Below are 57,671 nucleotides of genomic sequence, written 5' to 3'. Positions count from 1 at the left end.
TTGTGTGTCCGGTCGTGCCTTGCAGCAATTGATCGGCATCAATGATGATCACATCTAATCCTCGCTCTGTCATTTCAAACGCCGCAGCGATACCGGTAATACCGCCGCCGACAATGATCACATCTGCTGTGAGATCTTCATTGACAGAAGGAAAAGAATGTTTCCGGCTGTCCGACAGCCATAATGATTTAGTCTCTTCCATTCCTTTATGTTCTTGTTCCATGTTGTCGCCTCCACTTAACTTGTTGTGTATAATTTTTCCACAATGATGAAAATCATACATCTGTAATGAAACAAGGGCGTCATACATAAAAAAGGAGCCAGCACATAAAAATAAACAAGATAAAAGGAAGGAGTGGACTAACGTGTCAACAAAGCAGCCGAAGAAAACATTGCCGCCTCAGCACCAAAATGAACGGCCGGGTCTTGAATATAAAATGAACCCTAGACCTGTCTTTGATCGTGAGGTGCAGAACAAAAAGTTAGCAGGAAAAACAGCCATTGTGACAGGTGGAGACAGCGGGATTGGAAGAGCAGTCTCTGTCTTATTTGCGAAGGAAGGTGCCAATGTCGCTATTGTGTACCTAAGTGAACATCGCGATGCCGAGGAGACGAAGGACTATATTGAGAAAGCGGGAGGCCGTGTCATCTTAATTGCAGGTGATTTAGGGGATGAGGCTTTTTCAAATGAGGTTGTCAAAAAAACAAAAGATGCGTTTGGTTCCATTGATATTTTGGTGAATAACGCCGGGGAACAGCACCCGCAAAAAAGCATTGAGCAAATTACCTCGCATCAGCTTCTTCGGACATTTCAAACGAATATTTTTGCGATGTTTTATTTAACAAAGGCTGTTCTTCCTCATTTAAAAAAAGGAAGCAGTATTATTAATACAGCATCTGTCACCGCCTATAAAGGGCATGAAACATTGATCGATTATTCATCTACAAAAGGGGCGGTCGTGACATTTACGAGATCATTATCCTTATCGCTCATTAAACAAGGGATTAGAGTGAATGGGGTAGCACCGGGTCCCATTTGGACACCGCTGATTCCATCAACCTTTACGGAAAAAGAAGTCTCTGAATTTGGTGGAAATGTCCCAATGGAGCGTCCTGGTGAGCCAGTAGAGCTTGCACCGAGTTATTTATTTTTAGCAAGTGAAGATTCATCTTATATGAATGGACAAATGCTCCATGTGAATGGTGGAACCATTTTAAATGGATAAACAAAAAACTTGCGGTAAAGAGACAAGTTGCTGTCTCTCTGCCGCAAGTAAAATCATCATGATTGATGTAAGCAGTGTTCTGCATATTGAGCTGACAAGTCATTGAATCGCTTTTCATCACGCTGATCCAGTGCCTTATCAATCTCTTCTCTTAGGAAGGTTAAGCGCTGTTTATAAAGCGCCTCATCTAAAACCATTTGAATATAGATGTCTAAAATGGTGACGCCGTTTTCTTCGGTTTTTTGGGTGTTGCGGGACTTCATGAGCTCAGCATACGTTTTTTTCTCTTTCATAAAGAATCCCCCCGATGCCTTTTTTATAGTATATGGATTGGCGGAGAAAAAATCAACAAGAATTTATAATTTTTAGACAATTTATTTTTGAGCAGAATCGACATCACTTGTCCAATCGACAGTATGTGATATATCTTTAAAAAAAGCTTTTCGATAGATCGAATGGACTAAAAAATATGATAAAAAGATGATTTTTAATAAATTTTGAAAAAATCCTGTCGTTTCTTATATGTTGGTGATAGATTAATAGTATCTTAAATAACCAAATATTAACACAGGAGGAAATGAAGTGTCAGGAATTAGTGAAACACCTCTAGATTCATACGTCATTAATCAAACAACAATGGCGGTCCTTTCAGTTGAAGAAGGAAAAAGAGTATATTCAAAAGTCATAGAAAGAGAGACAAGCTTTTACGTTGAATTAAAGCCCCTGCAAATTATTGAACGCAGCTGCAGATTCTTCGGCTCAAGCTATGCAGGCAGAAAGGCGGGAACATATGAAGTAACAGGAATATCTCATAAGCCTCCAATTGTAATTGACTCATCCAACCATCTGTATTTCTTCCCAACCTATTCATCCAACCGTCCTCAGTGCGGCTGGATCTCTCACAAATACATTCATACCTTCCAGGAATCATCCCTCGGAGACACGGTGGTCACCTTTACAAATGAGCAAACCGTCAAACTTGATGTCTCTTATAAATCATTTGAGAGTCAGGTGCACCGGACAGCATATCTCCGAACGAAATTTCAAGATCGTCTTGATGGAGGTCTGCCTAAGAAACAAGAATTTATGCTGTATCCAAAGGAACAGCAGCTCAATCTCGTATACGATTTTATATTAAGGGAGCTTCGTAACAGATATTAATCAAAAACCAGCGGCAGAGCAGCCGCTGGAACTCTTAACTAATATGGACTTCATGCAATGCAAAAAGGGGGACATACATCATAAAGATGAATTCATTGAAACCAAATACGTATGTCTCGTCGTCTATTGGTTGTATTGGGAAATGACAGGGAAATGTGAATCCTTAGACGTATTTTCATCCATTTACTCATAAATCACAGAAGTGACACGAGCTTGTCTGTTACAATAAAAGAAATCAATTCTTGCGAAGTATTTTTATGTAGTAAAGGATGCTTATATTTGACCGATATGAACGAATGGGATGAAGAAATGGAGGCTCTGTATGAAAAAACAATCACATTTGGTGCTGCTATTTATCCTAACAGTGACATTACTAGCAGCCTGTCAGCAAGCAGGTCAATCGCCTTCAAAACAAGACGCAAAAGAAGCTGCTTATGAACAATGGGTTCAGTCTTATATGGATGAGTTAAATGAATCTTATGAAAAGATGACCGATCAGTTTATCTCAGATGGACATGGAAAAATTCAAACAAATAAAAAATTGACAGAAGCGACGAAAGCATTTGATCGTGTGATTCAAAAAGGGCTTGATCATCAAGAAGTTCCAGCCGCTTATCAAAAGGCAGATCAACAATTAAAGACAGGTCTGGCTTCATTTGAAAAAGGGGTTAGTAAGGTGGAGAAGCTCTTGAAGCATCCCGATCAAGAAAAGCTGTTTATATCCGCTACCCATCATTTTCAGGATGGCTTGCAGCAGACAGCCGCATTTATTGAAGAAGTAGGTCAGATTCAGCAATCATCCTAAAAAGGCTTGGAAGGTTTACTTCCAGGCTTTTTTAGATGTGAAGTATTTTCTTTAAACGGCGAACGCCCTCTTGAATCATGCTTTCGTCCGTACAGGCGAATCCTAGCAGTAATCCTTTTCGATTGCTTTCAAAACAATAAGGACTTAATGGATAAATGCCAACGCCAGCTGCCTTTGCTGCTTCAATGCTTCCTTTTTCATCAAAGTCTGGTGTTCCTTCTAAAAAGACATGAAGGCCCGTATCGGTTCCATAGATACGGAAGTGTTTGTCAAATTGATGTGCCAAAAGGGCTTCCATCATGGCCGCCTGTCTTTTTTTATATAGCTGTCTCATTCGCCTGACATACCGGGTGAATTCTCCTTCTTTGAAAAAAGAAGCAAGTGTGATTTGTTCCATAATGGGCAGCTGTCTTTGAATGAGTGATTGCAGTGCGGCAATTTCTTTCATAACTGCTTTGGTGCCGATAATGGCAGCAAGACGGATGCCAGGCGCCAGCACCTTTGAGAAGCTTAAGATGTAAATCACATGCTCGGGTGCTTCTGAAAATAGGGAAGGGAGCGGCCCGCCATGGTAACGATAATCTCCATCAAAATCATCCTCTAATATATAAGACTGATGGCTGACAGCAAACTTTAGCAGCTGCTGCCTTCTATTTACACTCATACATACACCAGTTGGACGCTGATGGGAGGGCGTCACAGCAATCAGTTTTGTTCGCTGGGGCAATGTATTCACCACCATTCCTTCTTCATCAACTGGTGCGGGGTGAATGTTCATTTCGCGATGCATAAACGACAGCCTTGCCCCAGGAAAACCTGGATCTTCAACAGCTACTGTATCCCCTTTTTTAAGCAATACCTGTGAAATCAAATCAATGGCTTGCTGCGTGCCACCTGTTAACACCATTTGATCTTCTTCTACTTCAATCCCGCGCTCAACAGATAAATATTGGCGTATTTCTGAACGCACTTCCCATAATCCATGCGGGGAGGAATAGCCCCAATTCTTCATATCTAACCGCTGTAATGCTTTCATGAGCGAGCGTTTCCATATGTTTTGAAAGTGGTCATCGATCGCCGGTTCCTGATGACGAAAATCAATATCGAGCTTCTCATGAAATTGATTGGCTGACAGCCAATGATCCATTTGTTTTTCGGCTTCTTCAAAGTGAGGTCTTGTCGGAGGTGGGAAAGGTGGTTCACTTTGATGGGGAGTGGAAGCTGTATATTGATCACTTGAAATGACCTTTGTACCGCCTCTTCTAGATGTGCTGACGTAGCCTCTTGCCAGCAGCTCATCGTAGGCAAGCTGGACGGTTGATCTTGATACATTAAGCTCCTGTGCGAGCACTCTTGTCGGTGTTAACTGAACGTCGGGATGCAGTTTTTGTGAATGAATTTTTTGAATGATCTCATTTACGATTTGCTGCCAGAGCGGGGTGGCGCTTGAACGGTCTAAATGAATATACATCGTGCACCTTCTCTCGTTTTCACATCATAAGATGATGATGACACGGAATTATGGACTGGTCAATAGTGCTGTTTTTGGATGTAGGAAGTAAGCCAAATGGTGTGTACACTGTTCTCATATGCAATGACATAGAGGAGAGAGTCAAATGATCCCAGCATCCAAAGAAGAAACGGCACACTTATCCATGATCCCGTTTATTTTCGTTTTACTTGGTCTTTTTATGATTACGATTGCTGTGAATCTGCAAGTGCCCCTTTATACGGAATATGCAGAACAAGCAGGGTACGGAAAGGCGGCAACAGCACTTGTATTTGCCGCGTATGTCTTCGGTCTCATTCCAGTTTTGCTTTTTCTTGGCGGTATTTCTGACCGGGCTGGACGCAAACCGATTTTATTGGTTGCGCTTAGCTTTTCGTTATGTGCCACTTTGTTGATGATTGTACATCCTTCCATACAGATGCTTTTTGCTGCCCGGCTGCTGCAAGGTGTCGGTCTTGGTCTTAGCGTTGGAACATGCACCGCATATTTGATTGCTTTATATCCTGAGAAATCAAGCTGGATTCCAACTTTTATTGCATTATGCAGTTCGGTTGGATTTGGGGGCGGTGCTCTTTTTACGGCACTTCTTTCTTTTCAGCGTGTGTCGCTCACGCCGCTTAGCTATTGGATTGTGCTGGCCTTTTTATTCTTAACTATTGTGGGTGTCTTCTTTTTCGTGCCGCCTGTCCAAGGAGATTCAGGTAAACCGATGATGAACATGCCAAGATTTCCAAAAGGAACAATGCCGGCGAATGCAGCCATTGCTATCGCGTGGTCGGTGTGCGGCCTTGTCATTTCAATTTTGCCAGCACAGCTTAAATTAAATGGTTATGAATTGTGGGTAGGACCGGCGCTCTTTTTGATTAATATGGCAGGTGTCCTGATGCAGACCTTTGTGCGCAAGATGAATAGCAGCACAGCGCTTCTTTTGGGGTTTATCTGTCTTCCATGCGGATATGGCGTCTTGCTATACGGTGCAAACAGCGGATCTATCTTCCTTGTGCTTGCCGGAACGATGCTGGCGGGTACTGCCTGCTATGGATTTACTTATTTAGGTGGACTTCAGCTCATTGTTGAGCGGGGGAAAAAAGAGGCGGCTAGAGCCGTTGCAGGCTATTACTTGTTTGCTTATTTAGGTCTTGGTATTCCAAGTGTGTTTGTTGGCCTCTTCGCTGATATTTACGGTACTCAGATCGTATTAACCCTCTTTTTCTTGCTCGTTTTGGCTGCCTGCCTCATTCTATTGATCTCAGCTGTCAGACAGAAACAAAAGTAAGGTGTCCGTCTTTCTCTTTCTCTTCCAATTCGTTTAAAATATAGAGAGGAGAGGGGAAGATGAACATGAAAAAAGTAAAGCTTGACGGCGTAGTGTGCAGGTCGCAAGAAGAGCTTCATGACCAGCTAAAAACCATTTTACACCTTCCTGATTATTACGGGAAAAACCTTGATGCTCTTTGGGACTGTTTGACAGGCGAGGTGACTCTTCCAGTAGAACTGACATGGGTGAATTTTCAAAAGAGCAAAGACGCTCTTGGTGATTATGCTGAGAGCTTGCGTCAGTTATTTCAAGAAGCAGAAGAAGAACTGAAGGGACAATTTCAATTTGATATTCAATCATGATGGAAAAAGCAGCCGCTTCCGCAGGCTGTTTTTTGATTTAAATTTGTATAGGTGAGCTGTCTGAAGTTTAAGATTGTGGATTCATAAAAATATGTTGTATGAAGGAAACTTTCATCAAAATATGTTATAGTGGGACCTACATTAATAGACTAAGATAGAGTGAGGGTTCGGAAAGGATGGAGGAAAAAACAAGATCAAAAAGAAGGCTGAGACCTTGGGTGAAAGCCGTGCTGTTTATGATGGCATTTGTCATGGTGATGGCAGTGTCCGTGACTGGATACGCATATTATAAAATTTCAAAAGCGTCGAATAAGGCGCAAGTATCATTAGAAAGAGGAGACACCTCGCAAAAGCGTGTGAAAGCTTTTGATCCAGGAAAGGACAGCTTTTCGGTGCTGCTGCTTGGAATTGACAGCCGGCCAGGTGAAACGGTAGATGAAGCAAGAAGTGATGCGGTCTTACTGGCGGCGGTGAACCGAACAGACAAAACCATTAAGCTTCTCAGTATTCCTCGTGATTCTTATGTGGATATACCGGGAAGAGGATATGATAAAATTGCTCACGCCCATGCGTTTGGGAGTGCAGATTTGTCAGTCAAAACAGTCGAAAACTTGTTGAACATCCCTGTAGACTATGTGATTTCAGGGAACTTTAAAGCATTTCAAGACATTGTGGATGAGCTAAATGGAATTGACGTAACGATTGAAGATGAAAGCATCGTAAAACAGATGGAAAAGGATTCAAAAGGAAAAGTTCAAGTGCAGACAGGCACTCATAGACTGAATGGCGAAGAAGCTTTAGCCTTTGTGAGAACGAGAAAAGCAGACAGTGATCTCATGCGCGGAAAGCGCCAAATGGAAGCACTTCAAGCCATCTTTGAAAAATCTAAATCGATTTCTTCGATTCCTTCATACGACAACATCATTGATACGCTTGGTGATAATGTCTCAACCAACCTTTCCATGAAACAGTTCATCGGTCTATTTCCATTACTGAGCTCATTGAAATCATTAGATACCATTCAGCTAAAGGGCCATGATTATCAGCCTGATAATGTGTATTACTTTGAGTTAGATGGACCAGGATTAGAAGAAGTCAGAACAGAGTTGAGAAAACAGCTTGAATTATCATAAATAAGAAGGAGCCTGCCGCCGCGGCAGGCTTTTTTTGCATGGGTATCGCGCCGTATTTCAGCCTATAGTTCATTTGTTTGTTGGAGAAAATATCGAGTTAGCAGTTCCTCTACCCGGTGACGTATACGCGGATTAAAGTATTTATGCTTTTCTTCATAGCCATTTATGATAAATAGATACGTTGTAAACCCTTCATCGTGTTCAATTTGCTGTACTTTCATATTTTCTTTACGTAAATGCTGCTTCAGTTCATAAAGTGCTTTCTGTGCTTCCTTTAACACAGAGGTCACAAGCTGAATGTATGGTTCATTTAATTTAAATGTTTGATGTTGTTTTAAGTGTGTCAGATCACGATTGAGGATGGAGATGACCATAGGAAGAAAGATGGCCTGTTCCATCATTTGAAGCTGTACTCTTGATAGTCTCGTCATGTCCAAGCCTGCTTTCTTTATAAATAGAACAAACGTTCTTGTTTATTATATCGAATGAGTCAAACAATCTCAAGGGGGGGCGAGTGGGATTTATTTGTATATTTTTATGTTTTCCATGTAAAATGAAATGTAGACAAACCTTGAAGGAGTCAAACAAGTTGACATCATTTCTTTCTCTATTTACTCATGAAAATATCACATCATTTTTTGAAAGCTACAAGGCCTTTGGACCAATTGTCGCTATCTTGCTTCCTCTGATTGAAGCATTTCTTCCGTTTTTACCACTCGTGGCGTTTGCGGTGGCAAATGCAAATGCATTCGGCCTTTGGGAAGGCTTTTTATTAACCTGGATCGGTGCAAGTGCAGGTTCTATTCTTGTCTTTTTACTGATCAGAAAATTTGGACAGATGAGAATGCTGAACTTTATTAGCAGACACCCTTCCATTAAGAAATTAATGCTTTGGGTAGAGAAACGGGGATTTGGTCCGTTATTTATTTTACTCTGCTTTCCTTTTACACCTTCTGCTGCCGTCAATGTGGTAGCAGGCTTATCAAGAATTAGCATGTGGCAATTTTCATTAGCTGCTTTAGCTGGTAAGTGTGTCATGCTCTTTATCATTAGTTTTATTGGTTATGACCTTTCTGCTTTAGTAAAGAATCCGTTAAGAAGTGTGTTTGCAGTTCTAGTTATCGTTTTATTGTGGTATGTTGGAAAGAGAGTAGAAAATAGGTTGAACATTCGAATGAGCAAGCGCGAGGACAAAGGAGGCTCTTAATGAAAAAGAAGCCATTGCTATGGTTGATGATCATTACATGCATCGTCTTATTGTTCCAGGTAAAGAATTTCCTGTTTGTGAAGTATAAAGTAGAAGGGGTTAGTATGGACCCCACATTTACAGATGGAACAGAATTATTAATCAACAAGTTCTCGCCAAAACTCACGAAAATTAGCCGGTTTGATTATGTGTTATTTCACGGGCCCAAAAATCAAATTTTGATCAAACGGGTCATTGGGCTCCCGGGAGAATCGATCAAGTATGTCGATGATCAGTTATTTGTCAATGGGGCAAAATGGAAAGAACCCTATTTAAAAGAGCAGAAAAAACATAAAATGGGGAATGTCCTGACAGGAGATTTTCAGCTGAAAGCCATCACAGGACATGATAAAATCAAAAAAAACCATTACTTCGTGATCGGAGATAACCGAATACATAGCTTCGACAGCCGGCATTTTGGAACGATTTCAAAGGATCAAGTAGTTGGTGTCAAAAGAAATAAGGATGAATAAAAAAGAGGCGCTCTGCACATGTGCAAAGCGCCTCTTTTTTTATTTTGCGGCTTTATATTCAGGATGTCTTTTTGCCCAGACATGATGTAAGAATCGAAAAAACGGTGGCAGCATAGCTATGACAAGAATGATTCTAACGACTTGTACAGCTACTACAAAGGTTGAGTCCTCATGGAGTGTGACTGCTGTTGTTGCCATTTCTGCAATACCGCCAGGCGAAAAGGCAAGAATGGCTGTAATGACAGAAATCCCTGTGACCTCAGCAATGGCAATTGAACTGAGAACCGTTGCAGCAATCAGTCCAGCTGAGCTGACGACAGCTACAATTAACGTATTTTTAAGCCCGACAAACATCTGTTTATTCATTTTTGAACCGATGGTTGCACCTAGAAATACCTGTGATGCGATATTCGCTTGTGCTGGCCAATAAGGAATCAAATCATGACCTATGAGCGCACCTGCACCTACTTGAAGAGCTGCAACTCCTAACATGCTGCCAATCAGCCAAGGGGCAGGGAAATGAAGACGAACCGCTAGGCGTGACATAAGCCAGGCACCTAAAATAAGTGCAGCAGTCCACGAGATGTTTGACAGGGTGAAAACACCGGATGAAAAGGCGCTCCCTTGAATACCTGCAGCTGCATCCGCTGGATTTTTTGTATTTAAATAGAACACCGTAAAAGGGATGGTGAGTACCACCATTAATACACGTGTTGTTTGTACGAGACTGACAACGGCTGTATTTGCTCCAACCTCTTGGGCAATCCCTGGCATAGCAGATAAACCGCCTGGTGCTGTGCCGACAAAGCTGGTCAGCATATCTGTTTTACTCAGCTTCCATAAGGCAAAGCCAGAGAGCATCGCCAGTAGAATAGAAAAAACGAGCATGAAACTCACAGGGAGCCAATGTTCAGCGAAAATATGAAGAACTTTCATGTTCATTTTTTGTCCGAGTTCGATTCCGAGAATAAATTGACCAAGGAGTAGCCATCTGCTGTGAATACGCAAGGTGTTGTTTCCTTTACGCTGAAACAGGGGGGGACGTCGCATGGCAATAAATGCAGCTGTGATTAATGTACCGATCATCCAGCCAATAGACATTCCTGTTAAAGACAAAAGAAATCCACCTAAACCGCTTATTGCGATCAAAATGAGATCGGTTCGAAGGCTCTTTCCTTGTTTCATCACATGTAAACCTTCTTCCTATAAATTTGTTCAGTAAGTGAAATGTTGTTATCTTCACTATAATACAAAAGTCTCTATAAATAAAATACGAATTTTTTTACCATTTTCATAAGATTATCTTATCGTGAATCTTACCACTTATTTAAATAAATAGGGATATAATTTTTACCTAAAAGAAAGGTAATATACAACGATTTTCCCCTATTTTTGTTATCAGTTGACTATCATTTTCAATTGCACTACAATGCTTAGTGTGAGGTGATAACATGAAAATTCCTTCTTTTAAATATAATGAAAAGGGATTGAATCGTTTTTTCGGTCCTTTAGAGGGAAGAATTATGGAGATCCTTTATCAAGGTGAGGATATGCCGATTAAGGAAGTGCAGCAGAAGCTGTCAGATGAAAAGCCGATTAATTTCAACACGGTGATGACTGTGCTGAACCGCTTAACCGAAAAGGGAATTGTGGAGAAGAAAACAAAAGGGCGTTCCTCTATTTATAATCCCATTTTAACAAAAGAAGAATTTCTAAATGAGCAGACAAAATGGATTACGCAAGGGCTGATGGACGATTTTGGGCCACTGGCAGTGAATCATATGGTGGATGCAATTGAAAGTGCTGACCCTGAATTACTCAAAGTGCTTGAAGCAAGGCTGGCATCCAAAAAAGAGGAGCAGCAAAATGAATAAAATGAAATCGTGCCTGCTATTTTTAGGCGGTATTTTGATTGGTTTAACGATTTTTTATCAGATGGGGTATTACGTGCTTTCAAGCTTTTTTGGCTGGAATCAAGCATATAATCTCATTCATGTATGCCAATCTGTTCTCGAATTCTATGGATTCACTCCTTTAAAATATTTTCTAGATGCTTTAGTCCTCTACACATTGGGATTTGCGATTTTCTATATGACGAAGCAAATCAAAACGTACATTCAATTCAAGCAAAATCTGATGCTTGCAGTCGATGACCAGTCGACCGAATATTTATCTGAGAAATATACAAACGACATTATTGTGTTTCATTGTCATGAACCGCTTGCTTTTGCCATGGGGATGCTTCATCCAAAGGTCTACTTATCAACGTCTCTCACGGACATGCTGGATGAAGAGGAAATTGACGCTGTTGTTCATCATGAATTGCACCACAAATACAGCTATGATCCTTTAAAGGCCTTCACATTCTCAATGCTCACAAAAGTTATTTGGTACATTCCAGTGTTAAAGCATATGAGACAAAGCTATTCCGTTTTTCGTGAAGTGATCGCAGATGACTATGCGATTCGGCAGACAGGCACTGAGCTTGGAGTAGGGCAAGCCCTTTTGAAACTCATTAAAAAGAGAACTCAGTTTCAAAAACAAACGAAGTTTGCAGTATCTTTTGGAGATCGGGCATTGAATTTAAGAATACAAAAGATCTTAAATCCAACATACAATATTCCTTTCAATGTACCCATTATTCCCATTGTCACATCAACCATTCTCATGGTGGTCTTAATGATTATGCTTAATCTAAATTACTAATTTTTTTACTTATTAACATTACATTATGTAGTGTAAAAACAGGAGGAAATCACTATATGAAAACGAATCAAGAAATAGGAACACTTTTCGTACGTGTTATTTTAGGTTTGATCTTCTTTCTACACGGACTTCAGGCATATCAAGGAGGTCTGGGAGGAACAGCGGCATTCTTTGGACAAATCGGTATACCGGAATTTATGGCCTATATTGTAAAGACAATTGAGCTGGTCGGTGGTATCGCCTTGATTTTAGGTCTAGGAACACGTATTTTCGCAGCGCTATTTGTACCAATTATGGCTGTGGCGATTATGACGGTTGGTTTTTCTAAAGGATTTGTTGGCGGTTATGAATTTGAACTATCGCTGCTTGTCATGGCGCTTTATTTAACACTTAGCGGCAGTAAGATGCTGTCCATTGATGGGCTGCTAAAACATCAGCAGCAAAGCAATGAAGCAAAATTTCATTAAACGATCATGAAAAAAACTCCTTCTGCTATGTGTGGCAGAGGAGTTTTTTTATTTATCAAATTGTCATTTTCACGTTTGAAAAAGGGAAAGAGGTGAGAGGTTTGCTGAAAATAGTTCTTTATTTTATAGATTGAATGAACAAAAAGACGATTTCATTTTTTTGACGGAACATACGATCTCCTATTAAAATAGGACTATCTAAGACACATGGTGCGTTAAAAGATATAAAAACCATACAGCATGCTGCTGTTCATCTTGAGCAATACGTTTCATCAGCTCTTTTGTTCCTTGATCCCGGACATAATCTGATATCGTTAAGTAAAAATCGACCGTTTTTTGTTCATCTTTAAATGCGAAATGAAGCCCTTCTCTAAATTGATCTGGACAAGGTTCTGTTACGCTTGGTTTGTGGTTTTTACCTGTTAAAGAATAATATAGCTTTGTAAATAGTTGATAGTGTCTGACTTCATCCTGGCGTATTTCTTGAATGATTTTTTTTGCCTCAGGAGTTTTTGCTCTTTGGGCAAGTTTTTCGTAGCATTGGATCGCAGAATATTCACCATTGATCGCTTTTTCAAGGTCTGAAATGATTCTTGTGTTTTGGCGCATGTCATATGGCGAGTAGTCATAATAACCGTAATACATGATATTGCCAGCCTCCTTTGAGTTCATGATGGTTTATGATATGAGAAGAATAAGGAAAGGTGCCTATATCTTTTTAGGAAGGAGAAGGGGAAAATAGCTATTTACTTTTATTTTCGCTAGAATATGAGTACATAAGAAAGGTGTTGTGGAGCGTGGAGATTCAGTTTTTAGCAGGCAGATCGGGGAGTGGAAAAACGACTGCAATCTTAGAGGAAATCAAAGAACAGCTTCGGCTTGATCCGTTGGGTCCGCCAATCATTTTTTTAGTCCCGGATCAAATGACATTCTTAATGGAATATGAGCTTGCAAAAACGTCTGAAGCTGGCGGGATGATCAGGGCCAAAGTATTTAGTTTCACGCGTCTTGCTTGGTCTATTTTACAGCAGACTGGCGGAGCGAACCGGCAATTTGTGACAAGCACAGGAATTCAAATGCTTTTAAGAAAAGTGATTGAAGAGGAGAAAGAAAAGTTTAAGGTATTCAAAAAAGCGAGTGATAAGCCGGGGTTTGTCGAGCAAATCGAAAAGACGATGGCTGAGTTCAAAAGATACTGCATGCTGCCGGAGGATATTGAAAAAATTTCATTATCGAGCATGCATTCAGAGTATACAGAAGAAAGGCGGGCAGGCGAAAAATTGCATGATCTGCATGTTCTTTATCAGCAGATGGAGCAGCATTTACAAGATGAATATGTGCACTCAGAAGACTATTTGACACTTCTCACGCAGCAAATTCCTTTATCTGAAGAAATAAAAGGAGCACACATTTATATAGATGGCTTTTATCAATTTACACCGCAGCAGCTTCTCGTTATTGAACAGCTTCTGCTTCATGCTGAGAAAATAACGGCTGCGTTCACAGTGGATCGTTCCTATCATGATAAGCAGCCAAATGAACTTGATTTATTTCGTATGACTGGTAAAACGTATTTCCAGCTCTATCAGCTTGCCAAAGAGTGCGGAGCGGCCATTTCCGAGCACATTTTGGAGAGAAATAACCGGCATCTTCATACGCCAGATCTTGCTTATTTAGAACGCCAATATGAGCAAAGACCGGTGCAGCCATATCAGGAAGTAACCCCTCATCTCACAGTGTCTAAAAGTGCGAGTAAACGAGCTGAAATTGAGGGAGTAGCGAGAGAAATTCTTCATTTAGTGAGAGAAGAAGGACTTAGACTGCGAGATATTTCAGTTGTCGCGCGGCATGTAGATGACTATAAAGATACGTTAAAAGAGGTTTTTCGAGATTACGATATTCCTTTTTTTATTGATGGAAATGAATCAATGCAGTATCATCCGCTCATTGAATTGATTCGTTCGAGCTTGGATGTCATTAAAGGAAACTGGCGGTATGAGGCCGTGTTTCGCTGCGTGAAAACAGAGTTCTTATTTCCGCTCGAGCTTGCCAAAAACAAAGCGAGAGAACAGGCAGATCAGCTTGAAAACTACTGTATTGCTTATGGTGTAAAAGGAGAACGCTGGACAAACGGCTCCCGTTTCCACTACAGACGATTCCAATCTTTAGATGAGGATTTTGGACAAACAGATCAAGAAATTGAAATGGAACAGATGCTGAATGATGTAAAGGAATGGATTGCACCTCCGCTTTTCCAATTGCAAAAAAGGCTGAAAAAAGCGCAAAAGGTAAAAGACATGGTGGCGGCAGTCTATGTCTTTTTAGAGGAAATACAAGTGCCGGATAAACTTGAAAAGGCTAGGCTGGAGGCAGAAGAAGCAGGTAGATTAGCTGAAGCCATGCAGCATGGACAAGTATGGGATGCTGTTATTCAATTAATGGATGAATTTGTTGAAATGCTCGGTGAGGAGGAGCTCTCATTTCCTTTATTCCAGCAAATGATGGATACAGGATTGGCCTCTTTAAAATTCGCTTTAATTCCGCCTTCACTCGACCAAGTATTTATCGGAAGTATGGATTTATCAAGAATGTATCAAGTGAAGTGTATGTTTATCATTGGGGTAAATGATGGCGTTATTCCCGAACGCCCTTCTGACGAAAGTGTTTTGTCTGAGGATGACAGGGAATGGTTAAAACGAGCAGGAGCAGAGCTGGCAGAGACAGGAAAGGAACGGCTGCTAGATGAGCAATTTTTAATTTACCAGGCGCTGTCGAGTCCATCTCGTCATTTGTATCTATCTTATCCAGTGTCAGATGAAGAGGGGCGCTCTTTATTGCCTTCGACTCTTATCAAGTATTGTCAGGAGCTTATGCCAAATCATCAGCATTCTTTGTATGTGTTAGACCCGGAACAGCTGGATGACGAGGAGCAATTAAAATTTGTAGCGAATGAGCATGTCTCGTTATCGTATACTGTCTCGCAGCTGCAGCAATGGCTCAATCAATATCCCATCAGTGGTGTATGGTGGAGTGTTTATAATTATTTGATAAAGTCAACTCATCGTGATGTATCAAAAAACATATTGTCGAGTTTGTTTTTTACAAATCGAGCAAAGCGCTTAAAACCAAACGTCACAAAAGAACTTTACGGTGATCACATTCAAGGCAGTGTTTCAAGAATGGAGAAATTCAATGCGTGTGCATTTTCTCACTTTGCTTCCCACGGCTTAAAACTAAAGGACCGGCAATTTTATAAATTGGAAGCACCCGATATCGGCCAGCTGTTTCACTCGGCTTTAAAGCATATTTCAGATACGCTTGTTGAACAAAAAAAGGATTGGAAAAACTTAACGAAGGATGACTGTGTCAATTATTCAAGACATGCAATCGAACAGCTTGCTCCGCGTCTTCAAAAGGAAATCCTATTAAGCTCTAATAGGCATGCTTATATTAAAGAAAAACTCCAGAAAATCTTGATTCGGGTCTCTTCTATATTAAGTGAGCATGCAAGAGTGAGTGGATTTTCTCCCGTTGGACTTGAGTTAGGCTTTGGCGGCCAAGGACCTCTTCCGCCGTTTACTTTTCAATTGAAAAATGGCTGTACGATGGAGCTTGTCGGAAGAATTGACCGGGTGGATAAAGCAGAAGGTTCAAAAGGGCTGCTGTTGAGAATCGTCGACTACAAATCGAGTGAGAAAGGTCTTGATCTAGCAGAGGTATACTATGGACTGGCCTTGCAAATGCTCACTTACTTAGATTTAACCATTACGTATTCGAAGGAATGGCTCGGTGTAGAAGCAACGCCAGCTGGCATTTTATATTTCCATATCCATGATCCGCTCATTCAAGCACCGATTCCGCTTGCAGAGGATGAAATTGAGCAAGAAATATTCAAGAAATTTAAAATGAAAGGTCTATTGCTTGAAGATGTAGAAGCAGTAAAGCTAATGGATCAAACGCTTGAATCAGGAAGATCACAAGTCATTCAAGCCGGCTTGAAAAAGGATGGATCTTTCCGTTCTGACTCTGCTGTTTTAAGTGAAGATCATTTCCATATACTCACACAGCATGTTCGGCGCACGTTTGAAGAGGCAGGCGAAAGAATTACAAATGGCGAGGTAGCTATTAATCCATATAAATTGAAGGATCAAACACCATGCCGCTTTTGTTCATTTAAGTCTATTTGCCAATTTGATGAATCGATAGAGGATAATGAATTTAGAGTGCTTTCATCTGAAAAGGATGATGTTGTGATAGACCGGATCAAAAAAGAAGGGGATCAGTATGCAAATACCAAAACCGAATAACAGTACTTGGACGGATGACCAGTGGGAAGCCATCGTTTCAGAAGGACAAGATATTCTTGTTGCGGCGGCAGCAGGGTCAGGTAAAACAGCTGTTTTGGTTGAACGGCTGATTCGAAAAATGACCCGTCCAGAAGATCCAGTTGATGTGGATCGTCTGCTCGTTGTGACTTTCACAAATGCATCTGCGGCAGAGATGAAGCATCGGATCACAGAAGCACTTGAAAAGGAATTAGCGAAAAACCCCGGGTCCCTTCATATGAGAAGACAGCTGTCGCTCATGAATCGTGCCAATATTTCTACCTTGCACTCCTTTTGTTTGCAGGTTCTGCGCACCTTTTATTATGAAATTGACCTTGATCCAGGCTTCCGTTTGGCTGATCAAACAGAAGGAGAATTATTAGGAGATGAAGTGTTAGATGAACTGTTTGAGGATGAATATAAGGCTGGAAAGCCATCGTTCTTTGAACTGGTTGATCGCTATACTTCTGACCGTCATGATTTAGACTTGCAATGGCTTGTGAAGAGAATTTATGAGTTTTCCAGATCTCACCCTTCACCTGAGCAATGGATGAGGGCATTTCTTTCTCTTTATGATGTAGATGCTCAAACAAAAGTAGAACAATTACCGTTTTATCCATATATCAAAGAGGACCTTTCTCTCGTTTTTCGAAGCTGTCTCGAACTACTCGAACGAGCTCTCGCCCTATCAAAAGAACCGGGCGGCCCGGCACCGAGAGCAGAAAATTTTATAGATGATTTAGAGCAAGTCAATGAATTAATCAGTCATCAAGATGATTTTGAGAAGCTTTACGAGCTTTTGCCAAACATCAATTTTAAAAGGCTCAAAACATGTAAAGGGGACGAATATGACCCTGTGCTGTTAGAAAAAGCCACAGATGCACGCAATCAAGCAAAAAAACAATTAGAAAAACTTAAAGATGAATACTTTATGCGCAGTCCAGCCCAGCATTTGAAGAGCTTAGCTGAAATGAAGCCGGTGGTCGAAACACTTGTGGAGCTTGTCATCCAATTTGGACAGCGTTTCGAAAAAGCGAAGCAAGAAAAATCAATCGTGGACTTTTCGGATTTAGAGCATTATTGCTTACGCATTTTAGCAGAGCAGGATGCGGAAGGAAATTTGATCGAAACAGAAGCGGCCAAGTACTATCAACAGCAGTTTGAAGAAGTGCTCGTTGATGAATACCAAGATACAAACCTTGTACAAGAAACGATTTTAAAACTTGTATCTAAAGGGGAACATGCCGCAGACGGCAACCTGTTTATGGTTGGTGATGTAAAGCAGTCCATTTATCGCTTTAGACTGGCTGAGCCCATGCTCTTTTTAAACAAATATAAACAATTTACACCAGACGGCAAAGAAACAGGGAAGAGAATCGATTTAAATAAAAACTTCCGCAGCCGTTCAGATGTGTTAGACAGTACGAACTTTTTGTTCAAACAGCTGATGGGGGAAACAGTTGGAGAAATTGAATATGATGAACAAGCTGAATTAAAGCTTGGAGCGAGTTATCCAGAAAGTAAAGATACAACGACAGAAATGCTTCTTGTCCATTTAGATCAACAGGAAGCAGAAACTGACGAAGAGCGAGAAGAGCTAGAGACCGTACAACTAGAAGCGAGAGTCATTGCTAAAAAAATAAGACAATTGGTGGAGCAACCATTTCAAGTGTACGATGCAAAACAGAAAATGACCCGTAACTTGCAGTATCGGGATATTGTGATTTTGCTTCGTTCTATGCCATGGGCCCCGCAAATGATGGAGGAATTGAAGAAACAGGGAATCCCTGTGTATGCGAATCTTTCCTCCGGTTATTTTGAAGCAACAGAGGTGTCTGTCATTCTTTCTCTGTTAAAAGTCATCGATAATCCATATCAGGATATCCCGCTTGCAGCTGTATTAAGATCACCACTTGTCCATTTAGACGAAAATGAAATGGCACTGATTCGCACGAGTGATAAAAAAGGCACTTATTATGATGCTGTGAAGGCATTTATGAGTGTGACTCATTCAGATCACCCTACATGCAAAAAACTAGAACGGTTTTTCAGGTTGCTGCGTAAATGGCGTGATTTCTCGATGAATCATTCAGTAGCGGAATTGATTTGGGAAGTATACCGCGATACGCAGTATCTAGATTACGTTGGCGGGATGCCTGGAGGCAAGCAGAGACAGGCGAATCTCCGCGCTCTTTATGATCGATCAAAGCAGTATGAAAAAGCTGCCTTTAGAGGACTGTTCCGTTTTCTTCGTTTTATCGAAAGAATGCAGGAGCGTGGAGATGATCTTGGTGCGGCAAAAACGTTCAGTGAAACAGAAGATGTTGTTCGCATGATGACGATTCACAGCAGTAAAGGGTTAGAATTTCCAATCGTCTTTACCGCAGGACTCGGCAGGAACTTTAATATGATGGACTTAAACCAGTCCTATTTACTTGATAAAGAGCTAGGCTTTGGAAGCAAGTATATCCATCCTGAGCTGAGAATTAGTTATGCAACATTACCGCTTGTAGCGATGAAAAAAAAGATGAGGAAAGAGCTATTATCTGAAGAGCTGAGAGTTCTATATGTGGCGCTCACAAGGGCTAAGGAAAAATTATTTCTGGTCGGCTCTGTGAAAAATCAGGTGAAAGCATTAAGCAAATGGCAAAATGCTGCAACCGGAGAAGATTGGCTGCTCCCTGATTTTGAACGTTATCAATCGAAAACATACTTAGATTTTATTGGTCCTGCTCTCATCCGTCACCAAGCAATGTCATCTATTTTAGAAGAAACAGGTGATGTTGTTCTTTCGCATCCATCAGCATTCACAATCTCATTTACTCAAGCTTCCGATCTTCTAAAAGAAGATATGTCACTTGAAAAGAAGCAGCAAGACGAGGTGGTACAAGCATTGATGGAAGGCCTGCCTGTTGAAGGATATGGTGATGCTGATGAGAAAGTAGCAGAGAGACTTTCATGGAGATACCCATATCTAGCAGCCTCACAAGTCGGCACAAAGCAGTCTGTTTCCGAGATAAAGAGAATGAAAGAAATACAGGATGAGTACAGTGTTCCTTCTTCTCTTCGAAAAGCCCGTGCCACGTTGTATGACCGGCCGGCTTTTATGAAGAAAAAAGCACTCACTGCCGCAGAGCAAGGCACCGCAATGCACACAGTCATGCAACATATTGCGCTTCCTTCTGACGAGCCCTATGATGATTCACGTATACAGCAGCTGCTTGATTCTTTACAGCAGCGAGACTTGCTAACAAATGAGCAAGTCCAGTCAATTGATCAAGAAGGAATTGCAGCTTTCTTCTCTACTTCTATTGGTCAAAAGCTGCTAAAAGCGGACTGGGTAAAACGAGAAGTGTCATTTAGTATGGTGTTACCTGTTAAAGAGGTATACAGCCACATTGATGCAGAGGGGGAGCCTGTCCTTATTCAAGGGATGATTGACTGTTTATTTGAAACGGACGGAAAACTATATTTACTAGATTATAAAACCGATAGAGTGCAAGGCCGATATACAGGCGGCCCTGAAGCTGCTGTGCCTATATTGAAAAAGCGCTATGAAACTCAAATAGCTTTATATGCAATAGCAGTAGAACGTTTAACAAACAGAACATTAGAGGAGAAAATTCTTTATTTCTTTGATGGGAATTTAGAAATTTCATTATAAATGTATCGGAATGAGAGGTGAATCACATGAGGATTCTGCATACGGCGGATTGGCATTTAGGAAAAACCCTTGAAGGCCGAAGCCGGCTTGATGAGCAAGCGCAGTTTTTAGATGAGCTGTATCAAATCGTAAAAGACGAACACATTGATGTCATTGTCATGGCTGGAGACGCCTTTGATACAGTGAATCCGCCTGCTAGAGCAGAGCAGCTTTTTTATGAAAGTCTATCCGCCTTATCTGATAAAGGAAAACGTCAGGTCGTGGTCATCTCAGGCAACCATGATAATCCGGATCGCTTATCCGCCGCATCCCCTTTAACAAATGATCAGGGGATTCATTTAATTGGATATCCGACAAATGATATCATCCGTGTCGATGTTCCTTCTTCGAGTGAACGTTTATCCATTGCAGCTCTTGCTTATCCGTCTGAGGCGAGATTAAACGAGGTGCTGGCTGAAACATTTGAAGAGAAATTGCTTCGTGATCATTACAATTTAAAAATACAACAAGCATTCCAACATTTAAGCACTCAATTTCAAGCCGATACGGTCAATATCGCAACGAGTCATATTTATGTGGCAGGAGGAAGTCAAAGCGATTCAGAAAGACCGATTGAAGTAGGCGGCGCATATACTGTTGCGGCTGAAAGTCTGCCAGAAGCAGCCTGCTATGTGGCCCTTGGACATTTGCACCGGCCGCAAACCATCAAGCGTGCCAAAACGATTGCACGCTATTCCGGGTCACCTCTTGCTTACAGCTTTTCTGAATCAGGATATGCCAAATCAGTCACGATTGTTGAGGCAAAACCTAATGAAAAAGCAAGCTGGAAAGAAGTGTTGTTATCAAGTGGAAAACCACTTGTGAAATGGAAGGCGACAGAGGGACTAAGTCAAGTACACGAGTGGCTGGATGAAAAACGGGATCTTCAGGCATGGATTGATTTAGAGATTCATTTAACAGATCAGCTCTCCATAGAAGAAATCCATCAGCTCCGAAAGCAGCATAGTGGGTTTGTCCATATTAGACCAAAATTTAAAGAACTGCAGCAATTGGAAGAACAAAAGCAAGTTGAAAAGCTCTCGATCGAAGAGAGGTTCGTGAAATTTTATGAGCGCCAGACAGGCGGCGGACTTCCTGATGAAAAAACAGTCAAGCTGTTTTTGGAGCTCGCCAATGAAATGCAAGAGGAGGAAGCGACTTGAAGCCGATTACGCTAACCATTAAAGGACTTCATAGCTTCAGAGAAGAACAGACAATTGACTTTAGCTCATTATGTGATGCAGGTGTGTTTGGCATTTTTGGACCGACAGGAAGCGGAAAATCGTCCATATTAGACGCAATGACACTGGCACTCTATGGCAAAGTGGAACGTGCGTTAAATAATACACATGGTATTTTGAACCAAGCGGAAGAGAAACTGTCAGTTTCCTTTACGTTCGCTTTGCAGAAGGAACACCATATTTCTTATAAAGTCGAACGTGCTTTTAAGCGGGCGGATGAAATGAAAGTAAGAACGACACTATGCCGTCTGATTGAAATTGGTGATACGCAGACAGTTCTTGCAGATAAAGCGAGTGAGGTCAATCGTAAAATAGAAGAATTACTCGGGTTAACCATTGATGATTTTACGCGAGCGGTTGTCTTGCCTCAAGGGAAGTTTGCAGAATTCCTTTCCCTAAAAGGAGCGGATAGACGACAAATGCTTCAGCGTTTGTTTAACCTCGAAAAGTATGGGGATCAGCTCGTCAAACGTTTGCGCGCGAAGGCGCAGAATCAGTATGGACAAAAAAATGAACTGCTTGCTGAGCTGAATGGTTTAGGTGAAGCTGGTCCAGAGGCGCTCGCAAAGGCAAAGAAAGCGGCAGAGCAGGCAAAGGCTATTTTTCATGAGAAAAAACAAGCACGGGATGAGGCGTTCACTGCTTTTACAAAGGCGCAAACAATTTGGCAGTATCAAAAGGAACAAGAAGCTTATGAGACGGAACTAAACCATCTGAATCAACTGGCATCATCAATGGAAGAAAAAAAGGCCAAGCTTCATATTGCTGAGCAGGCAGAGGCATTAAAGCCCTATGCGGACGCATTAACAAAGGCTGAAAATCAGCTTTCTCAAGCATTAAAAGAGAAGCAGGAAGCAGAAAATCAGCTTCTGCAACAACGAACGAGCTATGATCAAATGACGCAGAATTACGAGCAAGCCAGACAAAAGAAATTAGAAACTGAGCCAGAACTTCTCCAAAAGAAAGAGCAGCTGATTCAGCTAAAGGAAATTGAACGGAAAAAAGAGGCGGCACTTCAGGAAAAGACGGCAATCGAACAGAGAAAAAATAATACAGCGCAGCAATTATTACAAAAAAAAGAAGAAGCAGACAATCTCCAATCTTTGTTAGAACGTGCACTCGCAAAACAAACACAGCTGAAGCGTGAGCTGGAGCCATTACAAGTCTCTGCAAAAGAACGGAAAAGTGTACAGGATGCTTTGCGTTTAAGCGAAAATGTTCAAAGAATACATCAAAGCATACACAAGGAAGAACAAAAGATGGAGGAGCTCAAAAAGCGATCAACACAGACCGCAGCAGCATTTGAAAAGCTTCAAAAACAGCAAAAAGACCATCATGAAAAAATAGACCAATCGTTTCAAGCGATTGAACAGCTCTATTTCTATGTATGTGAATTCGAACGGGCTTTTACAGAATGGAGTAAAAGAGAACAAAGTCAGAAGCTCGAAAAATTAAAACAGCGTGATGCTGTTAGGGCGGCGGAATTAAGAAAAGAATTAGCGGCAGAGCTTGTAGATGGTGAGCCATGTCCTGTTTGTGGATCGGTTCATCATGACCCAAAGGCATTGGAAAACAATGACCATGAAGAAACAGTGGCACAAATCGATGAAGTGATTCAACGGATGGATACAGAGCTCAAGCAGGCAGAGGAATACACAAGAGACATGTATGCCGCCAAGCAGCTATTGGAAACGCACGCTAATCAATTAGTAAAGCAGTTTGCCTTTTTATCTCAGAAAGCTCCAGGTGCAGAAGTTGCAGCAGCAGTAGAAGCAGTGCAAAATCCGGAGTCCTTGCAGTATCTCATGCAAGAATGGAAAGGCTTGAAACAAGATATTCAAGAAGTTGAACGTAAACGAGCTCGTTTAATGGATGAAACATATGATCAATCAGCAGAGATAAGCAAGATGAAAGATCAAATGACATTTGAACAGCAGCGTATCGAAGAATTAGACGGGCTGATCAAGGAGCTTCAATCTGAGCTTTCAGAGCAAACGTCTCAATTTGAACAGGCCTTCCCGCACTTTACATTGCATCAAGTACAAGAAATGCAAAAGCAAATAGATGAAAAGGACCAGCAAGCGGAAGGCTACAAAGAGCGGATTGAGAAAAGTATTTCATTTTTGGAAGAAAAACAGCAGGCAAAAGAACAGCTGCAAACAGCTATATACGATGTGGAGAAGGAACTTGATAAACTAGCGCATCAGCTAGAAAGTCAGCAAAAGCTCATTCATCAATATGAAACAGATTTAGGGCGATATCCATTAAAAGCTGTCTCTATTTCTGAAGAACTGATCGAGGTTGAACACACACTTGTTCGTCTCAATGAAATGGAACAGCAATCGTACAAGCAATTACAGCACGCGCAGGAGCTCTTTAGTGAGGCACAAAGCCATTTTTCAAGCAGTGAGCGTCAGCTTCAAGAGGCTGAACGAAGAAAACAAGAAGCAAGAGCAGCATGGGATAAAGAATCGGAGTCTTCTCCTTTTGATAAGCCTCAAGAGATTGAATCTGCTCTCATGAATCAGTCAGTACGTCAATCTGTTAAACAAGAAATTGACGAATTTGAGGATAAAAGAAAGCAATGTGCCGCAAACTTAAAGCGAATTTCTGAACTGCTGAAAGATGAGTCACTAGATGAAGAGCAGTGGACTGATATTCAACTTAGGAAAGAAGCGGCAGAAAAGGCATTGGAAGAAGCAACAGTGATGAGCGGCTCTGCTTATGAACATCTGCGTGTGATGGAAGAAAATCACCAGCGATTTGCAAGTATTCATGAACGCTTAGCGGAGCTGCAGCAAGAAATTGATCGGCTCGATAAGCTTCAAACCGTGTTTAAAGGAAATACATTTGTTGAGTTCTTAGCAGAAGAACAGCTGGAAAGTGTCAGTCGTGATGCATCAGCCCGTCTTGGTATTTTGACAAGACAAAGGTATGCGATTGAGGTTGATTCAGAAGGCGGCTTTGTCATGCGTGATGATGCGAATGGCGGTGTCAGACGTCCAGTATCCAGCTTGTCCGGCGGGGAAACCTTCCTGACGTCGCTTGCGCTTGCACTAGCTCTTTCAGCGCAGATTCAGCTGAGAGGTGAGTTTCCGCTGCAATTCTTTTTCCTTGATGAAGGATTTGGTACCCTTGATCAAGACTTGCTTGATACGGTCATTACCGCATTAGAAAAATTACAATCCCAAAACTTAGCTGTTGGTGTCATCAGCCATGTGGAAGAATTGAAAATGCGGCTGCCGAAGAAACTGATTGTCCATCCAGCAGATCCAAGCGGGAAAGGGACAACAGTCTCAATGGAATTAATGTAAATATTGAGGTGATGACACGGTGGCAAAGCAAACTATTGGATTATGTGAGCTGTGCGGAAGACAAGATGTCCTGCTCACAGAACATCACTTAACGCCAAGAGAAGAAGGCGGAGCTTTTTTACCGACTGCCTTCTTGTGCATCCCTTGTCATAAACAAGTACATGCCCTTTTTACAAACCAGGAGCTTGCCGCACGTTTGAACACAATTGATGCGCTGAGGCAGGATGAAAAGCTTGCTTCGTACATCAAATGGATTCGGAAACAGCCGGCAAGCAAGCTGGTTAAAACAAAAAAATCGAGACAGCGCAGAAAGAAATAAGCATAAAAAAGCGCTCCTCTATTTAGAAATGGGTGTAGAGGAGCTGCTTTATGCATTGCCTACCATATTCTGATCATTTAAGTCAGGATCCACATAGTTGGTGGCGCTAATGCCATTATTTAATATCAAGAAATCTCCGGTATTCCCCGCTCCAGAGCCTAAAGCAGATTTTGACGAACTTTTAGGCGACAGGTAGAATGAGTCACCGACGTTTACGACGCCTCCAGAAATAGAGTTAATGTAAATGGGTCCGACAATTGCTGGCATAATCGACATCCTTTATTCGAAGTCATATCACCATCATATGCGTAGGTAGGTCCATTTGTGAGTTTTGCGGACTTTCATCATTGCTAAACAGCTCTCTAATATGCTTCACTCGCGCAACGCCATTCATTCGACAAGTAGAGCCGATTTGATAGACAGAGGACGATGATACCCCTTCTACATGGATTGAAGACACTTTAATCACAGGCTTTTCATGGTAAAATGCAGTTCTCACTGATCGTTCTGGCAGCATCAATGGAATGGGTTCATAATACACTTCAAATTCTTTCGCATCTAAATTTTCTGCTTCATAGCCATAAAACAAACTAATGGTTCGTTGAACAGCTAATACCTTGACTTTCGGGCATAGCTCCTGAGTATCACCAATTTGAACCACACTCGAAATCCCAACAGAATTCACCTTTGAGAACTTCACTTGAGATGTGCGTTTGATCATTATCGAGGCGCCAGAGGAACAAACGGGCCAATAATCAGAGATTCTGGCGGTGTATCGAAAATTGAGGATAATTGTACATGGTCTGTGTCCCCGATGATAAACAGGGAAGAAGACGATACCCCGACTACTTTAATGCTTCCAGTCTCGATGTTGCGGTTGACAACTGTGAAATTCATCCGTTTTCCTCTCCTTTCGTTTCACTTGGAATATGGGCTAAAAAGTGCTCAATCGCCCGCTTTACATCATGCTTCACATATTCAGCAATTTGCTCTGAACGCTGCAGCGGTGTCATATCTTCCCGGTGTGGCAGCTGTCCCGCATAGTATTTGATCCTGCTGTCAATTTGCTTGCGAATATCCTCAATGATATGGTGTTTGTTGCTTTCATCGAGGGACCCTTCATATCGCTGCTCTAGTTCTTCAAGAAGTTCTGGAGCTTCTTCATTTAAAAATGCATCGACAAGCTGCCGTGTTTGATTGAAAAATTGACCAGCCATTTCTTGCTGCATCATTCCAATTCCCGGGGTTGTTGTTTGGCCCACTTCAAAGTTTTGAACACTGTTTGGATCAGATGGGTTGAGGCCGATATTCAGCGTCCCTTCCAGCCGTTCGATTTTCAGTTGATCAAATTGATAATCAATCCGTTCAATATTCGTTGTCGGTTTATCTTTGATCATTTGCATTTCCTGCTGAAGCTCGTTAAGCCTTTTTTCAAGCATCATGATTTGTTGCGAGTGTTTTTGAATGATGCCATATACTTGTGAAGCGTTGCTCTGATAATCATACATTTACCTACACCTCCGGGGATGGCAGATGGCTTAAGTTGTTGGTGACTGAAGCGGTACAAAAGGTGCTGTGCTTGCGCCTTGAGATTCTTCAATTCCTTGTGTACCTGCTGCGGCAGGCGCTGCTTCTACGTAGCTTCCCGTGTTATACAGGTTGGAAAGGGCCTTGATGGATCCAGCACTCCCAATCTGCAGAACAGAGGAGTTACTCACAGACTCTACACGTAAATAATTAATTTGTATCGCTTGATTAATATAGAAGTTCAACGGGTCCTCACTCCTTACAAGTTACCAACAAGCGGTTGATCAATGACATCACTGTCGTACGTATTTGTCACACTTTTGTAGTTGCTAATTTGTAATTGATCACCTGTATTAAAACTGCCTGCGCCAGCAAACGTTTTAACCTGACTATTTGGAGAAATGGTGATACAGTCTCCAACATGAACGACTCCGCTCGTTCCGACGGCATTTACTTTAAAGGCTCCCACAATAGCCGGCATAGCGGTGCACATCCTTTATAAAATTAGGGCACTTGTTTTGGGCGTTTCACCATAGCTTATGATGGGTCTTTTAATGTGTGATTGTCTTTTTGAAAGCTTATGAGGAATTAGATGTATGGCTTACCCTTTTTTTGAGCAATCTTTAGAGGTGGATTTGATGCCTTTATTTAAGAGTGTGTCAAGCTCTTGACTGCACCTGATTGTTTCTTCGGCATTCATCCCGAATTTTTTCGCAGTCTCAATTAAATGTAATCTTTTTTGTTCAATTTCATAATTGATCATAACGGACGCCAACTCTCACATTTTTTATCAAATAGAAGGATATGGTTAGTATACCCTATTTTTCTATAAAAAAAGCTGTTTCGTCAATATGAGTAATAAAGTGACAAAATTCGAAAGTGTTCTTACGTATCAAATATCTCTTTTTTGATCTCAGTCTGTAAATAACGTCGTCTTTTGTTGATATACTGCCGAATTAAGTCTCTTTCAGACTGCAAGATGTCTTTTCCTTTCGTATATGGATCATCTCCAATTCGATCCTCAATCGATTTATGCCATTTCTCGATGACTGGGCAGAGCCGGTCTTCTACAAAATGTGTATCGAGTACATGCTGGAAAAGTGTATAATAGGCTCTTTTAAACGAAGGGATATCTAGTAATCTAGCAGTTAATGTATTAAAGCCGTTTACTGGGATATAATCAAACGGCATTTCTTCTCCATGAATGTCACGACCCCATGTTGCATCATAATCCCAAGGAAGTACTTGAAATCTCCCTTGTTCATTTACATAAAGAGCGTAGTTATGAACAAAACCATCAAAGTTTTGTGTGCATACCACACCGATGAGCCAGCGGAAATATTGTGTCACATCTAGGTATTGTTCAATTTTTTCTGCAAAAGTGTCATCTCTTGCTGTGTTGAGAAAGTAAATAAATTCGCTCAGCTGCTGATCATGTTGAGACGTCCCCGTTTTTTTCTCGTATCCGAGAAGAAGGTGCTTTTTTGGCTTTTTATCAAAAGAACTCAAAAGAGAGAAGTTCGCGTCGTCATCAATCGCATAATAAATGCCGCCTCCTGAAAGCTGCCGTTTTTGAAGAAAGAACTCATCGACGGATTCTATTTTCAAATAAATGCCTTCTTTTCTTCCATTTATGGTGAGAAACACATGAGAAGCGGCTGGGCTATGCACCCCCATCTGCTCAAAGAAATAAAAGGACAGCCTGTTTCGGATAAACGAAGGGTCATTGTACTCTGCATTTAAATGAAAGATGGATTCGCCTTGTCTTTGTTTTGGCTTTCGGTATTCAATTTGATAGGACTTTTTCTTAAGCTTTCTAATGTGTGAACCGCGGTATGAAGCATAAATATGTGATTTGGTTTGGCCGGTTTTTAGAATAGCTTCAACAGGTTCATCGTTCCAAATGTCTTTTTTTAGTTCAATCAGGTCCTTTGGATGAATCCACATATCAAGTTGTTTTAAAGGTTCTGTGTTCATACGTCCATCAGCCTCCTATATGCTCTTCTTTACAATATGAAAGCGAAGGAATGTCCTGTACCGGCTGGTAGGTATTCATGGAGTTTTAAAGGAAAGAGGCATTCGTCACGAACACTTGTCTACCGAGTCTCGTAACATAAAGCAGAGAAGATAAACAGCTTTGTCTGTTTGTTTTGTCGTAGCATAACTGGGAGGGAATTGTTCGTGAGTACATTTGATCATTCACACATTGAACATGCAGTGGCTTCACTCCGAAGTGAGGGACGTGATCATCACTTGGATCGTGAACCAGAATCGAGCCGTTCGCATAAGTCAGCTCGTTCTCGTCATTCAAGTCGCGGTCATTGGTTCTTTGGCGGTGGTGGACGCCGTAAATCACGCCGCAGTAAAAAAAGTTACAAAAGCTATCGTTCAAAGAAAAGTTATCGCTCTAAGAAAAGCATGAAGAGCAAGAAGTCATGTAAAAGCAAAAAATCTTACAGAAGCAAAAAGAGCGAACCGAAAAAGTCATGTCGCAGCAAACACAGATCGCATCATAAGAAGAGCTGCCGCAAGTCACACCGCAGCAAATGCAGATCGCATCATAAGAAGAGCTGCCGCAAATCACATCGCAGCAAGCACAGATCGCATCATAAGAAAAGCTGCCGCAAATCACATCGCAGCAAGCACAGATCCCACAATAAGAAGAGCCGAAAGTCACACCGCAGCTATCGATCTAAACGTTCTCATCACCATAAACGTAGCCGTTCTTGCCATAGATGTGGAAAGAAGAAGCATCGTTCTCGAAGAACAGGAAATGTTGAGCGTAAATGGGATCAAGGGAATATGTGGGAATATCGCCGTTTCCGCTAGGCATTCAATCATCATTTTTGAAACCCTTTTTAAAAGAGAGTATGATAAAAAAGGGTTTTTTTTATTTCATAGAGAAATAAAATGAGACATCATAACTTAGCGAAATGAAGATTGTGAGGGGAAGACATGAAGTTTTTTACAGGTGAGATACATAGCAGCATGTTTATTGGGGTAGTCATTGATGATGAATGGGTGATGGACGTCAAAAAGGCAGAAGCCAAATTATTTGAGCTTGAGACTCTGCCAAACTCTTTATCTGAGTGCATCAAAATGGGGGACAAGTTTGTAGAACATGTGGGGCAGCTTCTTGATTGGGCTGAGAAAAAAGAAGAAGACCGCGGTTCTTATGTATATCCGCTTTCGGACGTAAAACTCCATGCCCCGATTCCAAAGCCGTCTAAAAACATCATGTGTGTCGGAAAGAATTATCAAGATCATGTTATGGAGATGGGAAGTGCAGCGGATATTCCTAAAGACGTGATGATTTTTACAAAGGCACCTACTTCTGTCATTGGGCACGAAGATGAGATTCTTCTTCATGAAGATGTGACAAGTGAATTGGATTATGAAGGAGAGCTTGCTATCGTGATGGGCAAATCAGGGAAAAACATTGCTCCTGAAGAGGTCCGAGATTTTATATTCGGTTACACCATTTTAAATGATGTGACGGCAAGAGATTTGCAAAAAAAACATAAACAATTTTTCATTGGCAAAAGCTTAGATACAACCTGCCCGATAGGACCTTATATCGTTCATAAGTCAATGATCGAGGATCATGGTGCGCTCCGTGTGGAAACAAAGGTAAACGGAGAGGTTCGTCAATCTGCCAGTACGGAATTAATGATCTTCACAATTGAGAACATTGTCTCCACTCTTTCAAAAGGGATGACGCTAGAAGCAGGTGACATCATTGCAACAGGCACACCTTCCGGGGTAGGGAAGGGCTTTGAACCGCCTAAGTTTTTAGCTTCTGGAGATCGAATTGACATCACGATTGAACCGATTGGGACGCTAACAAATCACGTCAAATAAAGCACGTGATGACACAGGATTGTCGCTTTGTGTTCGACTTATTTCGTGGTACGATGAGAAGGTACTTGTTCTGATAAAGGGGGAAATCACAAATGGGAACACATTTACATATCACAGCATGGGTGCTGGGGATTATTTTATTCTTCGTAGCCTTTGCTCTAGCAGGTAAAAACGATAAAGGCGCTAAAATTGTGCACATGATCGTTCGCTTATTCTACTTGATCATTATCGCAACAGGCGTAGAGCTGTATGTTCGCACAGGAATGAAAATTCCAGGTTTCGGGGGCGAGTATATCGGAAAAATGATTCTCGGTATCCTAGTGATCGGTTTCATGGAAATGGTCCTAGTGCGCAAGAAAAAAGGAAAATCGGTGACTGGTGTGTTGATTGGTTTTATCGTATTTGCGATTGTGACCATTCTTCTCGGTTTACGTCTGCCGATCGGTTTCCATATCTTTTAATATAAAAAGGACATTGCTTATACGAAGCAGTGTCCTTTTTATGTGGCATCAAATTGTGAAACGATCCGTTGTCCATCTGAAGTGGTCCATTCAAAACGAATGTGACTGGAGGCAGGGTCATGGTGACATTGAAGTGCAAGTGATTGCGTATCTGCCGAAAACTGAAAGAAAGAGACGCGCTGCAATGAATGAAAGGAAGAGAAGACACAATCATAGACGGAAAAACCAAGCTGCTTTGCCTGCTCAAGAATGTGATCAAAGACGTTCTCCGGTACGAACATGAGAAGATCGAGCCAGCCTTTGGCAAGGGACGCTGTATATTGAATTTTTTCTCCTCCTTGTACTTCTATTAGCTGCCCGTTTTCATGAAGAATCATGGAACCAAGCAATTCTCCTTTTGTCCATCGGTCGTTTTCCTTCAAACAGATCATTGTGCTTTGAAGACTTTCTGGCAGCATGATCTCTCCTTCTTCATCTTCAATCAGACAATGCCCGTTTTCAATGAGCAAATACCCGTTACACCATCTTCTGTTGCAGCGTTCAAGCTGCTTCATTCGATTCTCCATTTGCAAAAGCTCCTTTCCTCTTTCTTTTCTTACCAAATCAAGCCTGTCCTATACGCCGAGAAAAAAGGACAAATCAACTATCAAGGAGACGATGCATAAACTAAGAAAGGCTGAATGAGAACACTTGAGGAAAAACGGATGGGAGCTGATGATGATGTGTGGAATTACAGGCTGGGCAGACTTTAAAAAGCAGCTCATCCAACAGGATCATGTAATCAATCAAATGACAGATACATTATCTAAAAGAGGGCCAGATGATACAAATACATGGAAAAGTGAGCACGTTCTTTTTGGGCATAAAAGGTTAGCGGTGGTGGATGTAGAAGGCGGAAAGCAGCCGATGAAATATACACATCAAAACCATGCTTATACGATTGTATACAATGGAGAGCTCTATAACACGGAGGATATAAGAAAAGAATTGTTAAAAAGGGGGCACCGCTTTCTAGGGCATTCTGATACAGAAGTTCTTCTTCATGCCTATACAGAATGGAAGGAAGAGTGTGTCTCCCATTTTAATGGCATTTTTGCATTTGTGATCTGGGATAGTGAGCGTGAGTTGTTATTTGCAGGGAGAGACCGGCTTGGCGTTAAGCCATTTTTCTATACAGAACGTCATCATTCCTTCTTATTTGGTTCAGAGATCAAAGCACTTCTTGCTCACCCTGATATCAAAGCAAAAGTCGATCATGAAGGGCTGTCGGAGATATTTGGCTTAGGGCCGTCAAGAACACCAGGTCAAGGAGTGTTTAAAGGGATAAAAGAGCTGAGACCTGCACATGCCTTGACCTTTTCAAAAGGTGGTCTGCGCGTGTGGAGATACTGGAATGTCAAAAGCAAGCAGCATACCGACTCACTTGATGACACCGCACAGCACATTAAGCATCTCTTTACAGATGCCGTGACAAGACAGCTCGTCTCTGATGTGCCTGTATGTACATTTTTATCTGGGGGCGTTGATTCTAGTGCCATTACTGCCATTGCCGCTAAGCATTTTGAGAAAATAGGGAAAGCACCGCTTCATACGTATTCTATTGACTACGAAGGAAACGATCAATTCTTTGAGGCAAATCAATTCCAGCCTAATGCTGACGGTCCTTGGATTGATCGAATGACCAAAGCGTTTCAAACGAATCATCACAGCTGTGTCATTGGACAAAAAGAGCTTGCTTCGTATCTGAAGGAAGCGGTTGAGGTTCGAGACTTACCGGGTATGGCAGATATTGATTCTTCCTTACTTTGGTTTTGCCGAGAAATTAAAAAGGATTTCGTTGTTGGTTTATCAGGTGAGTGTGCTGATGAGATTTTTGGCGGCTATCCTTGGTTTCACATGGCAAATGAAACAAATAGTTTCCCTTGGATGAGATCGACAGAAGCAAGAACGCAGCTCCTGCAAGACTCTTGGCAAAAAAAGCTGTCACTTAAGGAATATGCACAAAGCAAATATGAAGAAACGGTGGCCGAAACGCCTCTTTTAGATGGAGAAACTGGAGTCGATAAAGCCCGGAGAGAACTTTTTTACTTAAATATGATCTGGTTTATGACAACACTGCTTGATCGAAAAGATCGAATGAGTATGGGTGCTAGTCTTGAGGTGCGTGTGCCATTTGCAGATCATCGCCTTGTCGAATATGTGTGGAATATTCCTTGGGAAATGAAAATGCATGGAAATCGTGAAAAAGGGGTTTTACGAAAAGCATTAGAGGGAATTTTACCGAATGAAGTGCTTTATCGAAAGAAGAGTCCTTACCCGAAAACACATCATCCAGCCTATACTCAGGCTGTGAAAGAGATGCTAACAAACTGTCTCGCGCAAAAAGATTCTGTACTTCACGAATTTTTAGATCCGCATCAATTAAAGCAGCTGATTGAAACGGAAGGAGCTTCCTTTCATGTGCCATGGTATGGCCAGCTCATGAAGGGCCCGCAGTTGATTGCCCATCTAGCACAGATTCATCATTGGTTTGAAACGTATCGAATTGATATAGAAGCGTAATACAGGGTCGGCTTTCTTGCACTTGTTGAAAGGAAGCCGGCTTTTTTGATACATAACATAAGACTTTTTGAGCACATCAAAAGTTGATCTAGTCTTTCTAATTTGTATAATTAACTTAAAGTGAATTAATTTGGAGGAAAAAGGATAATGAAAATCATTGTGATCGGAGCGGGACCAGGGGGACTTGCGGCAGCTATGATGCTTCAAAGCAAAGGACATGATGTTCATGTATACGAAAAACAGCCCTTTGTTGGCGGGCGTAACGCTAAGTTTCAACTTGGTGATTTCACGTTTGATACAGGTCCTACCTTTCTCAGCATGATTCATATTGCAGAGGAGCTGTTCACCTTTGCTGGTAAAAATCTTTATGACTATATTGATGTGATTGAATTAAAAGAGATGTATAGATTAATATTTCAAGACAATCAGCTGGATATGATTCGAGATCGTGATGAAATGTACAAACGATTAGAAGCCTTTGCACCGGGTGAGGGCGAAGGGTATTTAAGGTTTATGAAGGATACAAAGCGCAAAATGGATCGTCTGACACCAATTTTACAAAGTAAAATGGATCGCTTTCATCATTACCTTCGTCCGAAGGTGATTAAAGCACTTCCACAGCTTTCGCTAAATAAAAGTTTGTATGATGTACTGTCAGACTATTTCTCGAATGAATCAGTGAAATATGCCTTTACATTTCAATCAAAGTACTTAGGAATGTCGCCGTGGGAATGCCCTGGTGCGTTCTCAATCCTTTCGTTTATGGAGCATGATACAGGTGTTTTCCATCCGAAAGGCGGTGTCAATCAGCTGTCAGAAGCGATGGCAAAGGCGGCGGTTGAAGCTGGAGCAGCGATTCATCTGTCAGCTGGCGTCGAAAAGCTGCTCACGGAGGGAAGGAAAGTAAAAGGCATTCGTTTAGAATCTGGGGAAGAAATACAGGCAGATGAGGTTGTCGTCAATGGAGACTTTGCACATGTGATGACAAGGCTTGTCGAGCCAGGTCTTTTAAAGAAATACAGTGAGAAAAAACTAAAAAAGAAAAAATTCTCATGCTCTACCTTTATGCTCTATTTAGGATTGGATACCATGTACGATGAGCCGCATCATACCATTGTTTTTTCCGATGATTATGCTAGATTCGTCAAAGGCATTACGAAAACATATGAGCTGCCAGATGATCCGTCTATTTATATTCAAAATGCAAGTGTAACCGATGACTCACTTGCTCCAAAAGGAAAATCAGCTCTTTATGTGCTGGCTCCAGTTGCCAATAACCAAAGCGGTATTGACTGGGAAGCGCATCAAGATGAATTTAGAGAGCTTGTGCTGGATACATTGGAGCGGAAAACCGGCTTTCAAAATGTGAGGCAGCATATAGAAGTTGAGAGGATGATCACACCGACACAATGGGAGGAAGACCTTTACGTATATGAAGGAGCTACATTTAACCTTGGCCACCAGCTCACGCAGATGATGGTCCTAAGGCCGCACAATGAATTTGATGAATTAAAGCACTGCTGGCTCGTTGGAGGAGGCACACATCCAGGAAGCGGGCTGCCAACCATTTTAGAATCAGCGCGTATCACGACAAATGCCATTCTTTCAAAAGAGAAACATTCACACAAAACAATGCGGCATCAAGAAAAGGGGAGTGCCTCATGAAACAACATATATTGATTGCTGGCGGTGGTATTGGCGGAATGATCTCAGCGCTTTATTTAAAAAAAGCGGGACATGATGTCACCCTTGTCGAAAAAAATGAACGGCTTGGCGGGAGACTTGCTTTTGTACGTGAGAAAGGATATAAAGTAGATGAAGGTCCGACCATTGTCCTACTTCCTGACATGTTAAAAGGCATTTTACATGAGGTAGGAATTGACGATTCATCTCTTGATCTGTTGCAGCTTGATCCGCTGTATACCATTCAATATCAAGATGGAACCTCCTATACGAAATACTCTGATGCACGTCGTCAGCTAGATGAAATCAGACGTGTATTTCCAAAGGAAGATCAAGGGTTCCAGAGGTTTATGGAAGAAATGACGGATCGGTTTCAAGAAGGGCAGAAAGCTTTTCTAGAAAAATCATTTCACGAAAAACGTACATTTTTTACAAAAGCCAATATGAAGATTTTAATGAAATTAAAGGCGTATCGAACGGTACAAAGCGCTCTGAAAAAATATTTCTCAGACGAACGCCTGCGAGATGCATACGCACTTCAAACTCTCTATGTTGGGGGAAACCCGTATGAAGCATCGGCCATTTATTCGCTTGTTTCATATAGTGAGCATGCACATGGTATTTACTATATAAAAGGCGGTTATGCAAGTTTAGTAGATATATTGGAAGGGCAGCTCATCAAAATGGGTGTGCATGTAAGAAAAAATGAAGAAGTCACGCAATTGATGTTTGAGGGAAAACGGGCAGTCAAAGCAAAGGTGAATGATGAACATGTAGCCGCTGATGCATTTGTGATCAATGGAGATTATCCAGCTGCGTTAAAACAGTTTGGTTTAGACGAACAAGATCGCCGGAAATACGTGCCGTCCTCTGGCTGTGTGATGGTGTATCTTGGGTTAAACAAGATGTATCATGAAGCACCTGTTCATCAATTTTTTATGGGAGAACACTTTGATCAGCATATGAAAGAGGTTTTTCAAACAAAAACGATTCCTCAAGACCCGTCGTTTTATACATTTAATCCATCGATCATTGATCCATCTCTTGCCCCAGATGGCTGTAGTGTTTTATACATGCTCATTCCCGTTCCTTCAGGTGATCATATCAACTGGGAAGAGGAGCCAGAGTTTGTCGAGAACATGGTGGATGTCCTTGAGAAAAGAGGCTTTCCGAGATTGCGAGAGTCGATTGTTTGGAAAAAGGTCAGAACACCAAATGATTCCTTGCGAGAAGGATTGTTTGAAGGCGGCAGCTTTGGACTTGCGCCTAATTTGTTTCAATCAGGTGTCTTCCGCCCGCAAGTGAAGGTCAGTGAGACAGACAATCTTTATGCGGCAGGTGCTTCCATCCATCCGGGCGGCGGAGTGCCGATCGTGATGCAAAGTGCGAAGCTCATGACTTCTGTACTACTAAAAGATTTGAATGATAGAAAGGAAGTGAAGCTAAGTGGTTGATGTACAAACAGCATTAAAAGTGTGTGAGGAAACCATTCAAACCCATTCCAAAACGTTTTACCGGGCCTTTTCCATGCTGCCTAAAAAGAAAAGACAGGCCGTCTGGGCCGTGTATTCTTTTTGCCGGAGAGCAGATGACATTGTAGATGAGTCGCCTACGCCACAAGAGGACCTTGCATCCTTTCGGGAGACGTTTGATCGATTTTTACAAGGTGAGGTAGACCGGAATGATCCGATATGGGTGGCGCTAGAGCATACATTTCAAGAGTTTCGGATGGATGAAGCCCCGTTTCGTGACCTGCTCCAAGGACAGGAGATGGATTTAGAGCAGCAGCGATACGAAACGTTAGATGAACTGCTCATCTATTCCTATCATGTTGCTAGTACCGTTGGACTCATGCTCCTTCCCATTATTGCACCACGTAAAAAAGAGCAGCTAAAAGAAGCAGCCATTTCGTTAGGGATCGCTATGCAGCTAACCAACATTCTTCGAGATATTGGGGAAGATCAGGCTGAAAGAGACCGCATTTATTTGCCAAAGCAGGTGATGGATCAATTCGGGTACACAGAGCAAGAATTGCAGGAAGGGATTGTCAATCAAGCCTTCCAGCACGTCTGGGAGTACATTGCCTTTGAGGCAGAGGCATACTACGAGGAGTTTTTTGACCATCTTCATGAATTCCCCCTATATTCACGTATGCCGGTGAAAGCAGCAGCCCACTTTTATAAAGCCATTTTAGATAAAACAAGAGAAAACGAATATCGCGTCTTTACAGAGCGAGCATTTATTTCAAAACAGGAAAAAGCACTTATTTTAGAAGATATTAGATAAAAAAAGGACTGCACCCGCAGTCCTTTTTATGTGGAAGAAAAACGATACTCCGTCCATACTCTGGAACGCCAGCGCCTATACATGAAGATGCCTCTGACCCATTCATCCACGATAAAAGAAATCCAAACTCCGATGAGACCCATTTCAAATTGAATGCCTAACAAATAAGCGATCGGAAGCCCAATTCCCCACATTGAAATCATCGCCATATACACTGGAAACTTCGCGTCACCAGCAGCCCGCAATGAATTAATAATGACCATATTAAAAGAGCGTCCCGGCTCTAAAATGATCGTCAATAGGAGAAGTGTGGCGGCGATTTGAATGATTTCATGATTGCTAGTGAAAAACGTAAGCAAATGCGTCGATGATAAAGATAAAGCAGTGGAAGAAAGAAGAGAGATCGCAATAGCCCAGTATAAGCTTTTCATACATCTGCGGTAGGCCGCATCGAATTCTTTCGCCCCAATATGGCGCCCGATTAAAATCTGTGTGCCTTGGCTAATCGCTGCACCAAATAACATAATAAACATCATCAAATTTTGAGTGTAGACCTTTGCTGCTAAAGCCTGCGTCCCCATAAATGTAATAAACAGTGTAATGATCATTTGAGAGCCGTTATAAGAAAGCTGCTCTCCAGCAGAAGGAATGCCAATTTTTAGCAGCCTTTTTAAATGAGTCCGCTGGATGTGAAACATGCTCTTCAGCGAAAAGCGCAATCCAATTCGGCGGCGGACAATGAGAATCATCGCCATCAATCCGATCAATCGAGCAAGCGAGGTTGAAAAGGCAACACCCATGACACCTAATACCGGAAAACCAAACGGACCAAAAATGACCAAATAATTGCCGGCAACGTTTAGCAAATTCATTCCGATGGTGACATACATCGTGTCTCTTGTATATCCGTAGCTTTTTAAAATAGCACTATACGTCATAATAAGTGCTTGAATAAAAGAAAGCAGCCCGACAATTTGTAAAAAGACCGCCGCATCCGGCATGAGTTCACTTGATAAGCCCATCATGTTCAGAATGGGAACAGCTAACATAAACATGAGGAGACTAATGAAAAAGCTGATCAAGAAGTTGGTCCCTAGTGAGACATAGGCGACTTGAGTCTCTTCCTGCTTGCGGTCAGCTCCTAGAAGCTGCGCAATCACAATGGTCGTTCCTGTTGTAATGAAGCTGAACATGACAATTAATAAATTCAGGAGCTGGTTGCTTACACCTACTGCGGCCACACTGTTATCAGAGTATTGGCTGAGCATAAGTGTATCAGCGCTTCCCATGAGCATATATAAAGAGATTTCGATAAAAATAGGCCAAGTTAATGCAAATAATGAAGGGTGCGTTTTCTCATCTTTGGCTTGAACCTTTTCATATGACAGGGTTTGAGATTTCATCACATAGCCCCCTTTCGTATAAATCCGATTTATAGTGTACCTTGCATAGACTATAATAAGAAGAGATGAAACCGAAACTTATTGGAGAAATACGACTTCATAAGGGGATGAATATGAATCGATTTATTACATTTACTGTACCGCCGTTTCCTATTTATATAGCTTCAGGTAAAGGGATATTTCACCAAGGAGAAAGACATATCTCAAGAACCTTCACTGTATTTGATCTTCTCTATGTCACAAAAGGTGAACTATGGATGACAGAGGACGAGGAGGCTTTTCACGTAAAAGAAGGTGAATATATGATTCTCTCACCGGGCTTGTCTCATGGCGGACATCTGCCATGTGAAGAGGATACCCACTATGAGTGGCTTCATTTCTCAATTGATCGGTTTGAGCTGACGAACCGGCCGAGAGAACACTGGATTGATATGAAACAAAACCAAGCCACCTTCGAAAAGCCGGCAACATATGAATTTAGCCTGCCTCGTTTAGGAAAAGTGAAGGGACGAAGTGTGTTAGAAAAACACCTTTCAGTGATGAGCGCACTAAATCATGATGCATCTGAACTTCCGCTGAAAAAACAGCTTCTATTTGAGGAACTGCTCATTCATCTGCAAAAGGAAGCATTCCATATTCCAAGTGCAAAGGAGACTGTCGCATCAGAAGTGGTTCACTTTCTTGAGCATCACTTTATGGAGAAATTGCACATGGAGCAGCTTGCAGAGAAACTGCACTATCATCCTGACTACATGACAAGGTGTATGCAGACGGTGTATGGATTGACGCCAAACCAGTACAGCCATCGTCTCAAGATCGAAAAAGCTAAAAGCATGCTCGCCTCAACAAATGAAAAAATCGCAGCCATTGCAGAGCATGTAGGTATTGACGACCCTACTTATTTTTCTAAGCTGTTTCGACAAAATGAAGGCATGACGCCGATTGAGTACCGTCATCTAGCAAAAAGAACGACAAAGTAAAGGAACGTGAACAGATGAAAAGAGAAAAGGAAGAGCTTGTGAACATACGTCCATTAACCGAAACGGACTTAGAGGTGGTGTGGCATTTAAAATTTAAAGCACCAGACCAGTCCTATCGAAAATGGAATGCCCCTTATTTTTATGAACACGAAATCCCGCTTTCTGCATTTAAGAAACGTTACTTACAGGATGAATCCATTCCCCAAAAGCTATATGGCATTGAAATAGACGGTGATATCAAAGGTACCGTATCATATTATTGGGAGAATGAACGTACACGGTGGCTTGAATGCGGAATTGTCATTTATGACTCACGCTTTTGGAGTGGGGGCATTGGGACAAAGGCATTAAATCTATGGATTGATGTATTATTTACACATATTGATATCCCTCGAATTGGTCTAACCACTTGGTCAGGGAATGAACGGATGATGCGGTGCGCAGAGAAATGCGGATTTGTTCTTGAGGGGAGACTGAGAAAGGTTCGTTATTATCAAGGAGAGTATTATGATTCGATGCGCTACGGAATGCTGAGAGAAGAATGGCGATGCCTCCCGCGCAATATCCTCTGAATCATTATTTTTTAGGAAAAAAGAATCATATAATGGAATAAACTGAAGAAGAAGGGTGGCAGATGAATGTGGGCTGGATAACTGGATGGTTTGTTTCTATTTTAGTCGCAATCTATTTACTGATAGATGCACCAAAACATGGAAAAAATAAATGGTTATGGTCTATTTTAGGTCTTTTATTCGGGCTCTTTGCATTTGGGATATACCTCATCAAAACAGGAAGAAAAGGATTGGGCTGGACAGTTCTGATCGTGTCCATCATCATCTATTCTATTGTTATGCTAGTCTATGTCTTTTACTTCCTGTTGCTGATCATCGGATACTCAAACGCATCATAGAGAGCGCGTATACATAATAAGGGGGAGTTTAATCTTGAGAATAACGGGTCTATTCGTTTCACTTGCTGTTGCCATCTATTTATGGTTTGATGCACCAAAGCATCACAAAGACAAATGGCTGTGGGCCATTTTAGGCGTGCTTTTTAGTACCATCGTACTCGGCATTTATTTGATCAAGACAGAGAGGAAGGGGCTGGGCTGGACGATCTTGATCTTAACCATCTTGTTTTATCTCATGCTGCTCATCTCTGTTTTAATCGGTGTTATTCTTTTTTATCAGGCGCCTTCATGAAGAAGGGCCTTTTTCTTTTACCTTTTGAGCCGGTACACCAGCAATGACGATCTGCTCTTCATGAAAGGAATGATTCACCACGGCATTTGCTCCAATTGAGATATGATTTGCGATATAAATGTCTCCAAACAGCTTAGCACCGGGTCCAATCCATACGTGATCTCCAATGGTTGGTACATCCTTTTCGGAATGGTTTTGACCAATATTCACCCCTTGATGAATATCACAAAATGCCCCAATTTTTGCGTGCTTATTCACAATTAAGAGGCCAGTATGATTGATTCTAAGGCCGGGGCCAAAGACGCCAATCGGGATATCAAAGCCAAGCTGAATCCCTTTCTTTTTATGTAAATAGCGGTAAAACCATTTGCGCAATGTAGCGCCGCTATTAGAATAGTATTCATATTTTCGTAAATACCTTTGATATTTCCATATATCGTCCCCAAACCACTTCGGCCTTCTGCGAGTGATCGCTAACGCTTTCTTATCTTGCGTTAAGTAATGGTGAAGATCATGCTTTGTTAAAATCATCAAATTTCCCTCTCCATTCCCTTATGTTTCAGAGAAATTATACCATCCAAACCATTTATATCAAGAAAAAACAGTGTGATTTCTTCAATTTTCTACTTCATTTCATCCAAATTTCTGCATAAAATGAGCGTTTTGAATTGAATAGAACAAATGAACCAGGAAAATTGATTTGTAATTTTTTTCAATGTCAATCCGTCTCATGCGTTCCACCTCCTTATGGCAGTAAGGTTTGTAAAAATTACTCGAAAATACTCACTAAAAAGAGAATATTGTATTCATATGCTTTTCGAATCATCTTTTTGAATACAATTGACTTTCCTATCTCACATCCTCTAGGCTAATAAATGAAAATGATAATCTTTATCAATTGGAGGAGTGTTTTATTATGTCCATCAAAACCGTTTCTAAAAATCAGCAATTTTTAGAGCAGCAAAGTCAAAGAGAATCTAATGCAAGGTCTTACCCGAGACGGTTCCCATTAGCCATGCAAAAAGCCGAGGGCATGATCGTGACAGATGCGGATGGCAGAGAGTTTTATGACTGTCTAGCAGGCGCAGGAACACTTGCACTTGGTCACAATCATCCGGTTGTGATAGAAGCTATTGAACGTATGCTTCATGAAAAAAGACCATTGCATACGTTGGACATAACCTCAGAAATTAAAGAAGAATTTGTGAATGAGATTTTTTCTCACTTACCAGAAGAGTTTGCAAAGAGAGCAAAAATTCAATTTTGTGGACCAACTGGTGGTGATGCCATAGAAGCTGCGATTAAATTAGTCAAGACAGCGACAGGAAATCGTTCCATTCTTTCTTTCCACGGTGCTTATCACGGTGCGACACATGGCACGATGTCATTAAGCGGGAATTTGTCTCCGAAGGAAAGAGTACAAGGGTTAATTCCAGATGTGCATTTCATGCCTTATCCATATGAATATCGCTGCCCATTCGGAATTGGCGGTAAAAATTCGCACCGCATTTCCAGCTCTTATATTGAGCGTGTATTAAATGATCCTGAAAGTGGTATTCTTCCGCCAGCAGGTATGATCTTTGAAGCAGTACAAGGTGAGGGAGGCTCAATTCCAGCATCTATTGAATGGATGCAAGAAATGAGAAGAATCACAAAAGAAAAAGGCATTCCGCTCATTATCGATGAGGTGCAATCAGGCATTGGCCGAACAGGTAAGATGTTTGCCTTTGAACATGCAGGAATTGTGCCAGACGTCATTGTATTATCTAAAGCCATTGGTGGAAGCCTGCCGCTTTCAGTTGTGATTTATGATAAAGATTTGGATCAATGGAATCCAGGTGCACACATTGGCACATTTAGAGGAAATCAAATGGCGATGGCTGCAGGAACCGCTACGCTTAAATTTATAAAAGAAACCAATCTGCTTGATCATGTAGAACAATTAGGAGATCGCATGCAGGCTTATCTAAAAGACATTCAAAAAAATGTACCTGCTATCGGTGATGTTAGAGGAAGAGGATTAATGATTGGTGCTGAAATAGTTAATCCAAATGAAAAGCAGGATGTGGATGGAAGTTATCCAGCAAATCCTGAATTAGCCAGTCTCATTCAAAAGAATTGCTTCGATAAAGGCTTAATTGTAGAGACGGGAGGCCGTTTCGGTAGCGTCATTCGATTCTTACCGCCATTGATCATGACAGAAGAGCAGCTTGAACAAGTCATCGCTATTTTCAAAGAGGCCGTTTACGATGCAATCAACTAAAGCTTCTGTGGATTCATTATTTATCAATCAAAGCCAGCTTGGAAGAGAGTCTTTCCAAGCGGCTCTTCATACATCTATCGACAGCTTACTGGACCAGTGGCAAAAAGACCAAGGCCCCTATAGCGGAATATTGCCTGGGAAATTAGCGGCTAGTGTCGAATCCTTATTTCAGTTTCACCCGTCTGGCGAATCAATAGAATCTGTCTTTCAAGATATAAAACAGCACCTTTTGCCGCATCTCGTTGATGTATCGCACCCTAAATGCTTGGCACATTTGCATTGCCCGCCGCTTATCCCTGCTCTTGCCGCAGAGGTGATGGTGAGTTCCTTTAACCAATCAATGGATTCCTTCGATCAAAGCGGTATTGCATCTTTGGTTGAGGAGGAAATTCTAAAGTGGCTATGTGCGAAGTTTTCTTATGGAAATCTAGCAGATGGGACATTTACGAGCGGTGGCACCCAATCTAACTACATGGGGCTGCTTCTTGCAAGAGATGCATTTTGTGAAAACACATGGCAATGGAATGTTCAGCAGAAAGGCTTGCCGAGTGAGGCTCACCGCATGAGAATTCTTTGCTCTAAGAATGCTCACTTCACTGTGAAGAAATCTGCATCCCAGCTAGGCTTAGGGGAGCAGGCAGTTGTTCTAGTAGAGACGGATGAGCAGCACCGGATGGACCTCAATGATTTGAAGAAGAAACTTGTTGAGTTAAAGGAGCAGGATCTCCTGCCTTTTGCGGTAGTGGCGACTTGCGGGACAACTGATTTTGGCAGTATTGACCCGGTTCGAGATGTGTATGACATCGTCAAGCCATATGGTCTGTGGATTCATGCAGATGCTGCCTACGGTGGAGCGCTTGTATTAAGTGAAAACTACCGAGATAAATTAGACGGTGTTGAGCTTGCTGATTCCATCACGATTGACTTTCATAAACAATTTTATCAGCCGATCTCTTGCGGGGCATTTTTGCTGAAGGATAAGAGACATTTCGGCTTGATCCATTATCATGCAGATTATCTTAATCCAAAAGAAGATGAACTGGATGGAATACTACATCTTGTCCATAAATCTGTCCAAACGACGCGCCGATTTGATGCACTGAAATTGCTTCTTTCTCTTCGTCTGATTGGGGAGGAAGGGTTTGGAGACATGATTGACCATACCATTGATTTTGCGAAGGATGTGGCTGCGCTTATCGAGGGCAATGATCACCTTGAAGTGATCAATCCTGAGCCAGAAATCAATGCAGTAGTGTTTCGATTTAAGGGTGCGGATGACATCAATAAAATCATCCATCGAACGCTATTCAAATCAGGAACTGCTGTCATTGCAAAAACAGTGGTGGATGGTCAAACATGCTTGAAATTCACTTTGTTAAATCCGAGAACGACAATCACACATATTGAGGAAATCCTTTCTGACATCGTTGATATCGGGATCGCTCATATTCAATCCGGGAGGGTACTACGTTGAGTCAATATAAACAAATGGCTGAAAATGCAACAATGCAAAGCTTTTTAAACTGTTTTTTACGTGAAACAGGAATCGATCGATCTGCAAAAAAAGAGACGAAAGCAGATGGTTCGCTTGTATTCGTGGCAAAACTAGCAAAGCAAGACCTTGAGCTTGTGATTCCGATCCGATACTTTTCATCTGTAGGCCGCCATCTCTTTGATTTTCCGATTCGCTTTCGTCCGAGTGGCACCCAGCAAGAGGGGACGATCGTCGATTACACGACACTTGTTGCTTTATGTTCAAAGGAGCTTCTCATTGCATATGGCCGCACAGATGCAGAGGATGAATTCATGCTTCGCATCATTTTAAGCTGCAGAAATATTGAACGATTCTTACGGGAGAGAGAAAGTGATCAAGCTGCTTTATCTCAAGCTGATTTTGAGTACATCGAGGCTGAACAGTCACTTCTCCTTGGACATTTAACACATCCAACACCAAAAAGCAGACAAGGGATGACAGAAGAGGAGGAAGCCGTTTATTCTCCTGAGCTGAAAGGAGCTTTCCAGCTTCATTACTTTAAAGCGCACCATTCGATTGTGCTTCAGGATTCATCTATTTCACAACCTGCGGCAAGCCTCATGTTAGAAGAGCTTTCGCGTCAGGTTCCAGAAGAAACAGAGAGACTGAATAGGTTAACAGAAAACGGAGAATATGTGCTTATTCCGATTCATCCGCTGCAAGTCAAAGTGGTCATGGAGAAGGCATTCGTGAAGCGTTATATAGAGGAGGGGAAACTGACTTATTTAGGACCGCTCGGGTCTGAATACACAGCGACCTCATCCTTTAGAACGGTCTATCAAAAGGATTCTGCTTACATGCTCAAATTCTCTGTTCCTGTGAAAATTACAAACTCGTTACGCATCAATAAACAGAAGGAACTGGATCGAGGAGTAGAGATGTCCCGCATCTTAAAAACAGAATTAGGCGTTTCTTTATATGAAAAATTCTCTGGATTCCGGGTCATTGAAGATCCTGCATATCTCTCTATTCGAGGAGATGAAGCGGAATCTGGCTTTGAAGTGGTCATTCGTCAAAATCCATTCTTGCATCGTGAAAAAGGCGCAAGCTTAATTGCTGGGCTGTGTCAGGATCATGCGTACGGAGGAAAATCAAGGTTAGCAGGAATTATTCATAAACTTGCAGATACAGAAGGCCGGTCAACAGAAGCGGTCAGCCAAGATTGGTTTAAACAATACTTAACCATTTCGTTAAAGCCGATGCTCTGGCTGTTTGAAACATATGGTCTTGCACTCGAGGCCCATCAGCAAAATGCTGTGGTGCAAATGAAGGATGGTTATCCAGAGACTTTCTATTATCGTGACAACCAAGGCTACTACTATAGTGAATCAAAAAAAGATAAGCTCGCAAATCTAGTTCAAAACTTGAGCGTAAGAAGTGAAACCATTTGTGCGGATGATGTAGCCGTTGAGAGACTCCGTTATTATTTCTTCTTTAATCATTTATTTGGTCTCATTAATGGCTTTGGCACAGAAGGACTAGCAAAGGAAGAAGACTTGCTGGCACTCGTGAGAGATACATTGCTTGCTCATGAGGAGATGTACGGAGCTTCTGATCTGACAAACAGCCTTCTCCGTTCAAAAGAACTTCCTTCAAAAGCGAATTTGCTGACACGATTTGAAGATATGGATGAGCTGACAGGATCTCTGGAAACACAGTCTCGTTACACAGCTGTCTTGAATCCGCTCTTTTTACATAAGGAGGCGCTGATTGGATGAGGCATCGTATTAGGTTTATTCGTGCTGAATATGAAAGAGACGTCCAGCTTGTCCATAAGTGGATGCAAGAAGAGTATGTTCACCCATTTTGGCATTTGAATATTCCATTTCCTGATTTTAAAAAGCATTTTTATCAGGCAATACATGATCCGCATCAAACCCTTTATTTAGGCACGATTGATGGGACGCCAATGAGTTATTTTGAGGCTTATAACGTCAAAGGGGATGTCATTGAATCCTACTATGAGCCTTCTCCGCATGATCAAGGCATTCACCTGTTAATAGGGGAGCCGGATTATGTGGGAAAAGGATTTGCTGCGCCGCTCCTTCAGGCAATGACAGCATTTCAATTTGAGCAGAACAAACGAACAGAAAAAATCGTCGCTGAGCCGGATATTCGCAATGAAAAAATGATTCATGTATTTGAAAAATGCGGCTTTGAACGTGTAAAACCAGTCACTTTACCGGATAAAACAGGTCTTTTGATGTTTTGTGATCGAGAACGATTCGAAAGGAAGTATAACCATGACGCGGTTCAACAAGCAAAATAATATAGTGGATGTAATTGGGATCGGCATTGGCCCGTTTAACCTCGGACTTGCCGCATTATCTGAAGAGGTAAATGAAATCGACGCTTTGTTTTTTGAAAGAAGTGAAGCCTTTCACTGGCACCCAGGGATGCTCATTGAAGGAACGACACTGCAAGTCCCATTTTTAGCGGACCTTGTCAGTATGGCAGATGTGAAAAGCAAATATAGCTTTCTCAACTATTTGCAGGAACAAAACCGTTTGTATTCATTTTACTTTCTAGAGGACTTCCATATCCCGCGCAAGGAATACAGTCATTATTGCCGCTGGGTCGCTGACCAGTTAGACTCTTGCCGATTTGGCATGAATGTCGAATCTGTCTCACTGATTGAAAAGGCAGGGGAAAAGCGGTATGAAGTGCATGTCCGTCATGTGAAGGATCAAGCTGTAGAGGTGTTTGAAAGCAAACATCTTGTCTTGGGAATTGGCACGCAGCCCGCAGTGCCGGCATCGCTCCAGCCAGCTTTAGGAGAGAAGGTTTTTCACTCAGCTGACTATTTAAAACGAAAGAAAGAAGGCTGTTTCAAAGGGAAATCTGTAACAGTTATCGGCTCTGGTCAAAGTGCAGCAGAAGTGTTTTATGACATTTTATCAGATGATGAAGCGAAGGATATTCACTGGTTCACACGGTCAAAAGGATTTTTCCCAATGGAATATTCAAACCTAGGGCTTGAGTATTTCTCCCCTGACTATATTGATTTCTTTTATGAGCTTCCGCAAACAAAAAAGGATGCGTTATTAAAACAGCAAGACTTGCTGTATAAAGGCATCAGTTCGGCGATGATTCGTGATATTTATCATTTGCTTTATGAACGTTCTGCCTGCGGAACGGAGCTGAACACAGTGCTTCAAGCCATGACGGAGGTCAACTTGATTGAGGAAACAGCGGGCGGATTATCACTTTCCTGCACGCAATGGGTCAACGAAGAATCTTTTACGCATGAGACGGATATTGTTGTATTGGCGACTGGCTATCAATCCGTTCTGCCGCCATTTATCAACCCTATTTCCCACCATATTCAATGGGATGATCAAGGACGTTTCCAAGTGGAACGTGAATATCGTTTGAAAACAAATACGATGGGTGAAAATGATATTTTTGTACAAAATGCAGAGCTTCATACACATGGGGTCGGCGCTCCTGATTTGGGGCTGGGGGCTTATCGAAACAGTGTGATCATCAATGAACTTGCTCGTCAAACCGTGTATCCACTTTATCAAAAGCACGTCTTCCAGACATTTGGTACACACAAGAACGCACACACATTTGAAGAAATCAAAGGTTAAGGAGGATGAAGCGATGAGTGTACAAGACGAATTGAAAAAAGCGGTGAATCCTGCTGCTTGGAAAAAGGCAAACCAGCGTATGGTGGCAAAAATGCTGTCCGAATACATGTATGAGGACATGCTTCATCCTGTCGAGCTGGATCGTAAGGATGGCATTGCCCAGTATGAATTAATCATTCATGAACATAAGAAATATCGTTATCTGGCAAAACCTCGGTTGTTTGATAGTTTTGATACAATCGCTGAATCAATTGAGTGCTGCCAGGATGGAAAATGGTCAAAGGATGTCAGTGCCATTGTGTTTTTACTAGACATTCAGCCGATCATTCCAATGTCCTCTGACACAACAGGCCATCTTATCAAAGAGCTTCACCATACTTTGTTAGCCGATGTCCATTTGCTGTCGAAAAAAGCACTTCGTGCGGATGAGCTGACAGATACGGATTATGCATGGATTGAAGGAGAAATGACAGGCCATCCTTGGATTGTGTATAACAAAGGGCGTATAGGATTCAGCTACGATGATTACTTAGCCTATGCACCAGAACGTCAAGAATGTGTACAGCTGTCTTGGATTGCTGTACACAGGGAGCTTGCGACATTCCATGCAGTCGATCATGAAAACTATGAACAGGTAATCGCCAAAGAATTAGATGAAGTCACGATTCGTCAATTTCAACGTGTGTTAAAGGATGAAGGACTGAATGCAGCTGACTATTATATGATGCCTGTCCATCAGTGGCAGTGGACGCATATGATTATTCAGCATTTCCCGGAAGATTTAGCCTTGCGCCGGATTGTGTATTTAGGAGAGGGGCTGGATCAATATATCCCGCAGCAGTCGATCAGAACCTTTACAAATATCTCAAATAAAGGCAAGCATCATATTAAACTGCCAATGAGTATTTTAAATACACTTGTGTACCGTGGACTCCCATCAGAACGTACGGTCATTGCCCCGCGCATTACAGCACATATTAAAGGGATTGCTGATCAAGACTCATTTTTATCTGATGTCTGCCGCGTCATTTTACCAGGTGAGAATGCAAGTATCAATGTCGATCATCCATACTACAGCAAACTGCCTGGTGCGCCGTATCAATATCTCGAGATGCTCGGTGTCATTTTTAGAGAAAGCATTTATACGTACTTAGAAGAAGGGGAAAGCACTGTTACACTTGCGGCACTCACATATGAGGATCATGAAGGAGAGCCGTATATCAAGCAGCTGATTGAAAAATCAGGTCTCTCCGCAAAAGAATGGATGGCGAAGTTTTTCCATGTCGTGATGCCGCCACTTTTGCACTTTATGTATCAATACGGCACAGTCTTTTCACCGCATGGTCAAAATACGATTCTTGTGTTAAAAAATCATGAGCCGCATCGTTTGGCGATCAAAGATTTCGTTGATGATGTGAATATAAGTGACCAGCCGCTGCCTGAATTAGCTTCATTAGAAGAAGATTTAAAAGAAGTGCTGCGCAGTGAGCCGCCAGAAGGTCTAGTGCAATTTATCTTTACAGGATTATTTATTTGCAATCTTCGTTATGTATCCAATGTATTAGACAATCACGATCTGTTAGATGAAACGACTCTTTGGCGTTTGCTTGCTGAAGAAATTCAGCAGTATCAAAATCAATTTCCACAGCTAAAAGACCGTTTTGAATTATTTGATCTATTCCAGCCGAAGCTGACAAAGCTTTGCTTAAATCGTAATCGAATGATTGATTATGGCTATGGAGATGGAGATGACCGCCCGCATGCATCAGAGCATGGAAAGGTCACAAACGCACTCGCTCATGTTCTTTCGACAGTTGGAGAGAAGTAATAGAAAAGCTGTAGACATCAAGTATCTACAGCTCAGCGTGTAGACAAACCCTCGCATTCGCCCGCAGGTCTGCTCGCCGATGCTCACGAATGTCAAATTCGCTCCGCTTCGGTGCTCGTCCTTCCTAGACTGCGAAGGTTTTCAGGTCACGCTGAAAAGAAGGCAAAGAGCTAAAATAAAGATCATTTTAGCTCTTTGTCAACAATCTAAAGCTGTAGACATCAAGTGTCTACAGCTTGTTTGTTTTTTAAGAAAATGCTTGAGAGGCAAGGAAATAGAATAGGGAGGGATCATTTAGTTTTTCTTTCCCGCGAATCATCATGAAATGAGCTACGTTTGTTTTCGTAAATCCTGCTTCAACAAGTGTTTCATGCAGGTGTTCGGCAGTTTCTTCCTGCATATCTATACGAATTGCCCCTGAATAAGACGAGATGAGTGATTGGATGAGCGTGAGAGCGGTTTGTTCATCGTTTGCTGTAAGCGGTCCAATCATGAGATTAGCAGGGGTTTCGATGCCAAATGCAAATCCAGTTGTTTCATGATGTTCATTCTGTGCGATCAGCCGGAACGATGCTCGATCCATTCGCTTTCTTATAAAGCTTGATCGATTGGTACCTGAACCTTTTTCGTCAAGTGCTTCAATAGACGGAAGGTCCGCTTCATCAGCAGGAGAAAGGTGAATCCCACCTGACACACGAAAAGCCGATGGATTCGTGCTCTGTGCTTTGTATGTATGAATGTAGCCGGCCGTTTGAAATCCGATTTTTTCGTAAACGGGCTGTCCTTGTACAGTAGCAGTTAAAACGACAGGAACGCTTTGATCGCTCCGGCGAAGCAGGGTGTCAATCATTTTCCGTGCAAGGCCTAAGCCGCGATGCGTCTCAGATACAATCACAGCACCAATTGATGCTGCCTTATCATATTGGAAAAGTCCCGCACATGAGATGACTTGTCCATCCGTTGTTGAAAAACCGGTAAAATATCCGTTTGTTAATAGAGATGTAAGCTCATCCGCATTGTAATCAGGCCAATCGACCTCTTTTGACAATGCGATAAGATCGGGTATGTCATCGAGTGTTAATGTTCGTTGTACAACGTTTGTCAATACACGCCACTCCTTCTTAGCTGATTTCATCTATATGTATCGTACCATAAGAAAGCATAAGAAAAAGGAAAAGGGAGATCCTTTTCCTTTTGTCCTCTTATTAATAATTCAGGTCACGGTTGTATTCATATTCAAAGGTGAGCTGCAAGTTTTTAATCGACACGACACCTATTATAATTAATCGTCCACCGATAAGCTGAGGGACCTCTATGGCGTTGAAAGAAACAAAAAAGCGGTCTTTTGCTGGAACCTGGCTTGTTTTATAGGAAGAGATATCAACCTTTTGACCGTTCCATGGTACATTCACTGCTCCGCCTTTTAAAGAAGAAACGGTGAAAACATAATTGTGTGCGTTTGTACTGCCTTTATCAGCCTCTAATGAAAGACCAGTTATGACAGCATCCTGCGGCAGACTGCTTAAATCAAAATTAGAATTTGGAGAACCGGCTTCATTGAAGCTGTTGAGTGTGGATGGCGACCCATATCGTTTGAGTGTTGCTTTTTCAATGCTTTTATCAAAGACAATGCGGTACATTTTATCTTCTTCATTTAGTAATTGTTTAGGCTTAACCGCTAGGTAGTAATCCGTACTGGCGGCAATTTTCGGCATATGAATGATCTCATTTTGGTTGTATGTCCGCACAGAGGAAGACACAAGCCCGCCGTCCTTATTGTAAAGATAGAGATCGAAATCATTTCCTGACTTTACATTCACAAGTTTAATGGAAAAACGACCGTCCGCACCATCAAATTTGGAACTGGTGAAATGGTAAAAGTCGACGTCATTTATAGAAGAAATACTTCCCTCGTGATATAAATAAGATTTATTCAAATAAAGAGAAGGCTGCAGGAACTGAGCTTTTTCCATCGTATCATTGTTGGCATAATCACTGTCTGGATACTGGTGCTCCAATTCTTCTGTATAATTTTTTGTTTGTTTCGTAGATGCTTCACTTGCTAGTGCAGGTGATTGGAAGAGAGAGGCAGCGATGAAGAGGCCGGCAAGCAGTAAAAAACCAATTTTCTTTTTAAACATGACAAACATCTCCTATTCATTCATTTTCTTTCATTTATATTATCGGTGAATTATTGTAAAAATTGATATTTATTCCATTTATATGACAAAAAAGAACCCCCAATCACGGAGGTTCTAGATTTAATGAACATTAAAATATCGAGCTTCAGGGTGGGAGACGACGATCGCTGAAACAGATGCTTCAGGTTCCATCATGAATCCTTCTGTCAGGTGGATGCCGATTTTTTCAGGCTGAAGCAGCTTGAACAGCTTTTCTTGGTCCTCAAGATTTGGACACGCTGGATAACCAAAGGAATAGCGCTGCCCTTGATATTTCGCTTGGAATCGTTTTTCCATTGTAAAATCGACTGGGTCAGGGAAGCCCCATTTGTCACGAATCACTTGGTGGGTTCTTTCAGCTAATCCTTCTGCAAGCTCAAGTGCCAGAGCTTGGACAGCATGCATTTTTAAATAATCTCCTTCCTGCTTAAATTGCTGCGCGACTTCACGTATACGCGCGCCGGCTGTGACGGCGAATAAGGCAATATAATCTTTCTCGTTTTCATCACTTTTCCGTACATAATCAGAAATGGAGCGGTTCGGGAGCTTCTCCTGCCTTGGAAATTGGAACGTTTCAATGATGCGGTCAGGCTTTTCGGGATCATAAATATGCAAATCATTTACGTCTGAACTGGCAGGGAAGAATTGATACACAAATGCAGGCGCAAACCAGTTTTTCTCTCTGCCTTCGTTTAGAAGATCTGTGACAAGCTGTTTTAATTCCAATGCCTTTGGGTGCTGTTCAGCTAATAAGGTTTTGACCTTCCCCTTTAAGCCGAGATGATGACCAATGAGCATTTGTTCATTCACATAAGGCATAATATGATGCAAATCGATGTCCCTCACATAATGGCGTGCGGTATCTTCTGGCGTAAATACCGGTGCCTGCGGGAGGGCTGCGCGTTTTTCTAGTAATTCAATGACAGCTTTCGGCTGCTTTCCTTCTTTCTCCTTGAAAGGTGCAGCTGGCTCCTCTTCAGGCTTTGTTTGAAATTGCAGTGGATTCGCTTTTAACTCATTGGCTAATGACAGACCGTCCATGGCATCTTTTGCATAAAGAACAGGTCCATCATAATGAGGCGAAATTTTCATTTTCGTAAATTTACGAGAAAGGGCAGCACCGCCGACCAAAATAGGAACAGAAATATTGACCTTTTGTAAATCCTGAGCGGTTAGTACCATTTGCTGTGCGGACTTTACAAGTAAGCCTGATAATCCGATCATATCTGGTTTTTCCTTTTGCACAGCTTCAATCAATGTTTGAGGTGTCACCTTGATGCCGAGGTCGACCACTTGAAAGCCGTTATTGCTCAAAATGATGTCGACAAGGTTTTTCCCGATATCATGGACATCTCCTTTTACGGTCGCAAGAAGAATCTTTCCTTTCCCGCTCGCATGCTGCTTTTCCATATATTGCTCAAGGAACGAAACAGATGCTTTCATGACCTCTGCCGATTGAAGCACCTCGGCGACAATCAGTTCGTTTTGATTAAAAAGACGACCAACCTCAGCCATTCCCTGCATTAACGGACCATTGATAATATGAAGCGGCGATTCATATTGCTCCAATGCAAGGGATAGATCATCGATGAGACCTTCTTTCGTTCCTTCGACGACGTAGAGCGCCAGCCTTTCATCAAGTGATAAGGAGACCTTTGGTTTTTTCTCCGTTTTCTTTTTGCCGCGGTAAAATTGGGTGAATTCAGCCAGTGTTTGGTCATTTGTTTCATAAAGTAAGGTCTCAGCTAGTTTGATTTCTTCCTTTGGAATGGAAGCGAAGCGTTCAAGCTTTTCTGTATTCACAATGGCATAGTCAAGCCCTGCTTGCACGCAGTGATACAAATAAACGGCATTTAAGATTTCTCTGCCTACAGGCGGAAGTCCGAAAGATACGTTGCTGATGCCTAAAATGGTGAGGCACTCAGGCAGGGTTTCCTTGATCATTTTAATGCCTTTGATCGTTTCTTCAGCGGCGCCAATATATTGCTCGTCTCCAGTGCCTACGGGAAAGACAAGCGGATCAAAAATAATGTCACTTGCGGGAATTCCATATTTCTTCGTTAACAAATCATGCGAACGTACAGCAATTTCAAGCTTTCGTTCTGCTGTCACAGCCATTCCTATTTCATCAATTGTGCCAACAACAAGTGCACCGCCATATAGCTTCACAAGGGGAAGAATCTCTTCAAAACGTTCCACGCCGTCCTCAAGATTAATAGAATTGATGATGGCTTTCCCTTGAGAATAGGTGAGTGCCTTTTCAATCACGTGTTTATCCGTTGAATCAATGACAAAAGGGGCTTTCACCTTTTTCATGGCTTCTTGTAAAAAGCCTTCCATGTCTGCTGCCTCATCACGGTCTGGATCAGCCAGACACACATCAACGACGTGAGCGCCATTTTTCAACTGAGCACGAGCAATTTCTGCTGCTTCTTCAAACTTTTGTTCCGCAATGAGCCGTTTGAATTTGCGAGAACCAATGACATTGGTCCGTTCACCTACAAAAAGAGGACGCATTGAATCCTCATAAATAAGGGGCTCAATTCCTGATACGGTATGCTGCGGTGATCCTCGAGTTATATGACGCGGCTGAAGCGTGCGTACTTCATCTGACAATGCTTGAATATGTGCAGGTGTCGTTCCACAGCAGCCGCCGACAATATTTAACCAGCCTTCCTTAGCAAAGGCGGCGATTTTTTTAGCAAGAGAAGCAGGGGATTCATGATATTGGCCTTCTTCATCTGGGAGACCAGCATTCGGATAGCAGCTCACCGCTGACTTTGCGATGGAGGAGAGCGTGCGGATGTGGTCTGTCATAAATTCTGGACCAGTCGCACAGTTCAGGCCCACACTGATGGGTTTCATATGCTCAAGAGAGATATAAAAGGCTTCGATATCCTGACCAGCAAGGGTGGTGCCCATCGGTTCAATCGTACCTGATACCATGAGTGGTAATTGAATGCCCGTCTGCTGAAAGGCTTCCTGAATCCCTTTGAATCCAGCTTTTACATTCAGCATGTCTTGGCTTGTTTCTAAAAGAAGGGCATCACACTTTCCGTCAATTAGAGCGCGGGCCTGTTCTTCATAGTTTCTGACGAGCTCACTGAAGGTTGTGCCGCCTGTTACAGACAATGTTTTCGTTGTTGGGCCCATTGCGCCTACAACAAAACGTGGCTTATCCGGTGTGGAGAAACGGTCTGCTTCAGCCTTTGCCAGCTGCGCAGCTCGAATATTGAGTTCATAGGCAAGGTGGCCAAGCCCATATTCATCAAGGACGAGCTTTGTCGCGCCGAACGTATTTGTTTCAATGAGATCGGCACTTGCTTCGAGGTATTCCCTATGGATCGCACGGATGATGTGAGGGGCTGTCACATTCAAATACTCGTTACAGCCCTCATACTCTTCTCCGCCAAAGTCCTCTGCTGTCAGGTTGGCGTTTTGAATCATTGTGCCCATTGCACCATCAAGGACGAGGATGCGTTTTTTGAGCTGTTCAGTGATAGTTGACATGGATGTTAGACTCCTTTTCTTTCTGATGGATGTAGGTGGTCAGTTCTGCTGTTAAATCTGATCGAAGGAAAGGGGTAATTAAATAAATGCCATTAAATAATTCGCAGGCTGTATCTAATAAAGAGCGGGCAATCGCTAAACCTTCTGCTCGCTGCTTTTCTTTATCCTCGCCAGCCTTAGCCATAATGTCACGAATAGAATCAGATAATTTGATGCCTGGAATTTCGTGATGAATAAACTCTGCATTTCGGCTGCTTGTTAACGGCATAATGCCGATGTAAATTGGTTTATCCAAGTGGCGGCTTTCCTCATGAATTTTCACAAGCTGTTCTTCAGAATAAACAGGCTGTGAAATAAAATAATCAGCGCCGTATTCGATTTTTTTCTCAAGACGTTTGACCGCTTTATCAATATGACGCACATTTGGGTTAAACGCGCCAGCCACTGAAAAATTGGTCTTTTTGCCAAGAGGCTTGCCTGAGAAAGAAAGGCCTTCATTAAATTGTTTGATGAGACGAATCAAATCAAAGGAGGTTAAATCATACACAGATGTTGCACCTGGGAAGTCTCCAATTTTAGATGGATCGCCTGTGATCGCTAAAATATCGGTTAATCCAAGGGTGTCGAGCCCCATTAAATGGGATTGTAGCCCAATCAAATTACGGTCGCGGCATGTGATATGAACAAGAGAACGCATATCAAGCTGCTGCTTTAATAATGCGCCGCAAGCGACATTGCTAATGCGCGGAGTCGCAAGAGAATTATCGGCTAACGTCAACGCATCAATGCCAGCATTCTTTAATTCATTTGCAGCAACGAGAAATTTTTCGAAGTTCAGCTTCTTCGGTGGATCGAGCTCTACGATAATCGATCGTTTTTTCACAGCCAGCTCATCAAGACCTGGCTCAGTGCGCTGATCTTGGATGGAAATGATTTCTTCTTTTAACACCTTCACTTCTTTTTCAGTGATCGGTGCTAAATCTTTGACCGCTTCAGCCATTGCGCTAATATGCTGAGGTGTTGTTCCGCAGCAGCCTCCGATAATGCGTGCGCCCTGATTTCTAAATTCAAGTGCACTTTTTCGGAAATAATCGTTATCTGTATCATAGACGAGTCTGCCTTCTTCAAGAGACGGAAGACTGCTGTTAGGATAGACAGATAAATGCGAATTTTCTAAAAGTGGAACGCCCTCGAGTGCCTGAATCATGTGATAAGGGCCCAGCCTGCAGTTGATGCCGACGACATCTGCGCCAAGAGATGATAACTCAGATAAACCATCCTTCAGCGGGGTACCATCTTGCAAAACGCCTTGTTCATGCATAGAGACGTTCATGACAATCGGGAGAGTCGTTTCTTTGCGAGCAATTTGGAGAACAGCCTTTGCTTCTTCTATGTCATAATACGTTTCAAGCAATAACCCATCAGGCTCTTCATTTAATAGGATGTACAGCTGCTCTCTAAAGCTTCGTTTGATTTCTTCTATAGAGTAGGCATTTTTGTTAAACGTTCGAATGCCGCCAATTGTTCCGAGTACATAAGCAGAGCCAGC

54 protein-coding genes (2 of these 54 cut by a window edge) are annotated in these 57,671 nt (G+C 41.9%); 33 read left to right on the top strand and 21 right to left on the bottom strand.

The window, feature by feature from the left end; translation table 11 throughout:
- Positions 1-223: the 5' portion of an FAD-dependent oxidoreductase gene (locus ACP69X_RS09090; protein WP_041089702.1), read on the bottom strand. Its footprint begins 1,310 nt before the window's first position; the window shows 223 of its 1,533 coding nt (coding positions 1-223); it begins with the start codon at positions 221-223; its stop codon lies off the left edge, out of view.
- 142 nt (positions 224-365) lie between these two features.
- On the opposite strand from ACP69X_RS09090, the gene ACP69X_RS09085 reads away from it, so the two are divergent.
- The gene (locus ACP69X_RS09085; RefSeq protein WP_411242366.1) at positions 366-1,226 is read left to right on the top strand and encodes an SDR family oxidoreductase; all 861 of its coding nucleotides are present in this window, start codon (positions 366-368) and stop codon (positions 1,224-1,226) included.
- A 56-nt stretch (positions 1,227-1,282) separates the two neighbouring features.
- On the opposite strand, the gene ACP69X_RS09080 is transcribed toward ACP69X_RS09085, so the two are convergent.
- On the bottom strand, positions 1,283-1,519 hold the full coding sequence (locus tag ACP69X_RS09080) for an IDEAL domain-containing protein (RefSeq protein WP_008348804.1): 237 nt from the start codon (positions 1,517-1,519) through the stop codon (positions 1,283-1,285).
- Positions 1,520-1,808: 289 nt separating this feature from the next.
- On the opposite strand from ACP69X_RS09080, the gene ACP69X_RS09075 reads away from it, so the two are divergent.
- Complete coding sequence (locus ACP69X_RS09075) at positions 1,809-2,387, top strand: competence protein ComK (RefSeq protein ID WP_041089706.1); 579 nt, start codon at positions 1,809-1,811, stop codon at positions 2,385-2,387.
- Between the two features lie 322 nt (positions 2,388-2,709).
- Complete coding sequence (locus ACP69X_RS09070) at positions 2,710-3,192, top strand: hypothetical protein (protein WP_039177626.1); 483 nt, start codon at positions 2,710-2,712, stop codon at positions 3,190-3,192.
- 31 nt (positions 3,193-3,223) lie between these two features.
- On the opposite strand, the gene ACP69X_RS09065 is transcribed toward ACP69X_RS09070, so the two are convergent.
- Entirely contained in the window at positions 3,224-4,663 is a 1,440-nt protein-coding gene (locus ACP69X_RS09065; protein WP_073979216.1) for a PLP-dependent aminotransferase family protein, read from the bottom strand.
- A gap of 145 nt (positions 4,664-4,808) precedes the next feature.
- Here ACP69X_RS09065 and ACP69X_RS09060 point away from each other — a divergent pair, with 145 nt between their 5' ends.
- From ACP69X_RS09060 to ACP69X_RS09050, 3 genes are all read left to right on the top strand, one after another.
- Positions 4,809-5,978, top strand: coding sequence for an MFS transporter (locus tag ACP69X_RS09060; RefSeq protein ID WP_423359453.1), 1,170 nt, complete (start codon positions 4,809-4,811; stop codon positions 5,976-5,978).
- Positions 5,979-6,043: 65 nt separating this feature from the next.
- Positions 6,044-6,322 (top strand): barstar family protein, encoded by a 279-nt coding sequence (locus ACP69X_RS09055; protein WP_075612369.1) that lies wholly within the window; start codon positions 6,044-6,046, stop codon positions 6,320-6,322.
- 176 nt (positions 6,323-6,498) lie between these two features.
- Positions 6,499-7,455, top strand: a complete 957-nt coding sequence (locus tag ACP69X_RS09050) for an LCP family protein (protein WP_423359455.1) — start codon at positions 6,499-6,501, stop codon at positions 7,453-7,455.
- A gap of 62 nt (positions 7,456-7,517) precedes the next feature.
- Here the strand turns inward: ACP69X_RS09050 and ACP69X_RS09045 are convergent, their stop codons facing one another.
- Positions 7,518-7,886: a hypothetical protein gene (locus tag ACP69X_RS09045; RefSeq protein ID WP_041089714.1), complete on the bottom strand. Its 369-nt coding sequence runs from the start codon at positions 7,884-7,886 to the stop codon at positions 7,518-7,520.
- A 158-nt stretch (positions 7,887-8,044) separates the two neighbouring features.
- On the opposite strand from ACP69X_RS09045, the gene ACP69X_RS09040 reads away from it, so the two are divergent.
- Both ACP69X_RS09040 and lepB read left to right on the top strand, forming a co-directional pair.
- Positions 8,045-8,662 carry a TVP38/TMEM64 family protein gene (locus tag ACP69X_RS09040; protein WP_024425492.1) on the top strand — a complete coding sequence of 206 codons (618 nt, stop codon included), beginning with the start codon at positions 8,045-8,047 and terminating at the stop codon, positions 8,660-8,662.
- On the top strand, positions 8,662-9,174 hold the full coding sequence (gene lepB, locus ACP69X_RS09035; RefSeq protein ID WP_041089716.1) for a signal peptidase I: 513 nt from the start codon (positions 8,662-8,664) through the stop codon (positions 9,172-9,174). Before ACP69X_RS09040 ends, lepB begins: the two co-directional genes overlap by 1 nt.
- A gap of 39 nt (positions 9,175-9,213) precedes the next feature.
- On the opposite strand, the gene ACP69X_RS09030 is transcribed toward lepB, so the two are convergent.
- Positions 9,214-10,359, bottom strand: coding sequence for an AbrB family transcriptional regulator (locus ACP69X_RS09030; RefSeq protein WP_075611183.1), 1,146 nt, complete (start codon positions 10,357-10,359; stop codon positions 9,214-9,216).
- Between the two features lie 266 nt (positions 10,360-10,625).
- Between ACP69X_RS09030 and ACP69X_RS09025 the strand changes: the two genes are divergently transcribed.
- From ACP69X_RS09025 to ACP69X_RS09015, 3 genes are read left to right on the top strand one after another with little or no spacing between them, the layout of a single operon-like run.
- Positions 10,626-11,048: a BlaI/MecI/CopY family transcriptional regulator gene (locus ACP69X_RS09025; RefSeq protein WP_024425495.1), complete on the top strand. Its 423-nt coding sequence runs from the start codon at positions 10,626-10,628 to the stop codon at positions 11,046-11,048.
- The gene (locus tag ACP69X_RS09020; RefSeq protein WP_426052618.1) at positions 11,041-11,880 is read left to right on the top strand and encodes a M56 family metallopeptidase; all 840 of its coding nucleotides are present in this window, start codon (positions 11,041-11,043) and stop codon (positions 11,878-11,880) included. Before ACP69X_RS09025 ends, ACP69X_RS09020 begins: the two co-directional genes overlap by 8 nt.
- A 56-nt stretch (positions 11,881-11,936) precedes the next feature.
- A complete protein-coding gene (locus ACP69X_RS09015; RefSeq protein WP_039177642.1) occupies positions 11,937-12,347 on the top strand; it encodes a DoxX family protein in 411 nt (136 codons plus the stop codon).
- Between the two features lie 198 nt (positions 12,348-12,545).
- Here the strand turns inward: ACP69X_RS09015 and ACP69X_RS09010 are convergent, their stop codons facing one another.
- On the bottom strand, positions 12,546-12,992 hold the full coding sequence (locus tag ACP69X_RS09010; RefSeq protein WP_338527657.1) for a ferritin-like domain-containing protein: 447 nt from the start codon (positions 12,990-12,992) through the stop codon (positions 12,546-12,548).
- A 152-nt stretch (positions 12,993-13,144) separates the two neighbouring features.
- On the opposite strand from ACP69X_RS09010, the gene addB reads away from it, so the two are divergent.
- Genes addB through ACP69X_RS08985 form a run of 5 tightly spaced genes read left to right on the top strand, consistent with a single transcriptional unit; the run spans position 13,145 to position 25,249 of the window.
- Positions 13,145-16,654: a helicase-exonuclease AddAB subunit AddB gene (gene addB / locus ACP69X_RS09005; RefSeq protein ID WP_426052617.1), complete on the top strand. Its 3,510-nt coding sequence runs from the start codon at positions 13,145-13,147 to the stop codon at positions 16,652-16,654.
- Positions 16,632-20,336, top strand: coding sequence for a helicase-exonuclease AddAB subunit AddA (gene addA / locus ACP69X_RS09000; RefSeq protein WP_426052616.1), 3,705 nt, complete (start codon positions 16,632-16,634; stop codon positions 20,334-20,336). Before addB ends, addA begins: the two co-directional genes overlap by 23 nt.
- A 26-nt stretch (positions 20,337-20,362) precedes the next feature.
- Positions 20,363-21,538, top strand: a complete 1,176-nt coding sequence (gene sbcD / locus ACP69X_RS08995) for an exonuclease subunit SbcD (protein WP_081378170.1) — start codon at positions 20,363-20,365, stop codon at positions 21,536-21,538.
- Positions 21,535-24,930, top strand: coding sequence for an AAA family ATPase (locus ACP69X_RS08990; protein ID WP_426052615.1), 3,396 nt, complete (start codon positions 21,535-21,537; stop codon positions 24,928-24,930). Before sbcD ends, ACP69X_RS08990 begins: the two co-directional genes overlap by 4 nt.
- A gap of 19 nt (positions 24,931-24,949) precedes the next feature.
- Positions 24,950-25,249 carry a hypothetical protein gene (locus tag ACP69X_RS08985; protein WP_039177660.1) on the top strand — a complete coding sequence of 100 codons (300 nt, stop codon included), beginning with the start codon at positions 24,950-24,952 and terminating at the stop codon, positions 25,247-25,249.
- Positions 25,250-25,297: 48 nt separating this feature from the next.
- Here ACP69X_RS08985 and ACP69X_RS08980 read toward each other — a convergent pair whose 3' ends face one another.
- The 8 genes from ACP69X_RS08980 to ACP69X_RS08945 all read right to left on the bottom strand — a co-directional run bounded on the left by ACP69X_RS08980 (position 25,298) and on the right by ACP69X_RS08945 (position 28,753).
- Entirely contained in the window at positions 25,298-25,516 is a 219-nt protein-coding gene (locus ACP69X_RS08980; RefSeq protein WP_003211468.1) for a spore germination protein, read from the bottom strand.
- 22 nt (positions 25,517-25,538) lie between these two features.
- Entirely contained in the window at positions 25,539-25,970 is a 432-nt protein-coding gene (locus tag ACP69X_RS08975; protein WP_041089731.1) for a spore germination protein GerPE, read from the bottom strand.
- The gene (locus ACP69X_RS08970) at positions 25,970-26,146 is read right to left on the bottom strand and encodes a germination protein GerPD (protein ID WP_003210893.1); all 177 of its coding nucleotides are present in this window, start codon (positions 26,144-26,146) and stop codon (positions 25,970-25,972) included. Before ACP69X_RS08970 ends, ACP69X_RS08975 begins: the two co-directional genes overlap by 1 nt.
- Positions 26,143-26,757, bottom strand: coding sequence for a spore germination protein GerPC (locus ACP69X_RS08965; RefSeq protein ID WP_041089733.1), 615 nt, complete (start codon positions 26,755-26,757; stop codon positions 26,143-26,145). The genes ACP69X_RS08970 and ACP69X_RS08965 overlap by 4 nt, the downstream gene beginning before the upstream one ends.
- Before the next feature lie 30 nt (positions 26,758-26,787).
- Complete coding sequence (locus ACP69X_RS08960; protein ID WP_003210877.1) at positions 26,788-27,021, bottom strand: spore germination protein GerPB; 234 nt, start codon at positions 27,019-27,021, stop codon at positions 26,788-26,790.
- Positions 27,022-27,035: 14 nt separating this feature from the next.
- Positions 27,036-27,257, bottom strand: a complete 222-nt coding sequence (locus ACP69X_RS08955) for a spore germination protein (RefSeq protein WP_024425506.1) — start codon at positions 27,255-27,257, stop codon at positions 27,036-27,038.
- Between the two features lie 120 nt (positions 27,258-27,377).
- The gene (locus ACP69X_RS08950) at positions 27,378-27,539 is read right to left on the bottom strand and encodes an aspartyl-phosphate phosphatase Spo0E family protein (protein WP_029707539.1); all 162 of its coding nucleotides are present in this window, start codon (positions 27,537-27,539) and stop codon (positions 27,378-27,380) included.
- Positions 27,540-27,661: 122 nt separating this feature from the next.
- Entirely contained in the window at positions 27,662-28,753 is a 1,092-nt protein-coding gene (locus tag ACP69X_RS08945) for a CotH kinase family protein (protein WP_073979868.1), read from the bottom strand.
- A gap of 204 nt (positions 28,754-28,957) precedes the next feature.
- Here ACP69X_RS08945 and cotG point away from each other — a divergent pair, with 204 nt between their 5' ends.
- The 3 genes from cotG to ACP69X_RS08930 all read left to right on the top strand — a co-directional run bounded on the left by cotG (position 28,958) and on the right by ACP69X_RS08930 (position 31,098).
- Complete coding sequence (cotG, locus tag ACP69X_RS08940; RefSeq protein ID WP_426052614.1) at positions 28,958-29,605, top strand: spore coat protein CotG; 648 nt, start codon at positions 28,958-28,960, stop codon at positions 29,603-29,605.
- 126 nt (positions 29,606-29,731) lie between these two features.
- On the top strand, positions 29,732-30,637 hold the full coding sequence (locus ACP69X_RS08935) for a fumarylacetoacetate hydrolase family protein (protein ID WP_426052613.1): 906 nt from the start codon (positions 29,732-29,734) through the stop codon (positions 30,635-30,637).
- A gap of 92 nt (positions 30,638-30,729) precedes the next feature.
- Positions 30,730-31,098: a YisL family protein gene (locus ACP69X_RS08930; protein ID WP_034282135.1), complete on the top strand. Its 369-nt coding sequence runs from the start codon at positions 30,730-30,732 to the stop codon at positions 31,096-31,098.
- A 38-nt stretch (positions 31,099-31,136) separates the two neighbouring features.
- Here the strand turns inward: ACP69X_RS08930 and ACP69X_RS08925 are convergent, their stop codons facing one another.
- A complete protein-coding gene (locus tag ACP69X_RS08925) occupies positions 31,137-31,664 on the bottom strand; it encodes a DUF2777 family protein (RefSeq protein ID WP_305960946.1) in 528 nt (175 codons plus the stop codon).
- A 154-nt stretch (positions 31,665-31,818) separates the two neighbouring features.
- On the opposite strand from ACP69X_RS08925, the gene asnB reads away from it, so the two are divergent.
- From asnB to ACP69X_RS08905, 4 genes are all read left to right on the top strand, one after another.
- Positions 31,819-33,660: an asparagine synthase (glutamine-hydrolyzing) gene (gene asnB, locus ACP69X_RS08920; protein ID WP_426052612.1), complete on the top strand. Its 1,842-nt coding sequence runs from the start codon at positions 31,819-31,821 to the stop codon at positions 33,658-33,660.
- A gap of 147 nt (positions 33,661-33,807) precedes the next feature.
- A complete protein-coding gene (locus ACP69X_RS08915; protein ID WP_426052611.1) occupies positions 33,808-35,325 on the top strand; it encodes a phytoene desaturase family protein in 1,518 nt (505 codons plus the stop codon).
- Positions 35,322-36,797 carry a phytoene desaturase family protein gene (locus ACP69X_RS08910; RefSeq protein WP_426052610.1) on the top strand — a complete coding sequence of 492 codons (1,476 nt, stop codon included), beginning with the start codon at positions 35,322-35,324 and terminating at the stop codon, positions 36,795-36,797. The genes ACP69X_RS08915 and ACP69X_RS08910 overlap by 4 nt, the downstream gene beginning before the upstream one ends.
- Positions 36,790-37,629, top strand: coding sequence for a phytoene/squalene synthase family protein (locus ACP69X_RS08905; protein WP_024425091.1), 840 nt, complete (start codon positions 36,790-36,792; stop codon positions 37,627-37,629). Before ACP69X_RS08910 ends, ACP69X_RS08905 begins: the two co-directional genes overlap by 8 nt.
- A gap of 26 nt (positions 37,630-37,655) precedes the next feature.
- Here the strand turns inward: ACP69X_RS08905 and ACP69X_RS08900 are convergent, their stop codons facing one another.
- On the bottom strand, positions 37,656-39,032 hold the full coding sequence (locus tag ACP69X_RS08900) for an MATE family efflux transporter (RefSeq protein ID WP_426052609.1): 1,377 nt from the start codon (positions 39,030-39,032) through the stop codon (positions 37,656-37,658).
- Positions 39,033-39,145: 113 nt separating this feature from the next.
- Between ACP69X_RS08900 and ACP69X_RS08895 the strand changes: the two genes are divergently transcribed.
- From ACP69X_RS08895 to ACP69X_RS08880, 4 genes are all read left to right on the top strand, one after another.
- The gene (locus ACP69X_RS08895; RefSeq protein ID WP_041089750.1) at positions 39,146-40,012 is read left to right on the top strand and encodes an AraC family transcriptional regulator; all 867 of its coding nucleotides are present in this window, start codon (positions 39,146-39,148) and stop codon (positions 40,010-40,012) included.
- A gap of 14 nt (positions 40,013-40,026) precedes the next feature.
- Positions 40,027-40,584, top strand: a complete 558-nt coding sequence (locus tag ACP69X_RS08890; protein WP_041089752.1) for a GNAT family N-acetyltransferase — start codon at positions 40,027-40,029, stop codon at positions 40,582-40,584.
- 62 nt (positions 40,585-40,646) lie between these two features.
- A complete protein-coding gene (locus ACP69X_RS08885; RefSeq protein WP_059374898.1) occupies positions 40,647-40,922 on the top strand; it encodes a hypothetical protein in 276 nt (91 codons plus the stop codon).
- A 34-nt stretch (positions 40,923-40,956) separates the two neighbouring features.
- On the top strand, positions 40,957-41,214 hold the full coding sequence (locus ACP69X_RS08880; RefSeq protein ID WP_039177699.1) for a hypothetical protein: 258 nt from the start codon (positions 40,957-40,959) through the stop codon (positions 41,212-41,214).
- Here ACP69X_RS08880 and ACP69X_RS08875 read toward each other — a convergent pair.
- Entirely contained in the window at positions 41,209-41,745 is a 537-nt protein-coding gene (locus tag ACP69X_RS08875) for a serine O-acetyltransferase (RefSeq protein ID WP_073979862.1), read from the bottom strand. The genes ACP69X_RS08880 and ACP69X_RS08875 overlap by 6 nt on opposite strands.
- A 385-nt stretch (positions 41,746-42,130) precedes the next feature.
- Between ACP69X_RS08875 and ACP69X_RS08870 the strand changes: the two genes are divergently transcribed.
- From ACP69X_RS08870 to ACP69X_RS08845, 6 genes are read left to right on the top strand one after another with little or no spacing between them, the layout of a single operon-like run.
- The gene (locus ACP69X_RS08870; protein ID WP_269103974.1) at positions 42,131-43,477 is read left to right on the top strand and encodes an aspartate aminotransferase family protein; all 1,347 of its coding nucleotides are present in this window, start codon (positions 42,131-42,133) and stop codon (positions 43,475-43,477) included.
- Positions 43,464-44,951: a pyridoxal phosphate-dependent decarboxylase family protein gene (locus tag ACP69X_RS08865; RefSeq protein WP_426052608.1), complete on the top strand. Its 1,488-nt coding sequence runs from the start codon at positions 43,464-43,466 to the stop codon at positions 44,949-44,951. The genes ACP69X_RS08870 and ACP69X_RS08865 overlap by 14 nt, the downstream gene beginning before the upstream one ends.
- Positions 44,948-46,729 (top strand): IucA/IucC family protein, encoded by a 1,782-nt coding sequence (locus ACP69X_RS08860; protein ID WP_041089760.1) that lies wholly within the window; start codon positions 44,948-44,950, stop codon positions 46,727-46,729. Before ACP69X_RS08865 ends, ACP69X_RS08860 begins: the two co-directional genes overlap by 4 nt.
- Positions 46,726-47,280 (top strand): GNAT family N-acetyltransferase, encoded by a 555-nt coding sequence (locus ACP69X_RS08855; RefSeq protein ID WP_426052607.1) that lies wholly within the window; start codon positions 46,726-46,728, stop codon positions 47,278-47,280. Before ACP69X_RS08860 ends, ACP69X_RS08855 begins: the two co-directional genes overlap by 4 nt.
- Positions 47,255-48,604 (top strand): lysine N(6)-hydroxylase/L-ornithine N(5)-oxygenase family protein, encoded by a 1,350-nt coding sequence (locus tag ACP69X_RS08850; protein ID WP_041089765.1) that lies wholly within the window; start codon positions 47,255-47,257, stop codon positions 48,602-48,604. Before ACP69X_RS08855 ends, ACP69X_RS08850 begins: the two co-directional genes overlap by 26 nt.
- Positions 48,605-48,617: 13 nt before the next feature.
- Entirely contained in the window at positions 48,618-50,432 is a 1,815-nt protein-coding gene (locus tag ACP69X_RS08845; protein WP_338527644.1) for an IucA/IucC family protein, read from the top strand.
- A gap of 247 nt (positions 50,433-50,679) precedes the next feature.
- On the opposite strand, the gene ACP69X_RS08840 is transcribed toward ACP69X_RS08845, so the two are convergent.
- The 4 genes from ACP69X_RS08840 to ACP69X_RS08825 all read right to left on the bottom strand — a co-directional run.
- Positions 50,680-51,537, bottom strand: a complete 858-nt coding sequence (locus tag ACP69X_RS08840) for a GNAT family N-acetyltransferase (RefSeq protein ID WP_426052606.1) — start codon at positions 51,535-51,537, stop codon at positions 50,680-50,682.
- A 100-nt stretch (positions 51,538-51,637) separates the two neighbouring features.
- The gene (locus ACP69X_RS08835; protein WP_426052605.1) at positions 51,638-52,573 is read right to left on the bottom strand and encodes an anti protein; all 936 of its coding nucleotides are present in this window, start codon (positions 52,571-52,573) and stop codon (positions 51,638-51,640) included.
- Between the two features lie 120 nt (positions 52,574-52,693).
- Positions 52,694-56,122: a methionine synthase gene (metH, locus tag ACP69X_RS08830; RefSeq protein ID WP_426052604.1), complete on the bottom strand. Its 3,429-nt coding sequence runs from the start codon at positions 56,120-56,122 to the stop codon at positions 52,694-52,696.
- Positions 56,106-57,671, bottom strand: the 3' portion of a protein-coding gene (locus tag ACP69X_RS08825; protein ID WP_426052603.1) for a bifunctional homocysteine S-methyltransferase/methylenetetrahydrofolate reductase. 276 nt of this gene lie beyond the right edge of the window; 1,566 of the gene's 1,842 nt are visible here — the last part of the coding sequence; the start codon falls outside the window, past its right edge; its stop codon occupies positions 56,106-56,108. Before ACP69X_RS08825 ends, metH begins: the two co-directional genes overlap by 17 nt.

The sequence above is a fragment of the Bacillus sp. DC4300-2b2 genome (assembly GCF_049895685.1).
Taxonomy (GTDB): Bacteria; Bacillota; Bacilli; order Bacillales; family Bacillaceae; genus Bacillus; species Bacillus safensis.
Note: the sequence above shows the minus strand (reverse complement) of the source record. Positions and strands in the feature narration are given on the sequence as shown.

What these genes read in the sequence shown, in the direction of transcription:
- ACP69X_RS09080 (WP_008348804.1), bottom strand. Translation starts at nt 1,519, where the DNA reads ATGAAAGAGAAAAAAACGTATGCTGAGCTCATGAAGTCCCGCAACACC.
- ACP69X_RS09070 (WP_039177626.1), top strand. Translation starts at nt 2,710, where the DNA reads ATGAAAAAACAATCACATTTGGTGCTGCTATTTATCCTAACAGTGACA.
- ACP69X_RS09065 (WP_073979216.1), bottom strand. Translation starts at nt 4,663, where the DNA reads ATGTATATTCATTTAGACCGTTCAAGCGCCACCCCGCTCTGGCAGCAA.
- ACP69X_RS09060 (WP_423359453.1), top strand. Translation starts at nt 4,809, where the DNA reads ATGATCCCAGCATCCAAAGAAGAAACGGCACACTTATCCATGATCCCG.
- ACP69X_RS09055 (WP_075612369.1), top strand. Translation starts at nt 6,044, where the DNA reads ATGAAAAAAGTAAAGCTTGACGGCGTAGTGTGCAGGTCGCAAGAAGAG.
- ACP69X_RS09050 (WP_423359455.1), top strand. Translation starts at nt 6,499, where the DNA reads ATGGAGGAAAAAACAAGATCAAAAAGAAGGCTGAGACCTTGGGTGAAA.
- ACP69X_RS09045 (WP_041089714.1), bottom strand. Translation starts at nt 7,886, where the DNA reads ATGACGAGACTATCAAGAGTACAGCTTCAAATGATGGAACAGGCCATC.
- lepB (WP_041089716.1), top strand. Translation starts at nt 8,662, where the DNA reads ATGAAAAAGAAGCCATTGCTATGGTTGATGATCATTACATGCATCGTC.
- ACP69X_RS09030 (WP_075611183.1), bottom strand. Translation starts at nt 10,359, where the DNA reads ATGAAACAAGGAAAGAGCCTTCGAACCGATCTCATTTTGATCGCAATA.
- ACP69X_RS09025 (WP_024425495.1), top strand. Translation starts at nt 10,626, where the DNA reads ATGAAAATTCCTTCTTTTAAATATAATGAAAAGGGATTGAATCGTTTT.
- ACP69X_RS09020 (WP_426052618.1), top strand. Translation starts at nt 11,041, where the DNA reads ATGAATAAAATGAAATCGTGCCTGCTATTTTTAGGCGGTATTTTGATT.
- ACP69X_RS09015 (WP_039177642.1), top strand. Translation starts at nt 11,937, where the DNA reads ATGAAAACGAATCAAGAAATAGGAACACTTTTCGTACGTGTTATTTTA.
- ACP69X_RS09010 (WP_338527657.1), bottom strand. Translation starts at nt 12,992, where the DNA reads ATGTATTACGGTTATTATGACTACTCGCCATATGACATGCGCCAAAAC.
- addA (WP_426052616.1), top strand. Translation starts at nt 16,632, where the DNA reads ATGCAAATACCAAAACCGAATAACAGTACTTGGACGGATGACCAGTGG.
- sbcD (WP_081378170.1), top strand. Translation starts at nt 20,363, where the DNA reads ATGAGGATTCTGCATACGGCGGATTGGCATTTAGGAAAAACCCTTGAA.
- ACP69X_RS08980 (WP_003211468.1), bottom strand. Translation starts at nt 25,516, where the DNA reads ATGCCAGCAATTGTCGGACCCATTTACATTAACTCTATTTCTGGAGGC.
- ACP69X_RS08975 (WP_041089731.1), bottom strand. Translation starts at nt 25,970, where the DNA reads ATGATCAAACGCACATCTCAAGTGAAGTTCTCAAAGGTGAATTCTGTT.
- ACP69X_RS08970 (WP_003210893.1), bottom strand. Translation starts at nt 26,146, where the DNA reads ATGAATTTCACAGTTGTCAACCGCAACATCGAGACTGGAAGCATTAAA.
- ACP69X_RS08965 (WP_041089733.1), bottom strand. Translation starts at nt 26,757, where the DNA reads ATGTATGATTATCAGAGCAACGCTTCACAAGTATATGGCATCATTCAA.
- ACP69X_RS08955 (WP_024425506.1), bottom strand. Translation starts at nt 27,257, where the DNA reads ATGCCGGCTATTGTGGGAGCCTTTAAAGTAAATGCCGTCGGAACGAGC.
- ACP69X_RS08950 (WP_029707539.1), bottom strand. Translation starts at nt 27,539, where the DNA reads ATGATCAATTATGAAATTGAACAAAAAAGATTACATTTAATTGAGACT.
- ACP69X_RS08945 (WP_073979868.1), bottom strand. Translation starts at nt 28,753, where the DNA reads ATGAACACAGAACCTTTAAAACAACTTGATATGTGGATTCATCCAAAG.
- ACP69X_RS08935 (WP_426052613.1), top strand. Translation starts at nt 29,732, where the DNA reads ATGAAGTTTTTTACAGGTGAGATACATAGCAGCATGTTTATTGGGGTA.
- ACP69X_RS08930 (WP_034282135.1), top strand. Translation starts at nt 30,730, where the DNA reads ATGGGAACACATTTACATATCACAGCATGGGTGCTGGGGATTATTTTA.
- ACP69X_RS08925 (WP_305960946.1), bottom strand. Translation starts at nt 31,664, where the DNA reads ATGGAGAATCGAATGAAGCAGCTTGAACGCTGCAACAGAAGATGGTGT.
- asnB (WP_426052612.1), top strand. Translation starts at nt 31,819, where the DNA reads ATGTGTGGAATTACAGGCTGGGCAGACTTTAAAAAGCAGCTCATCCAA.
- ACP69X_RS08915 (WP_426052611.1), top strand. Translation starts at nt 33,808, where the DNA reads ATGAAAATCATTGTGATCGGAGCGGGACCAGGGGGACTTGCGGCAGCT.
- ACP69X_RS08910 (WP_426052610.1), top strand. Translation starts at nt 35,322, where the DNA reads ATGAAACAACATATATTGATTGCTGGCGGTGGTATTGGCGGAATGATC.
- ACP69X_RS08900 (WP_426052609.1), bottom strand. Translation starts at nt 39,032, where the DNA reads ATGAAATCTCAAACCCTGTCATATGAAAAGGTTCAAGCCAAAGATGAG.
- ACP69X_RS08895 (WP_041089750.1), top strand. Translation starts at nt 39,146, where the DNA reads ATGAATCGATTTATTACATTTACTGTACCGCCGTTTCCTATTTATATA.
- ACP69X_RS08890 (WP_041089752.1), top strand. Translation starts at nt 40,027, where the DNA reads ATGAAAAGAGAAAAGGAAGAGCTTGTGAACATACGTCCATTAACCGAA.
- ACP69X_RS08885 (WP_059374898.1), top strand. Translation starts at nt 40,647, where the DNA reads ATGAATGTGGGCTGGATAACTGGATGGTTTGTTTCTATTTTAGTCGCA.
- ACP69X_RS08875 (WP_073979862.1), bottom strand. Translation starts at nt 41,745, where the DNA reads ATGATTTTAACAAAGCATGATCTTCACCATTACTTAACGCAAGATAAG.
- ACP69X_RS08870 (WP_269103974.1), top strand. Translation starts at nt 42,131, where the DNA reads ATGTCCATCAAAACCGTTTCTAAAAATCAGCAATTTTTAGAGCAGCAA.
- ACP69X_RS08865 (WP_426052608.1), top strand. Translation starts at nt 43,464, where the DNA reads ATGCAATCAACTAAAGCTTCTGTGGATTCATTATTTATCAATCAAAGC.
- ACP69X_RS08855 (WP_426052607.1), top strand. Translation starts at nt 46,726, where the DNA reads ATGAGGCATCGTATTAGGTTTATTCGTGCTGAATATGAAAGAGACGTC.
- ACP69X_RS08850 (WP_041089765.1), top strand. Translation starts at nt 47,255, where the DNA reads ATGACGCGGTTCAACAAGCAAAATAATATAGTGGATGTAATTGGGATC.
- ACP69X_RS08845 (WP_338527644.1), top strand. Translation starts at nt 48,618, where the DNA reads ATGAGTGTACAAGACGAATTGAAAAAAGCGGTGAATCCTGCTGCTTGG.
- ACP69X_RS08835 (WP_426052605.1), bottom strand. Translation starts at nt 52,573, where the DNA reads ATGTTTAAAAAGAAAATTGGTTTTTTACTGCTTGCCGGCCTCTTCATC.
- metH (WP_426052604.1), bottom strand. Translation starts at nt 56,122, where the DNA reads ATGTCAACTATCACTGAACAGCTCAAAAAACGCATCCTCGTCCTTGAT.